53 protein-coding genes (1 of these 53 only partly in view) are annotated in these 55,477 nt (G+C 67.7%); 24 read left to right on the forward strand and 29 right to left on the reverse strand.

The genetic code is table 11. The features are described 5' to 3' along the window. Positions 1-36 precede the first annotated feature (36 nt). Complete coding sequence (locus tag ASE28_RS01055) at positions 37-978, reverse strand: LysR family transcriptional regulator (protein ID WP_057263910.1); 942 nt, start codon at positions 976-978, stop codon at positions 37-39. Positions 979-1,045: 67 nt separating this feature from the next. On the opposite strand from ASE28_RS01055, the gene ASE28_RS01060 reads away from it, so the two are divergent. Next, complete coding sequence (locus ASE28_RS01060; RefSeq protein ID WP_235516010.1) at positions 1,046-2,539, forward strand: MFS transporter; 1,494 nt, start codon at positions 1,046-1,048, stop codon at positions 2,537-2,539. Between the two features lie 7 nt (positions 2,540-2,546). Here ASE28_RS01060 and ASE28_RS01065 read toward each other — a convergent pair whose 3' ends face one another. The 9 genes from ASE28_RS01065 to ASE28_RS01100 all read right to left on the reverse strand — a co-directional run bounded on the left by ASE28_RS01065 (position 2,547) and on the right by ASE28_RS01100 (position 11,492). Then, positions 2,547-3,251: an SDR family oxidoreductase gene (locus ASE28_RS01065; protein ID WP_057263912.1), complete on the reverse strand. Its 705-nt coding sequence runs from the start codon at positions 3,249-3,251 to the stop codon at positions 2,547-2,549. 219 nt (positions 3,252-3,470) lie between these two features. Then, positions 3,471-3,782 (reverse strand): hypothetical protein, encoded by a 312-nt coding sequence (locus ASE28_RS31755; protein WP_157421794.1) that lies wholly within the window; start codon positions 3,780-3,782, stop codon positions 3,471-3,473. A gap of 67 nt (positions 3,783-3,849) precedes the next feature. After that, positions 3,850-5,412, reverse strand: coding sequence for a malonyl-CoA synthase (locus ASE28_RS01070; RefSeq protein WP_057263913.1), 1,563 nt, complete (start codon positions 5,410-5,412; stop codon positions 3,850-3,852). Positions 5,413-5,447: 35 nt separating this feature from the next. Then, the gene (locus ASE28_RS01075; protein ID WP_057263916.1) at positions 5,448-6,272 is read right to left on the reverse strand and encodes an enoyl-CoA hydratase/isomerase family protein; all 825 of its coding nucleotides are present in this window, start codon (positions 6,270-6,272) and stop codon (positions 5,448-5,450) included. A gap of 222 nt (positions 6,273-6,494) precedes the next feature. Further along, entirely contained in the window at positions 6,495-7,490 is a 996-nt protein-coding gene (locus tag ASE28_RS01080) for a tripartite tricarboxylate transporter substrate binding protein (RefSeq protein WP_057263917.1), read from the reverse strand. A 161-nt stretch (positions 7,491-7,651) separates the two neighbouring features. Then, on the reverse strand, positions 7,652-9,172 hold the full coding sequence (locus ASE28_RS01085; protein WP_057206414.1) for a malonyl-CoA decarboxylase: 1,521 nt from the start codon (positions 9,170-9,172) through the stop codon (positions 7,652-7,654). 2 nt (positions 9,173-9,174) lie between these two features. Next, positions 9,175-9,843 carry a GntR family transcriptional regulator gene (locus tag ASE28_RS01090; RefSeq protein ID WP_057263920.1) on the reverse strand — a complete coding sequence of 223 codons (669 nt, stop codon included), beginning with the start codon at positions 9,841-9,843 and terminating at the stop codon, positions 9,175-9,177. Between the two features lie 385 nt (positions 9,844-10,228). Beyond that, entirely contained in the window at positions 10,229-10,522 is a 294-nt protein-coding gene (locus tag ASE28_RS01095; RefSeq protein WP_057206515.1) for a cupin domain-containing protein, read from the reverse strand. Positions 10,523-10,598: 76 nt separating this feature from the next. Continuing rightward, a complete protein-coding gene (locus tag ASE28_RS01100) occupies positions 10,599-11,492 on the reverse strand; it encodes a helix-turn-helix transcriptional regulator (protein ID WP_057263922.1) in 894 nt (297 codons plus the stop codon). 100 nt (positions 11,493-11,592) lie between these two features. Here ASE28_RS01100 and ASE28_RS01105 point away from each other — a divergent pair, with 100 nt between their 5' ends. The 3 genes from ASE28_RS01105 (at position 11,593) to ASE28_RS01115 (ending at position 13,934) form a co-directional block, all read left to right on the forward strand. Then, positions 11,593-12,480, forward strand: a complete 888-nt coding sequence (locus tag ASE28_RS01105; RefSeq protein WP_057263923.1) for an SDR family oxidoreductase — start codon at positions 11,593-11,595, stop codon at positions 12,478-12,480. An 82-nt stretch (positions 12,481-12,562) separates the two neighbouring features. Beyond that, entirely contained in the window at positions 12,563-13,411 is an 849-nt protein-coding gene (locus ASE28_RS01110; RefSeq protein WP_057263925.1) for an alpha/beta hydrolase, read from the forward strand. Positions 13,412-13,418: 7 nt separating this feature from the next. Beyond that, on the forward strand, positions 13,419-13,934 hold the full coding sequence (locus ASE28_RS01115) for a GNAT family N-acetyltransferase (protein ID WP_057263927.1): 516 nt from the start codon (positions 13,419-13,421) through the stop codon (positions 13,932-13,934). A 10-nt stretch (positions 13,935-13,944) separates the two neighbouring features. On the opposite strand, the gene ASE28_RS01120 is transcribed toward ASE28_RS01115, so the two are convergent. After that, positions 13,945-15,435 carry a M20 family peptidase gene (locus ASE28_RS01120; RefSeq protein WP_057264342.1) on the reverse strand — a complete coding sequence of 497 codons (1,491 nt, stop codon included), beginning with the start codon at positions 15,433-15,435 and terminating at the stop codon, positions 13,945-13,947. 111 nt (positions 15,436-15,546) lie between these two features. Here ASE28_RS01120 and ASE28_RS01125 point away from each other — a divergent pair, with 111 nt between their 5' ends. Both ASE28_RS01125 and ASE28_RS01130 read left to right on the forward strand, forming a co-directional pair. Further along, on the forward strand, positions 15,547-16,488 hold the full coding sequence (locus ASE28_RS01125) for a LysR family transcriptional regulator (RefSeq protein WP_057263929.1): 942 nt from the start codon (positions 15,547-15,549) through the stop codon (positions 16,486-16,488). A gap of 32 nt (positions 16,489-16,520) precedes the next feature. Beyond that, positions 16,521-16,949: an N-acetyltransferase gene (locus tag ASE28_RS01130; protein ID WP_057263932.1), complete on the forward strand. Its 429-nt coding sequence runs from the start codon at positions 16,521-16,523 to the stop codon at positions 16,947-16,949. 9 nt (positions 16,950-16,958) lie between these two features. Here ASE28_RS01130 and ASE28_RS01135 read toward each other — a convergent pair whose 3' ends face one another. Beyond that, positions 16,959-18,011, reverse strand: a complete 1,053-nt coding sequence (locus ASE28_RS01135) for a serine hydrolase (protein ID WP_057263934.1) — start codon at positions 18,009-18,011, stop codon at positions 16,959-16,961. A 17-nt stretch (positions 18,012-18,028) separates the two neighbouring features. After that, entirely contained in the window at positions 18,029-18,868 is an 840-nt protein-coding gene (gene lgt / locus ASE28_RS01140) for a prolipoprotein diacylglyceryl transferase (RefSeq protein WP_057263936.1), read from the reverse strand. Between the two features lie 213 nt (positions 18,869-19,081). On the opposite strand from lgt, the gene bfr reads away from it, so the two are divergent. Next, a complete protein-coding gene (gene bfr / locus ASE28_RS01145) occupies positions 19,082-19,552 on the forward strand; it encodes a bacterioferritin (RefSeq protein ID WP_057206436.1) in 471 nt (156 codons plus the stop codon). Between the two features lie 92 nt (positions 19,553-19,644). Here the strand turns inward: bfr and ASE28_RS01150 are convergent, their stop codons facing one another. Further along, positions 19,645-20,922 (reverse strand): hypothetical protein, encoded by a 1,278-nt coding sequence (locus ASE28_RS01150; RefSeq protein ID WP_235516011.1) that lies wholly within the window; start codon positions 20,920-20,922, stop codon positions 19,645-19,647. A 288-nt stretch (positions 20,923-21,210) separates the two neighbouring features. Here ASE28_RS01150 and ASE28_RS01155 point away from each other — a divergent pair, with 288 nt between their 5' ends. Continuing rightward, complete coding sequence (locus tag ASE28_RS01155) at positions 21,211-22,224, forward strand: GlxA family transcriptional regulator (RefSeq protein WP_057263940.1); 1,014 nt, start codon at positions 21,211-21,213, stop codon at positions 22,222-22,224. A gap of 49 nt (positions 22,225-22,273) precedes the next feature. Continuing rightward, entirely contained in the window at positions 22,274-23,443 is a 1,170-nt protein-coding gene (locus ASE28_RS01160; RefSeq protein WP_057263942.1) for an MFS transporter, read from the forward strand. On the opposite strand, the gene ASE28_RS01165 is transcribed toward ASE28_RS01160, so the two are convergent. Then, a complete protein-coding gene (locus ASE28_RS01165) occupies positions 23,440-24,402 on the reverse strand; it encodes a LysR family transcriptional regulator (RefSeq protein WP_057263944.1) in 963 nt (320 codons plus the stop codon). The genes ASE28_RS01160 and ASE28_RS01165 overlap by 4 nt on opposite strands. A gap of 143 nt (positions 24,403-24,545) precedes the next feature. On the opposite strand from ASE28_RS01165, the gene ilvD reads away from it, so the two are divergent. After that, the gene (ilvD, locus tag ASE28_RS01170; protein ID WP_057263946.1) at positions 24,546-26,252 is read left to right on the forward strand and encodes a dihydroxy-acid dehydratase; all 1,707 of its coding nucleotides are present in this window, start codon (positions 24,546-24,548) and stop codon (positions 26,250-26,252) included. A gap of 146 nt (positions 26,253-26,398) precedes the next feature. Here ilvD and ASE28_RS01175 read toward each other — a convergent pair whose 3' ends face one another. Beyond that, on the reverse strand, positions 26,399-29,038 hold the full coding sequence (locus ASE28_RS01175; protein WP_057263948.1) for a diguanylate cyclase domain-containing protein: 2,640 nt from the start codon (positions 29,036-29,038) through the stop codon (positions 26,399-26,401). Positions 29,039-29,242: 204 nt separating this feature from the next. Between ASE28_RS01175 and azu the strand changes: the two genes are divergently transcribed. From azu to ASE28_RS01190, 3 genes are all read left to right on the forward strand, one after another. Beyond that, positions 29,243-29,701 carry an azurin gene (azu, locus tag ASE28_RS01180; RefSeq protein ID WP_057263950.1) on the forward strand — a complete coding sequence of 153 codons (459 nt, stop codon included), beginning with the start codon at positions 29,243-29,245 and terminating at the stop codon, positions 29,699-29,701. A gap of 104 nt (positions 29,702-29,805) precedes the next feature. Then, positions 29,806-30,084: a hypothetical protein gene (locus ASE28_RS01185; RefSeq protein WP_157421795.1), complete on the forward strand. Its 279-nt coding sequence runs from the start codon at positions 29,806-29,808 to the stop codon at positions 30,082-30,084. 3 nt (positions 30,085-30,087) lie between these two features. Next, positions 30,088-31,497: a hypothetical protein gene (locus tag ASE28_RS01190; protein WP_057263954.1), complete on the forward strand. Its 1,410-nt coding sequence runs from the start codon at positions 30,088-30,090 to the stop codon at positions 31,495-31,497. A gap of 117 nt (positions 31,498-31,614) precedes the next feature. Here ASE28_RS01190 and ASE28_RS01195 read toward each other — a convergent pair whose 3' ends face one another. Continuing rightward, positions 31,615-32,511 carry a LysR family transcriptional regulator gene (locus tag ASE28_RS01195; RefSeq protein ID WP_057206454.1) on the reverse strand — a complete coding sequence of 299 codons (897 nt, stop codon included), beginning with the start codon at positions 32,509-32,511 and terminating at the stop codon, positions 31,615-31,617. Positions 32,512-32,615: 104 nt separating this feature from the next. Here ASE28_RS01195 and ASE28_RS01200 point away from each other — a divergent pair, with 104 nt between their 5' ends. The 3 genes from ASE28_RS01200 to ASE28_RS01210 are packed head-to-tail and all read left to right on the forward strand — an operon-like array spanning position 32,616 to position 36,476. After that, positions 32,616-34,325 carry an acyl-CoA dehydrogenase family protein gene (locus tag ASE28_RS01200; RefSeq protein ID WP_057263956.1) on the forward strand — a complete coding sequence of 570 codons (1,710 nt, stop codon included), beginning with the start codon at positions 32,616-32,618 and terminating at the stop codon, positions 34,323-34,325. Between the two features lie 37 nt (positions 34,326-34,362). Further along, complete coding sequence (locus ASE28_RS01205; protein WP_057206458.1) at positions 34,363-35,337, forward strand: tripartite tricarboxylate transporter substrate binding protein; 975 nt, start codon at positions 34,363-34,365, stop codon at positions 35,335-35,337. A gap of 8 nt (positions 35,338-35,345) precedes the next feature. Beyond that, on the forward strand, positions 35,346-36,476 hold the full coding sequence (locus ASE28_RS01210; RefSeq protein ID WP_057263959.1) for a CaiB/BaiF CoA-transferase family protein: 1,131 nt from the start codon (positions 35,346-35,348) through the stop codon (positions 36,474-36,476). 15 nt (positions 36,477-36,491) lie between these two features. On the opposite strand, the gene ASE28_RS01215 is transcribed toward ASE28_RS01210, so the two are convergent. From ASE28_RS01215 to ASE28_RS01240, 6 genes are all read right to left on the reverse strand, one after another. Then, positions 36,492-37,529 (reverse strand): amino acid ABC transporter substrate-binding protein, encoded by a 1,038-nt coding sequence (locus ASE28_RS01215; RefSeq protein WP_057263961.1) that lies wholly within the window; start codon positions 37,527-37,529, stop codon positions 36,492-36,494. Positions 37,530-37,728: 199 nt separating this feature from the next. After that, positions 37,729-38,238 (reverse strand): GNAT family N-acetyltransferase, encoded by a 510-nt coding sequence (locus tag ASE28_RS01220; RefSeq protein WP_057264344.1) that lies wholly within the window; start codon positions 38,236-38,238, stop codon positions 37,729-37,731. Between the two features lie 4 nt (positions 38,239-38,242). Next, positions 38,243-39,577: a phosphoglucosamine mutase gene (glmM, locus tag ASE28_RS01225; RefSeq protein ID WP_057206464.1), complete on the reverse strand. Its 1,335-nt coding sequence runs from the start codon at positions 39,575-39,577 to the stop codon at positions 38,243-38,245. Positions 39,578-39,657: 80 nt separating this feature from the next. After that, the gene (gene folP, locus ASE28_RS01230; RefSeq protein WP_057263963.1) at positions 39,658-40,497 is read right to left on the reverse strand and encodes a dihydropteroate synthase; all 840 of its coding nucleotides are present in this window, start codon (positions 40,495-40,497) and stop codon (positions 39,658-39,660) included. Between the two features lie 192 nt (positions 40,498-40,689). Further along, positions 40,690-42,618, reverse strand: coding sequence for an ATP-dependent zinc metalloprotease FtsH (gene ftsH, locus ASE28_RS01235; protein WP_057206467.1), 1,929 nt, complete (start codon positions 42,616-42,618; stop codon positions 40,690-40,692). Between the two features lie 203 nt (positions 42,619-42,821). Next, the gene (locus ASE28_RS01240) at positions 42,822-43,484 is read right to left on the reverse strand and encodes an RlmE family RNA methyltransferase (protein WP_057206470.1); all 663 of its coding nucleotides are present in this window, start codon (positions 43,482-43,484) and stop codon (positions 42,822-42,824) included. A 33-nt stretch (positions 43,485-43,517) separates the two neighbouring features. Here ASE28_RS01240 and ASE28_RS01245 point away from each other — a divergent pair, with 33 nt between their 5' ends. Together ASE28_RS01245 and ASE28_RS01250 are read left to right on the forward strand one after the other, a co-directional pair. After that, positions 43,518-44,000 carry a YhbY family RNA-binding protein gene (locus ASE28_RS01245; RefSeq protein ID WP_057206472.1) on the forward strand — a complete coding sequence of 161 codons (483 nt, stop codon included), beginning with the start codon at positions 43,518-43,520 and terminating at the stop codon, positions 43,998-44,000. A gap of 5 nt (positions 44,001-44,005) precedes the next feature. Next, on the forward strand, positions 44,006-44,770 hold the full coding sequence (locus ASE28_RS01250) for a hypothetical protein (RefSeq protein WP_057206473.1): 765 nt from the start codon (positions 44,006-44,008) through the stop codon (positions 44,768-44,770). Between the two features lie 6 nt (positions 44,771-44,776). Here ASE28_RS01250 and ASE28_RS01255 read toward each other — a convergent pair whose 3' ends face one another. The 4 genes from ASE28_RS01255 to ASE28_RS01270 all read right to left on the reverse strand — a co-directional run bounded on the left by ASE28_RS01255 (position 44,777) and on the right by ASE28_RS01270 (position 47,116). Then, positions 44,777-45,235, reverse strand: coding sequence for a DUF4149 domain-containing protein (locus tag ASE28_RS01255; RefSeq protein ID WP_057206474.1), 459 nt, complete (start codon positions 45,233-45,235; stop codon positions 44,777-44,779). A gap of 24 nt (positions 45,236-45,259) precedes the next feature. Beyond that, the gene (gene greA, locus ASE28_RS01260; RefSeq protein ID WP_057206476.1) at positions 45,260-45,736 is read right to left on the reverse strand and encodes a transcription elongation factor GreA; all 477 of its coding nucleotides are present in this window, start codon (positions 45,734-45,736) and stop codon (positions 45,260-45,262) included. Positions 45,737-45,869: 133 nt separating this feature from the next. Continuing rightward, positions 45,870-46,598 carry an alpha/beta fold hydrolase gene (locus ASE28_RS01265; RefSeq protein ID WP_057263965.1) on the reverse strand — a complete coding sequence of 243 codons (729 nt, stop codon included), beginning with the start codon at positions 46,596-46,598 and terminating at the stop codon, positions 45,870-45,872. Positions 46,599-46,873: 275 nt separating this feature from the next. After that, a complete protein-coding gene (locus ASE28_RS01270; protein ID WP_057263967.1) occupies positions 46,874-47,116 on the reverse strand; it encodes a TIGR04438 family Trp-rich protein in 243 nt (80 codons plus the stop codon). 119 nt (positions 47,117-47,235) lie between these two features. Between ASE28_RS01270 and ASE28_RS01275 the strand changes: the two genes are divergently transcribed. Continuing rightward, complete coding sequence (locus ASE28_RS01275; protein ID WP_057206482.1) at positions 47,236-47,541, forward strand: c-type cytochrome; 306 nt, start codon at positions 47,236-47,238, stop codon at positions 47,539-47,541. Between the two features lie 114 nt (positions 47,542-47,655). On the opposite strand, the gene ASE28_RS01280 is transcribed toward ASE28_RS01275, so the two are convergent. Beyond that, complete coding sequence (locus ASE28_RS01280; RefSeq protein ID WP_057206484.1) at positions 47,656-48,126, reverse strand: signal transduction histidine kinase; 471 nt, start codon at positions 48,124-48,126, stop codon at positions 47,656-47,658. 377 nt (positions 48,127-48,503) lie between these two features. Beyond that, complete coding sequence (gene acs / locus ASE28_RS01285; protein WP_057263969.1) at positions 48,504-50,507, reverse strand: acetate--CoA ligase; 2,004 nt, start codon at positions 50,505-50,507, stop codon at positions 48,504-48,506. Between the two features lie 153 nt (positions 50,508-50,660). Here acs and ASE28_RS01290 point away from each other — a divergent pair, with 153 nt between their 5' ends. From ASE28_RS01290 to ASE28_RS01310, 5 genes are all read left to right on the forward strand, one after another. After that, a complete protein-coding gene (locus ASE28_RS01290; RefSeq protein WP_057206488.1) occupies positions 50,661-51,269 on the forward strand; it encodes a TIGR00645 family protein in 609 nt (202 codons plus the stop codon). 517 nt (positions 51,270-51,786) lie between these two features. Next, positions 51,787-53,049, forward strand: coding sequence for a glycine betaine/L-proline ABC transporter ATP-binding protein ProV (gene proV, locus ASE28_RS01295; protein WP_057263972.1), 1,263 nt, complete (start codon positions 51,787-51,789; stop codon positions 53,047-53,049). After that, positions 53,046-54,242 carry a glycine betaine/L-proline ABC transporter permease ProW gene (gene proW / locus ASE28_RS01300; protein WP_082607807.1) on the forward strand — a complete coding sequence of 399 codons (1,197 nt, stop codon included), beginning with the start codon at positions 53,046-53,048 and terminating at the stop codon, positions 54,240-54,242. The genes proV and proW overlap by 4 nt, the downstream gene beginning before the upstream one ends. Before the next feature lie 29 nt (positions 54,243-54,271). Then, positions 54,272-55,276 carry a glycine betaine/L-proline ABC transporter substrate-binding protein ProX gene (gene proX, locus ASE28_RS01305; protein ID WP_057263974.1) on the forward strand — a complete coding sequence of 335 codons (1,005 nt, stop codon included), beginning with the start codon at positions 54,272-54,274 and terminating at the stop codon, positions 55,274-55,276. A gap of 148 nt (positions 55,277-55,424) precedes the next feature. Beyond that, positions 55,425-55,477: the 5' portion of an RDD family protein gene (locus ASE28_RS01310; RefSeq protein WP_057264348.1), read on the forward strand. It continues 1,075 nt past the right edge of the window; only the first 53 of its 1,128 coding nucleotides appear in the window; the start codon lies at positions 55,425-55,427; its stop codon lies beyond the right edge, outside the window.

Consider the following 55,477-nt stretch of genomic DNA (forward strand, 5'->3'; position numbering starts at 1 on the left):
GGAAAAACAACAAGAGCAACCACAACCCGACCAAAGCTACCTCCGCTGACGCGCCGGCTTCACCGCCGGCCCCTTGATCAACGGATCATCCAACACCTTCAAAAGACACTCCCGCAACCAACGGTGCGCCGCATCCGCGCTGTACCGCGGATGCCACGCCATGCGCGTAGTGTCACTCTGCAACGGCAACGGCAACGCAAAGACTTCAAGCTTCAGTGAAGGAGACATGCCCCGCGCCACCCGCTCAGGCACACAGGCCACCAGCTCCGACCGCGAAGCCGCGATCAGCGCCGCAAAGGCACTGGGCACCTGCAGCGCCACCAGGCGCGCCAGGCCCAGAACAGCCAGCGCATCGTCCAGCGTACTGGGCTCGCCAGGCCGCAGTGTCACGCCCACATGGCGTACAGCGGCTAGGCGTGCGGGCGTGAGCGGCTTGGCCAGCAGCGGGTGGCCGGCGCGCGCAGCCCCCACCAGTGGCTGCTGCGACAGCTCCTGCCATTCCACCTCGGGGTCGCGGCTGCGGAACACCCCCACGTCCAGGTCCACCCGCCCCTCGCGCAGGGCAGCGGGATCGCTGTGGCTCTCGGCCAGAAACTGCAGGCTGGCCAACGGCATCTCCTGCGCGAGCGCCTGCGACAGCGCCGCGCCGTAGACCACCGCCATGCCCTCGGGCGCGCGCACCACAAAATGCCGTCGCACCTGCGCCAGGCCGCCCGGCCCCTCGCCCGGCGACTGCAATGCGCGTGCCTGGGCCAGCAGTTGGCGCACGGGCTCGGCCAGCGCCAGGGCGCGCGGCGTGGGCACCAACTGGCGGCCCGCGCGCACCAGGATGGCATCGCCGAACACCTCGCGGATGCGGGCCAGCGCATGGCTCATGGCCGGGGTGCTCAGGTGCACGCGCTCGGCCGCCGCCGTCACGCTGCCGGTGGCCAGCAGCGCGTCGAGCGCGACAAGCAGGTTGAGGTCATAAATTTTCATACCGTGCAACTGTATGTTCAGATCATTGCACTGTACAGAACCATGCAGCGCCGCGACACTGCCGGCCATGACGACACCCAACCCCATGCCTGCCACGCAGCCACCTGAACTGGCCCAGCCCCGCACCACGGCCTTGCCCCTGCTCGCGCTGATGCTCATGCTGGTGCTGGCCGCGCTGGACCAGACCATCCTCTCCACCGCCCTGCCCTCCATCGCCCGCGACATGCCCGGCAGCCTGCCGCCGGCCTGGACCTTCTCGGCCTACCTGTTGGCCGCGACGGTGGTGATTGCGCTGTATGGCCGCCTGGCCGACGTGCATGGCCGCAAGCCCATGCTGCTGCTGGCCATCGCCTTGTTCCTGCTGGGCTCGCTGGCCTGCGCGGCCAGCCAGAGCATGCTGCAGCTGGTGCTGGCGCGCGCGCTGCAGGGCGCGGGCGGCGGGGGGCTGATGACGTTGACCATGCTGACCGTGGCCGCCATGTTTCCGCTGGCAGAGCGCGGGCGCTACCAGTCCTTGCTGGGCGCGGTGTATGGCGTGGCCACCATGTTTGGCCCGCTCACGGGCGGCTGGCTCACCGAGCATCTGTCATGGCGTTGGGCCTTCGGGCTGAACGTGCCGCTGGCGCTGGTGGCGTTTGGTGTGCTGGCGGCCACGCTGCGCGGCCAAGCCAGGGGGCCGCGCACGCCGATCGACCACCTGGGCGCGGTGCTGCTCACCGCTGCACTGTGCAGCGCCCTGTTGATGACACAGCACGAGCGTCTGCAGTTGCCCGACTGGCTGTCGGCCGCCGTGCTGGGCACCGTGTGCGCGCTGTGCACTGTGGCCTTCCTGCTGCGCCAGCGCCGGGCCGCGCACCCGCTGGTGCCGCTGTCGCTGTTCAGCCGGCCGGTGTATGCGGCGGCGTCCGTGATAGGGATGGTCACCGGCGTGGCGCTGTATGCCGCCGTGGTCTTCATGCCCGCCTACCTGCAGACCGCCCTGCACCTGGCGCCCACCACGGCCGCCTGGCACCTGCTGCCGCTGATGGCAGGGGTGACGGCCGCCGCCATCGGCAGCGGCCGCCTGCTGCGCGCCCGCGTGCCGGCCCGCAACCTGGGCATGGGCGCCAGCGCGCTGGTGGTGCTGGGCTTCGTGCTGCTGGCCGCCGCCATGCAGTGGGCGCCCGCGCAGCCGCTGGTGCTGTCGGCCTGCCTGCTGCCGCTGGGCATGGGCATCGGCCTGCTGTTCCCCATCATCACCATGGTCTCGCAGCGCGCATCGCCCGTGCAGCTCATGGGCATTGCCACCGCCGTGCCGGTCATGCTGCGCAGCCTGGGTGGTGCCGTGGGCGTGGCGCTGCTGACCACGCTGTTCGCCCAGGTGCTGCACACGCTGGTGGCCGGGCACCCCGAGGCCATGGCCAGTGCCGGCCCGCATGCGCTGCAGGCCGTATGGGCCTGTGCCGCCGCAGTCGCCGTGCTGGGCGTGGTAGCCTGCCGCTGGTTGCCCGATGCGCCAATGGAACAGCAGGCGCAGCCAGTGGTGAACGCCGGCCCCGCCGGCATCCGCGCTACCGCCTGAGCCAGGATCAGAGCGAGCGCGTCAGCCCTCCATCCACGCGCAGGTTCTGGCCGGTGATGTAAGCCCCGCCCTCCGACGCGAGGAAGGCGATGGTGGCGGCAATCTCGGCGCTCTTGCCGTAGCGGCCCAGGGGCACGGTCTGGCGGCGCTCTTCCGTGGCCGGCAGGCTGTCGATCCAGCCGGGCAGCACATTGTTCATGCGGATGTTGTCCTTGGCGTAGCTGTCGGTGAACAGCTTGGTGAAGGCCGCCAGCCCGGCACGGAACACCGCCGAGGTCGGGAACATCGCGCTCGGCTCGAAGGCCCAGGCGGTGGAGATGTTGATGATGCTGCCCCCGCCCTGCTTTTGCATGTGGGGCACGACCAGGCGCGTCGGGCGGATCACGTTGAGCAGGTAGACGTCCATGCCCACGTGCCATTGCTCGTCCGTCAGCTCCAGCACCGGGGCGCGCGGGCCATGGCCGGCACTGTTGACCAGCACGTCGATGCGGCCCCAGCGGGCCACCGCCTGGTCCACCAGCCGGGTGAGGTCCTCCACGGACTGGTTGGAGCCGGTCACGCCCAGGCCGCCCAGTTCGGCGGCCAGTGCCTCGCCCTTGCCCGACGAGGACAGGATGCCTACCTTGTAGCCATCGGCCGCCAGCTTGCGCGCCGCCGCCGCGCCCATGCCGCTGCCGCCGGCGGTGATGAGGGCCACTTTTTCTACTGCCATGCGTGATTCTCCTGTGCGTTATTTGGCAGATCCCTCACCACGGTGTCGCAATGAGATTTCTTCCGCCAAAGAATAGCATTCAGAACACGCTGCCCGGTGTAGCGGCAGCAGCATCTACCTGTAGATAAAGTACACCGGAGACAGGTGGAAGGTGCCGGATCGGATCGCTGAAAAAGCGACGTGGCGCACTGCGTGCACCGTGCGATGCCTCGAGCCGCATCAGCGCGGGTCTTGCGCGCCCAGCAGTGCAACAACCAGCACCCGGCCGTACCTCTTGAGTGCAAGCACCGACAGCACCAACGTGAGTTCCGGCACGCCGATCCAGGGTGCGACCATGCCCAGCAGAGACACAGGCAGCTGAACGAACCCGATGACGGCATACAACCGACGGATAGCCGCTGAGGAAAAACGTTGGCAGCGCATGTGGAGCATTTCCTGAATCCAATGCACCAGCTGCGGCGTGACCCGCGCGCCGGCTTCTGGAGCTGCACGTGCGCAGGTTCTTCGACCTGCCGGCGAGAACCCGGGCATGAAAAAAGGGCCCGCAGGCCCCTTCTCGATCGCGCACGGCAGCGGCGGCTGCGCCGCCAACACCCCTTCAGGCGAACAAGCCCCTGTGCTGATCGCGCAGCAGGTTTTTCTGCACCTTGCCCATGGTGTTGCGCGGCAGTTCGTCGGCCACGAAGCAGCGCTTGGGGATCTTGAAGTTGGCCAACTGCGACTTGAGATGCGCCACGATGGCCTCGCCGTCGAGCTTGGCACCGGGCTTGGCGATGACCACAGCCACGCCCACCTCGCCGAAGTCCGGGTGGGGCACGCCCACCAGGGCGCTTTCGGCCACGCCGGGCATGTCGTTGATGTAGCCCTCGATCTCGGCCGGGTAGACGTTGTAGCCGCCGCTGATGATCAGGTCCTTGCTGCGGCCGACGATGCTCACGTAGCCGCGCTCATCGACCTTGCCCACGTCGCCGGTCTTGAACCAGCCGTCAGACGTGAACTCCTCGGCCGTCTTCTCGGGCATGCGCCAGTAGCCCTTGAAGACGTTGGGGCCCTTGACCTGGATGGCACCGATCTCGCCCACGGGCAGGCCCTTGTTCGCATCGTCCACTACGCGCAGGCCCACGCCGGGCAGCGGAAAGCCCACCGTGGCACCGCGCCGCTCGGTCTGGTCCTGGTGGCGCTTGTCAGCCGCATAGGGGTTGGAGGTGAGCATGATGGTCTCGCTCATGCCGTAGCGCTCCAGGATGGTGTGGCCGGTGCGCTGCTGCCATTCGTTGAAGGTTTCGATCAAGAGCGGCGCCGAGCCCGCGACGAACAGGCGCATGTTCTTCGCGGTCTCTTTGGTGAGCCCCGGCTCGGCCAGCAGGCGCACGTAGAGCGTGGGCACACCCATGAAGACGGTGGCGCGCGGCATGGCGGCGAGCACGGCCTTGGGGTCGAATTTGCTGAACCAGATCATCTTGCTGCCGTTGATCAGCGCACCGTGCATGGCCACGAACAGGCCGTGCACGTGAAAGATGGGCAGCGCGTGGATCAGCACGTCACCAGGCTTCCAGCCCCAGTAGTCCTTGAGCACTTCGGCGTTGGACTGCAGGTTGCCGTGCGTGAGCATGGCGCCCTTGCTGCGGCCCGTGGTGCCGCTGGTGTAGAGGATGGCGGCCAGGTCGTCGGCCGAGCGCGGCACGGGCGTGTGCTCGTCACCATGGTGCGCGGCGCGATCCAGCAGGCTGCCCGTGCGGTCGTCGCCCAGGGTGAAGACATGCTGCGTGCCCTGGGTGAAGGCGATCTTGCTCACCCAGCCGAAGTTGCCGGGCGTGCAGACCACCACGGAAGGCTCGGCGTTGCCGATGAAGTACTCGATCTCGGCGCTCTGGTAGGCGGTGTTGAGCGGCAGGAACACGTAGCCCGCGCGCAAGGTGGCAAGGTACAGCAGCAGCGCTTCGACCGATTTCTCGACCTGCACGGCCACGCGGCTGCCCTCGGGCAGCTTGAGCGACACCAGCAGGTTGGCGATGCGGGCGCTGGCGCGGTCCAGGTCGCTCCAGCTGTAGAGCAGCGGCCGGCCATCGGCGGTGGAGGTCTCCACCGCCGTGCTGGCCAGGTCGGCGGGGAAGGCGGCGCGCAGGGCGCTGAACAGGTTTTGCTGAGGGGTGGAACTCATGGTGCGGTCATCCGTATAGGCAACAAAGCGGCGGTTCAAAACACAGGGGGGCGTTTTTCGAGAAAGGCGGTGATGCCTTCGCGGTGCTCGGCGCTGTCCGCATAGGCATAGGGGTCTGTGGCATGGTGGTGGCTGGAAGAAGCAGGGTGGTGCTGCGACGGGTCGATGGACAGCGGCGCTTTCAGCGCACGCAGGGTCTGCTTGTTCAAGCGTGCGGCCCCTGGCGCCAGCGCCGCAATGCGGCAGGCGCTGGCCAGGGCCTCGGCGCGGGCCTCTTCGGCATCGGCCACCACGCGGCTCAGAAAGCCACGCGCGAACATCTCGTCAGCGCCAAAGGTCGCGGCTTCCAGCAACATCTGGCGCGCGGTGACCTCGCCCACGGCACCGGCCACCAACTGCGCCTCGCGCGGCGCCATGGGAAAGCCCAGGCGCGCGATGGGTGCGCCAAAGCGCGCCGCCGCATGGGCCACGCGCACATCGCAGCAGCTGGCGATCTCCACGCCCGCACCCATGCAGGCGCCGGCGATGTGGGCGACGATGGGCACGTCGCAGTCGAGCATGGCCGAGAGCCCGCCCCAGACGTCGCCCTCGTGGAATTCCCGCAGCGCCGCCGCGTCGAAGCGAAAGCCCGGGTACTCGGAGATATCGCCCCCCGCGCAGAAGGCTGCGCCCTCGCCTTCGATCAGCACGCAGCGCACATCGTGGCTGCGCTGGATGTCCTTGAACACAGCGCGCAGCTGCTGCCACATGGCGCGCGACATGGCGTTGAGCCGGCCGGTGTGGCACAGCGCGACTTGCACCACGCCAGCATCGCCGGCCGCGCCGGGTGCGCGCGCCGCGACTACCTGCGCCGCTGTCATCGCTGCTGATACAACTGCCTGCATATTGCCTTTCCCTGCTCGCCGCTAATTGGGGGGCGTTCAGAAGGTGTGAATGGACCCGGCGTGTCCGAGCAGGCCGCCACAACGCGTGCGATCTAGGCGCAAAGCACAGCCATAGCGCGGGCTATGGCGAGCATTTGCAACGACGAGCGCGCGTGTTTTGGAGGCATGAGCGGGCATGGCGGGTTCGTTCACACCTTCTTAGTCGAGCTTGGCGCCCGAGGCCTTGACCACCGTGGCCCAGCGCTTGACTTCGCTGCTGACCATGGCGCCGAACTGCTGCGGAGTCAGGGTGCCGTAGTCGGCACCGTTGCTGGCCCAGATGGTCTTGATCTCGTCGGCCGTGCCGACGCGCTTGACCTCTTCCACAATGCGCGCCTGGATGTCGGCCGGCGTGCCCTTGGGCGCCCACAGGCCATACCAGGTGGTCACGGTGTAATCGGGCAGGCCCACCTCGGCGGCGCAGGGCACGTCGGGGAAGGCCGGGTTGCGCTTGCTGCCCGAGACCATCAGCGCCTTGATGCGGCCGCTCTTGATGTGCGTGGCCGAGGAGCCCAGGCCGTCGAACATCATGTCCACATTGCCCGCGATCAGATCCTGCAGGGCCGGGCCCGCGCCGCGGTAGGGGATGTGGGTGATGAAGGTGCCCGTTTGCTGCTTGAACAGCTCGCCCGCCAGGTGGTGCGAGGTGCCGGCACCGGCCGAGCCGTAGTTGAGCTTGGCGGGGTTGCGCTTGACGTGGTCGATGAACTGCTGGAAGTTGGCCACCGGTACGGCCTTGGGGTTGACCACCACCACCTGGGGCACGTTGGCCAGCAGGGCCAGGGGGATGAAGTCCTTCTCGATGTCGTAGTCGAGCTTGGGGTACATCGACGGGGCGATGGCATGGTGCACGGCGCCCATGAACAGGGTGTAGCCATCGGGCGCGCCCTTGGCCGCGTAGCTGGCGCCCACGGTACCGCCGGCGCCGCCCCGGTTGTCGATGACCAGGGTCTTGCCCGTGGTCTTGGAGAACTGCGCCGCCAGCGGGCGCGCAAACGCATCGGTGCCGCCACCGGCCGGGAACGGCACCACCAGGTTCACCGGCTTGCTCGGCCATGCGGACGCCTGGGCCCAGCTGCTGCCACAGGCCAGTGCGGTGGCCGCAGCAGCGGCACCGCGCAGCACGTCGCGGCGCTGCAGGTCGTTGTCTTTCATCTTGTCTCCTGTCTTATAAAAATAGAAATAAAAGGTCCAACACAACAAAAGGCGCATGGTAGCGCCGCCTCACGACACGGGTGTCACCGATGCACACCACGGCCCCAGGGGTTACGGGTTACCCCTCTGGACGCGGCACGCAGGGGCGGTAACGCCGCGATTCAGCCTTTGCACAGGCTGTCGATATCTCCCGATGCGGGCACCTTGCCCTGTGCCAGCATGCTGCGGTGCTTGTCGATGCGCTTCAAGTCATACAGGTAGTTGACCATCAGCCCGTACGACTGCTTGAGCCCCTTGGTGGAGGGGTCGCCGCCCCAGTTCAGGCGCTCCACGCGCGCACCGTTGCCCAGGTGAAAGCGCGCCACCGGGTCCACGGGCTTGCCCTCGGCCAGCTCGCGCGCCAGGTAGTGGGCCGCGCATTCGAGCAGCATCTGCCGCACGGGCGAGCGGGCGTCCAGGTCCAGCGGCTTTTCGAGTGCGGTGAGCAGGTGCGCGGCCTGCGGCGGCTCGAAGCCCACGGCGCGGCCCAGCTCGGCGCGGCGCTTGTCGTCCAGCCGCTCCAGCATGGGCGCCGCATGTTTGGCCAGCCAGCCCCTGAAACCTGGGATGGGCGAGAGCGTGGCAAAGGTGCGCAGGCGCGGGAACTCTTCGGTCAGCGTCTCCACCACGTGCTTGATCAGCGAATCACCAAAACTCACGCCGCGCAGCCCCGTCTGGGTGTTGCTGATGGAGTAGAAGATGGCCGTCGTGGCCTTGGCCAGGTCGGCCGGTGCGGCGGCCTCGTCCAGCAGCGGGGTGATGCTGCTGGAGATGCGGTCCACCAGCGCCACCTCCACGAAAATCAACGGCTCGTTGGGCAGGCGCGGGTGGAAGAATCCGTAGCAGCGGCGGTCGCTGTCCAGGCGGTTCTTCACGTCGGCCCAGCTGCGGATGTCGTGCACCGCCTCGTACTTGATGAGCTTTTCGATCAGCGAGGCAGGCGAGTCCCACGACAGCCGGCGCAGCTCCAGAAAGGCCACGTCGAACCAGGTCGAGAACAGGTGCTCCAACTCCGCGTCGAGCGGCAGCAGGCGCTTGTCGGCCTTGAGCAAGGGCAGCAGCTCGGCGCGCATGTCCAGCAAAAAGCGCATGCCTTCGGGCACCACCGCAAAGCGCTGCAGCAGGCGGGTGCGCGGCGACACCAGGGCGCGGCGCAGGCTGATCTCGGCCTGGCCCTCCTCGGCCGTGCCCGCTGCGGCCTCGTAGCGCTGGCGGGCGGACTTGAAGCGCGTGGCATCGGGTGCGAACTGCTCGCACAGCAGCAGCCACATGTCGCGCCGCTCCTCGGGCGCAGCCTCGGCATACCACTGGGCCACGCCGTGGGCGCGGCGCCCGCCTTCGAGCTCGCTCACCTGCGGGGCCACCACCTCCTGCAGGTCCGCCAGCAGGCGGCGCAGGGCACGCGGCGACAAGGCCTCCTGCCCGCGACGCAGCGTTGCCGCCAGGCGTTCGTTGGTGGAGCGCGGAACAGCCACCTTGGCCACCACGTCGGTCACGTTGGCCTTGTCGGCGGCCGCTCGCGCAAGCTTGTCGCCCGGGGCCTTGTCACCGGCAGGCTTGTCGCCTGCGGCTTTGTCGCTGGCGGGTGCAGCGGAGCGCAGGCGCGAGACGCTGCGGGCAATCCATTCGGGGGCAGTGTTCATGTTCATGGTGTCAACCTCGATTGCTGGGTGCGGGCTACGTCGCGCAGGGCCTCGCGCTGGCGCAGCAGATGGGTGCGCATGGCCTCCTCGGCGGCATCGCAGTCCTGGGCCTTCAGGGCTGCAAACACCGCCAGGTGCTCTGCCAGGCTCTGCTGCAGGCGCCCGGGCGCGTGCAACTGCTGCAGCCGCGCCAGGCGCAGGATCTTGCGCAGATCGCCGATCACCTGGGCCAGCCAGCGGTTGTCCGCCAGCGTGATGAAGGCCTCGTGGATGGCGTGGTTGGCTGCGTAGTATTCGGGGATGCGCCCGGCTGCGGCATGCGCCTGCAGGCGTTGGTGCAGCACCTCCAGCGCAGCCACGTCGCCCGCACTGGCGCGGCGCGTGGCTTCGTGCGCGGCGCGGCCTTCGAGCAGCGCGATCACGGGGAATATCTCGTCCAGGTCCTTGGACGTGACCTCGGCCACGAAGCAGCCACGGCGCGGCTCATGGCGCAGCAGGCCCTCGGCCACCAGCACCTTGAGTGCCTCGCGCAGCGGCGTGCGCGAAATCTCCAGCCGCTCACACAGCGCCGCTTCGTCCAGAAAGCTGCCCGGCGCCAGCTTGCCGGCAAAGATCTCCTCGCGCAGACGCGAGGCGACTTCATCGTGCAGGGAATTGGATACCAGGCGCATGTGCGGGTGAACTCCGGGTGAATCAGCTGCCAGGCCCCACAAGGGCCCCGGCTTTTGCCGCCAACATGCCATCAAATGACGGCAAACGCAGGCTTTGCTCTCACATAGGTGTAATTTCTCATAATTATGGAAAATGACAAGGGGGGCAAGCGTGATTTTTGGTAAGCGAGGCCAAAAAACCAGTTGCTGCAGCAAGCGAGCAACACCCCAGGCTCTTTGATGGCGCTTCTGGGCGTCTCGCGCCTGCCTGCAACGACGGCGCCGCAAATCCACGCGCAGGACCAAACGCTGCTTCTACCTCTTCGCTGTAGCAAAGGCGCCGCCTCTCGCCATGCAGCATCGCAAGTGCGCCAAACTGCGGTGCTGCAGGCCCGGGGGCCTTCAATCAATCGGCAGAGATTCGCCGTGCCACCCAGTAAGTCGCACCCTGCGCCCCATACCGTTCCGCATGCGGCTCATTGCGGTACAGCGTAAACGTATCGCCGGGCACCAGGCGGCGCTCCTGGCCCTCGCAGGTGAGCCACATCTCGCCCTGCACGACGATGGCGCTCACGCCGAAGTCGTGGCGGTGCTCGGGCACCACCTGACCCGGCGCCCATTCACGCACCAGCGCTTCGTCGAACCCGCCGGCAAGCGACTGGGCCTGGAATTGCTCGAAGCTCAAAGGTACGGCGGACATGGCGGTCATCTGGCTTGTCTCCTGCAGGCATGCGGAACTGGCGGGTTTTTTTGCATCGGCGATGTGAGGGGCGTGTCTATGCGGGCGTGGTCTGGCGCTGGCGCCTGACAGCAGCGCTTGCCGCTGCCGCCGCCTTGCCCTCCTCGCCCGCAGCAATCAGCGCCTTCACACGCGCCAGGTCGCGCGGCGTGGCGGGGGTGTAGATCACCATGCCCAGGTCGGGCCGGCCATCGACGGCAAAGGCCGAATACTCCAGGTCGATGGGGCCGGCCACGGGGTGCACCACGTGCTTGGGGTGCTCGCCATAGCTGCTCTGCACACCGTTGTCGCGCCAGAGCGCGCGGAACTCGGGGTCGATTTCGCACAACTCCTCCACCATGGGCTGCACGCGGGCGGCGGCGCCAGCACGCGCCACGTCGGCGCGGAAGGCGCCGACGATGAAGCGCGAATCACGCTCCCAGTTGGGCATCTTGCGGCGCAGCGCCGCACTGCCGAAAACCACGCGCAGGATATTGCGCTGCCCCACGGGCAGCGCGCCATAGTCGGTCAGCACCAGGGTGGAGGCATGGTTCCAGGCGACCACGTCCCAGGTGGAGGTCTTCACATAGGCGGCGCTGGTTTCGAGCGAATCGAGCACGCGCTGCAGCCGGGGCGTCACGCCCTCGGGGTCCTGAAAGCGCACCTCGGGCGGGCGGCCCAGGGCGAGCAAAAAAACGTATTCGCGCTCGGCTTCGGTGAGCATCAGCGCGCGGGCGATGCGCGCCAGCACATCGGCCGAAGGCGCCCCGCCGCGCCCCTGCTCCAGCCACGTGTACCAGGTGGCGCTGACATGGGCGCGCTGGGCGACTTCTTCGCGGCGCAGGCCGGGCGTGCGCCGGCGCGCGAGCGAAAAACCGAGCGCCGCAGGGTCCAGCCGGGTGCGGCGGTCGCGCAGGTAGTTGCCCAGCGGGTTGTCGTTGGTGTCGGGCATGGATGCAGTCCTGTTACTTCTTATACCTGTATAAGATCACTACTTTACCCGGATAAGCCCCGTGGCGACACTGCCCTCCTTTCACAGGAAGGACATCACCATGCGAGTATTCGTGACCGGCGCGACCGGTTTTGTGGGAACGGCCGTCGTCAATGAGCTGATCGATGCGGGCCACAGCGTGCTGGGCCTGGCCCGCTCGGACGAAGGGGCCGAGCGCCTGGCCGCCGTGGGCGCCGAGGTGCACCGCGGCTCCATCGACGACCTGCCCAGCCTGCGCCGCGGCGTTGCCCACGCCGATGGCGTGGTCCACACGGCGTTCAACCACGATTTTTCAACCTATGCGGCCAACTGCGAGGCCGACCGGCGGGTCATCGCGGCGCTGGGCGCCGAGCTTGCGGGCACCGACCGGCCCCTGCTCGTGACCACCGGCATGACGCTGCTGGGCAACAGGGGCGGCGTGGGCACCGAAGAGGATGCGCCCGTGCCCAGCAGCGCCGGTGTGCCGCGCAGCGCCTCGGAAGAGGCTGCAATGGCCCTCGCGCAGCAGGGCGTGCATGCCTGCGTGGTGCGGCTGCCGCAGGTGCACGACCCGTTCAAGCAGGGCCTGATCACCTACCTGATCGCACTGGCCCGCGAGAAAGGGGTGTCGGCCTACCTGGGCGAAGGCTCCAACCGCTGGCCCGCCGTGCATGTGCTCGATGCCGCCTGCCTGTACCGACTGGTGCTGGAGCGAGGCACGCGCGGCACCCGCTACCACGCGGTCGGCGAAGAAGGTGTGGCGCTCAAGGCGGTTGCCGAATCCATCGGGCGCGGCCTGAACCTGCCCGTGGCCTCGGTGCCGGCCAGTGGTGCCGAACAGCACTTTGGCTGGCTGGCCCGCTTTGCCGGCATGGACAGCCCGGCCTCCAGCGCGCTCACGCAGCAGCGCCTGGGCTGGCGGCCGGTGGAGACCACGCTGATCGCGGACCTCAACCGGGCGCAGTTCTGAGCCGGCAGACGCATCCGTGCGGCGGTCACCAGCGCCTTCAGGCAAGCCTCCTACAATGGGCCGAACAGGAGGAGTCCAACGCATGCTGCCCAAGCCAACGCCCCGCCCCACCACCGTCTCCATGCCACGCCGCACGGCCTTGCTGGCGGCAGCCGCCGCCACGGCGCTGGCTGCCTGCGGCGGTGGCGGCTCGTCCAGCGACGAGCCGCCTGCCGAACCTGTGGGCCAGGTCATCAACTCGTCGCTCAGGTCCGAAGCGACGGGCGGCTCGTACGCCATCCGCGTCTACCTGCCCCCGGCCTATGCCACGGGCACGGCCACACTGCCCACCATCTATGTGACCGAAGGCGATGCCTTGTACGGCAGCAGCGGCCTGGCCCCCACGCGCTTCGACACGTTCAAGCAGGTGATGCAGCGCCGGGGCACGCAGGCCATCCTGGTCGGCATCGGTGGCACGGCCCAACGCGGCACGGACTTCCTGCTGCCCGGCGCTGCTGTCTACCTGAATTTCATCACCAAGGAGCTGGCGCCCAGCATCGAGCGCAAGTACCGTGCCGACCCCAAGCGCCGCGCGCTCTCGGGTCTGTCGCACGGCGGCTACTTCGTGGTGGCAGCTCTGGTGATCGAGGGAATGGCCGGCGCGCTGAGCTTCTCGCACTACCTGTCCACCGAATCCAGCGTGGGCGGCCACGGTGATGCGAGGGCCTTCCTCGCCTACGAAAAGCAACTCGACGGCAAGCCCCTGCCCGCCACGCTGTTCCTGACGGGCGCCATCAACGGCAATACGGTACTCATCGTGAACCCCCTGTATACGCAGATGGCCGCGCAGAGCAACCCCGGGCTGACGCTGCTCAGGGCGGAGTACAACGCCAGCCACGTCGGTGCCGACGTACCGGCCTTCGAGGATGCACTCCAGCGCTTTTTCCCATGACCGTCGCATGAGCCCTGGCCCGGCGCTGCACATCGCGCTGGCAGACAGTCCGCATGCCTCGCTGACCGACCTGCTCTGCGAGCTGAACGCCTACTACGCCGATGCCGGCGTGGCCACGGCCCCGCGCGAGGCCGTGCACACACACCTACGCGACCACCTTCTCGCGCCCGGCTCGACTGTGCGTCTGGTAGTGGCCAGCGATGCGGCGGGCAAGGCAATGGGTTTTGCCGCCATCGTATTCCTGCATTCCATCGTGGACCCGAGCCCCGGGCACCGGCTGCAGTGCATGGTCAAGGAGTTGTTCGTCAGCGCCAATGCACGGGGCAAGGGCATTGGCCGGCTGCTCATGGCCTGGGTGGCGCGGCATGCGGCCCAGAAAGGCTGCGGCCGCATGGACTGGAACGTGAAGGCCGGCAACCACGCGGGCATCGCCTTCTACGAAAGTCTGGGCGCGGTACTGGTGGCCGACCGGCTGAGCTACAGGCTCACGCGCGAGGCGATGGACCGGCTGGCCTGCCCCTGAAAAGGTCGACTCAGGGCTTGGCGCCCGCCTGGCTCACCTGGCCGATCAGCCGGTGATAAAAGCGGATCGCGTCCGCATAGTTGGCGATCTCCAGGCGCTCGTTGGTGCCATGAAAGCGCTTGAGGTCCTCCGAGTTGGCGCGCACGGGCGAGAACTTGAAGATGTGGTCGCTGACGGCGCCATAGTGTTGCGAGTCGGTGCCCGCCACCATCAGGCCCGGGGCCACCAGCACGTCGGGGAAGATCTCGCGGATGGTCTGGTTGAGCAGCCGGTACTGGGTGGAATCGGTGGGTGCGACCTTGGAGGCGTCCACCGCACCGGGCAAGGGGCTCAGCTCGTACTGCGCTGTGGGCGCGCTGATCTTGCTGCGCATGTGCTCCATCACCTGCTCCTGGGTATCGCCGGGCATGATGCGGAAGTTGACCGTGGCCTCGGCGCGGCCGGGCACCACGTTGTCGCGGTTGCCGGCGTTCACGATGGTCAGGGCCGTGGTGGTGCGCAGCATGGCGTTGGTGCTGGCGGCCCCTTCGAACTGCTTTTGCACCACGGGGCGGAACAGCCAGAGGTTGGACAGCACCACCCGGTTCACGCCACCCATCTCGGGCGCCAAGGTGTCGAACAGTTCGCCCGCCACGCCGCGGATGCCGCCGGGCATCTGCTCTTCGTCCAGGCGCTTGAGCGCGTCGCTCATCATGGCGATGGCGCTGCTGCCCTTGTGCGGCGGCATGGACGAATGGCCGGGCGTGCCCGACATCGTCATCACCACCGACATATAGCCCTTCTCGGCCACGCCGATGACGGCGGCCGGCTTGGCCAGGCCGGGCATCACGCCGTCCAGGATCAACAGGCCTTCATCGATCACGAAATCCAGGCGCACCTTGCGCTCCTGCAGCAATGCGGCGATCTTGGCGGCGCCGCGCAGGCCGCCCACTTCCTCGTCGGCACCGAAGGCCAGGTAGATGGTGCGCTGGGGCGCAAAGCCGCTGGCCAGCAGCATCTCCACGGCTTCGAGCTGGCTCATGAGGTTGCCCTTGTCGTCCCAGGAACCACGGCCCCAGACGAAGCCGCCCTCTATGGCACCCGAGTACGGGGGCTGCTCCCAGTCGCCCTCGGTGCCGGGCGCCACGGGCACCACGTCCTGGTGGGCCATCAGCATCACCGGGGCGGCATTGGCATCGCTGCCGGGCCAGGTGTAGAGCAGGCTCAGGTCGCCCACCACCTCGCGCTTGAGCTTGGCGTGCACCAGCGGAAAGCGCTGCTGCAGCAAGGCATGGAACTGCATGAACTGGCCGGCGCTGAAGTTGGCATCGTCGCGCGAGGACTCGGTGCGCAGGCGCACCGCCTCGGCCAGGCGGCCGGCCACGGCGGCATCGTCCACCGGCAGTTTGGCAATCGGCGCAACCTCCAGCTGGCGCGAGCCCTTGCGCGCTGTGTTGACGCCCAGGGCCACAGCCAGCAGCACCACCAGGGCCAGCAGCCCCAGCAGGAGTTTCTTGATCATGTACGTCAGCGCTTTCTTGGATTCGGTGGGCGGGCGAGAGGGTTGCATGCTAAGCCGGTAACGAAATGTTCGTCCAATGCATAATTCAAGTCGTTTAGTTCGATTTTCCGCATGAGCACCACCATCGCCCAGTTGCGCCATTTCATTGCCCTGGCCGACAGCGGCAGCTTCACCCGTGCGGCGGACAGCACGCGGCGCTCGCAGGATGCCTTCAGCCGCAGCATCGCCATGCTGGAAGCGCACCTGGGCGCTGCATTGGTCGAGCGCAGCGGCCACCGCAACGCCCTCACCCCCATCGGCCGCACCGTGCTGGAGCATGCGCGCCAGGTGGTGGCCCAGGCCGACGAGCTGCACCAGGTGGTGCGCCACCATGTCAGCGGCGAAGCGGGCTCCGTGCGCCTGGGGATGACCGCCACGCCCCATGCCCTGCTGGGCCGCCGCCTGCTGCACATGGCGGCCGGGCATGCAGGCCATATGCGCCTGCAACTGAGCGGCGGGCCCCAGGCGCAGCAGATACAGGCCCTGCGCGACCGCGCACTGGATGCGCTGGTGATGGACCTGCGCTCCCTCCCCGGTGCCCACGCCGACCTGGAAGTGCACACACTGGCCGAGTTGCCCACCGGTGTGCTGGTGCGGCCCGGCCACCCCTTGGCGCAACGGCACCCCGTGCGATTTGCCGACCTCACGGAATTTGCCGTGGCCTGCACCGGCATGAGCGCGGCCACGGGACGGCTGCTGGTGCAGCGCCTGGGCCTGCAGGCCCACCCCGACACATTGATCACCCTGGGCAGCGAATCGGTGGCCGACCTGCTGGACGTGGTCAGCCACACGGATGCCGTCTACCTGGGCATCGTGGCTCCGGCTGCCCCTTTGCTGGCACAGGGCCGATTGGTTGCGCTGGACATACCGACGCAAGGGCTGCAATCGCACATCGCCTGGGTGCAGCGCGTGGCGCGCGCGCCCAACCCGGTGCTGGACGGCATACGCGGGCAGGTGCAGGCCTGGCTGGGGGAGGCAGGTTCCATAGAGCAAGCGGCCGAACTGCCGGCATAATCGCCGCCCCATTCAGCCCGCCCCCTGCATCCATGGCCTATTCCTACACCTTCGCCCCACCCTCCCCCGAAGACCTGCAGGCGGGAACCCTTGGAAAGCACATGCGCGAATTCAACTACCGCACCGTGGGCGAATACCCGCAGGTGCAGCCGGTGCGGCTGGACGTGCGCGATCTCCACGGCCGGCTGGTGGCAGGCATCCGCTCCTATGTGTTCGTCTACTGGCTGCAGACCGATGTGCTGTGGGTGGCCGAGGACCAGCGCGGCCAGGGCCTGGGCGCACGCCTGCTGGGCATGGCCGAAGCCCAGGGCAAGGCACTGGGTGCAAAAAACGCCAAGCTCGAAACCTTCGAGTGGCAGGCACGGGCTTTTTACCTCAAGCAGGGCTACGCCGAGTACGCGCGCATCGACGACTATATCCAGGGCCAGTACCTGGCGCTGATGCGCAAGCCGCTGGCCTGAGCCAAAGCGCTATCCCAACAGGGAAGACCTGAACACCGGGTGCTCCACCGGCAGCACCTGCTGCGCCAGGGGCACCGCCAGGGCCATGCCCCGGTCGCTGTTGGTCAGCAGCACGAAGCCATCGCCCGAGCCGGGAGAGACCATGGCGAAGTTGCGAAAGCCCGGGTTGTTGCCCCACTGCCAGAGCATGGGGCCGGCCGGGGTGCGCTCGATGCCCCAGCCATAGCCCCATTCCAGCCCCAGCGCCTTGTCGGCCACCACGGGGGCGGACATGGCCAGCGCCAGCAACCGCTCATCGGCCACGACGGCGGCCAACAGGCGCGCATAGTCGCGCGCCGTGGTGTACAGCGAGGCGGCAGCCACGGGCACGCCCCAGCGCATGCCGCTGGCGGCGCCGCCATGGGCTTGCACGGCCCGGCCTTCGTAGGCGCTTTGCCAGACCAGGCTGGAGTCACGCATGCCCAGGGGTGCAAACACCTCAGCGTCCATCCACTGCGCGATGGGCCTGCCGGTGGCGGCCTCCATCACGGTCTGCAGCAGCACATAGCCTTCGCCCGAATAGCGCCAGCGCTGGCCGGGGTCGAAGGCAGGGGTCAGCGTGCCGCCGGTCCAGTTGGGCAGGCCCGAACTGTGGTTGAGCAAGGTGGCCACGGGGATGCGGGCCAGCGTGCTGGCGGGCACGGTGTCGCTGGCATCGCCGGGTTTGCGCCGCAGCACATGCTGGTAGTGCACATAGCCTTGCGGCAGATAGTGCGAGACGGGCGCCTGGAGGTCCAGTTGGCCCGCGAGGGCCAGGCGCAGAGCGCCATAGGCGACGACGGGCTTGGTCAGCGAGGCCGCCTGGAACACCGCGTCGGGTGCCGCACCACAGGTTCCTGCCAACACGGTCTCCTGCACGCGGCCCGCCTGCAGCGTGGCGTACGCCGCTGCGCACACGCCCAGGCTGGCAGCCACCCCGGCCACCGGCTGGTGTCGGTAGCGCGTGAGGTCCGTGGCGCACGATGCCAGCAGCGGCGACCCGGCGGCGCTGGCCAGAAGGAGCTGGCGGCGGGTGACGGTCATCGGCACCGCGCGGCAGGTCAGGGCTTGGGCGTGGTGAGCGCAGGCGTGCCGCCCTCGCGCTTGGCGGCCCACAGCCACATCAGGATGCCGGCCACGATCATGGGCACGCACAGCCACTGGCCCATGCTCATGCCCAGCGAGAGGATGCCCAGGTGCGCATCGGGCTCGCGGAAGTATTCGGCGATGAAGCGGAAAGCCCCGTAGCCGATCAGGAAGACGGCGGCCACCTGGCCCTCACGGCGCTGGCGCCGGGCGTACAGCCACAGCAGCACGAACAGCAGCAGCCCTTCCAGCAGAAACTGGTAGACCTGCGAAGGGTGGCGCGGCAGCATGGAGCCGCTTTGCGGGAACACCATGCCCCAGGGCAGGTCGGGGCTGGCAAAGCGGCCCCAGAGTTCGCCATTGATGAAGTTGCCCACCCGCCCGGCCGCCAGGCCCGTGGGCACGCAGGGCGCCACGAAGTCGGCCACCTGCAGCCAGGGGCGCTTGCGCGAATGCGCAAACCACAGCATGGAGACGATCACGCCCAGCAGCCCGCCATGGAAGGCCATGCCGCCCTGCCACACGTAGAAGATCTCCAGCGGGTGGCTCAGGTAATAGCCGGGCTTGTAGAACAGGCAGTAGCCCACCCGCCCACCGATCACCACGCCCGCCACGCCGAGGAAGAGGATGTCCTCCACGTCCTTGCGCGTCCACGCGCCCGGGCCGGCAATGGAGGCGAACGGCTGGTGCCGCAGCCGGGCGATGCCCAGCAGCATGAACAGCCCGAAGGCCGCCAGGTAGGTCAGGCCATACCAGTGGATGGCCAACGGGCCCACTTGCAGGGCGATGGGGTCGATTTGGGGGTAGGTCAGCATTTGGGCGGTATTGTGCCCGCGCGCTGTGGCAGTTGGCAGCCGGCAGCCCCGCGAGGTGTGGGGGCAGCGCCCAGGAGGCTGTGAGCGCACCGGGCGCACCCCCGATGAGAACGCTTCTGATCCCTGTACGCATGCAGAGCGCACAGAGGGGGACATTCCCCCCAAACGCCTTCGTCCGCGCGATACTCCTAGCCAGAATTCAAGGATAAAAACATGCAGGGAAACCCACAGGTCGTCGACTACTTCAAGGATCTGCTGCGCGGCGAACTGGCCGCGCGCGACCAGTATTTCGCGCATTCGCGGATCTATGAAGACCAGGGCTTCATCAAGCTCTACACCCGCCTCGACCACGAGATGCAGGAAGAAACCCAGCACGCCGACGCGCTGCTGCGCCGCATCCTCTTCCTGGGCGGCCGTCCCGACATGCGGCCCAAGGAATTCACCCCCGGCGAAACCGTGCCCGAAATGCTGCGCAAGGACCTGGCCACCGAATACGAAGTGCGCGCCGCCCTGCAAAACGGCATGGCGCTGTGCGAGAGCGTGGGCGACTACGTGAGCCGCGACCTGCTGCTGACCCAGCTGCGCGACACCGAGGAAGACCACGCCTACTGGCTCGAAAAGCAGATCGGCCTGATCGACAAGATCGGCCTGCAGAACTACCTGCAGTCACAAACCTCCGCCTGAGCGAGCCCCCCAAGGTACTCGCGCGCCTGTCGCCGGGCTCAGGCAGGGGGAACGCCCGTACATCCGGCCCCACCGGCCAGTCTGCTGTCCACTCAATGCAGGCGTGGGCCTTCTTCGTCGTAGTAGTGTCGCGCCTCGTCCCACTCAGGCGCGGGTGGTGCAAAAAGCAGATCCCGGTCACCGGCATCGTGCAGCCCAGGGGCGTCTGCCGGCTCCAGCATTCCCGCCATTTCCTGGGCAAAACTGCGCAGCGCAATGAACTCGCAGGAGATGCGTTGAAAGATGACCTCACTGACCCGGTAGGACCCCGGCCCAGAGTCCTCGGGGTCGTTGGAAATCTGCAGCGCCGTCACCCCGTCCATCAAGGCAATGGCATGCACCCCCAGCGATGCGAAGTGGGACACCAGTACCTTCAAGTCGATGCAGACAAAGAGCTGGAATGCCCCCTGCATGAACAGCACGGCATTTTCAGCGGTCATTGACAGGGTGAACGGCTGCATTGGCACCCAGGCCATTTCGGGCGCCACCTGTATCGACATCAGCGACTTCGATGCCATGCCCTTGAGCGCATGCAGGCAACCCGGGTTGCCCTGGTAGTGGTCTGCGCGGATCGCCACGTAGCGCAGGCCCTCTTCCGGGAAGACCTGCGCAATGCCCGATTCCATGGCCTGCTGCACACAGGTGTTCAGGCGCTCTGCATGGGCTGTCGCGTGGTGGATTTCCGGGGGCGGCGCATTGCGTGCGCCGTGAAAATCCGCCGGACCAGCGCCTGCCAGAAGCTGCATGGTGCGCCGCAGCTCTTCGTCCAGGAGCTTTCCTGGGCGACCGCGTTGCGCCAGCGATTTCAGCTCCACGGGCTGCGGTTCACTGCCCGCCAGAACACAGATATCGCCTTGCCCCACCATGTTCGTCATATCGGCCAGGACAACGGGGATGCCCATGCCCGTGCCCAGCCTCAAGGCCCGGTACCGCCTGCGAAACGTTTCCTGCCGGGAAATGAGACCTGCGCGCTCCTTGGCCTGGGTTCTCTGCGCAAAATAGAAGTACCTGTGGCGCTGGGGTGGATGGTAGGTCGCCGCAATGCCATCGCCAAAGCAGCGGTACAGAAAGCGCAGATGTTCCAGCGCGTCACAGCGGTCCTGGATTTTCAGGACCAGCTCTTTCGTCTCGCGCGCCTTCTCTCCGATCAGCCGCTCTCTCACAAGGCGCTGCTTGAGGCGAAGCCTGGCGTCCTGAAGGCGGTCATGGCTCAGCTTCGACCGGGCGATGCGCCGGATGAGCAGTTGCTGAAGTTCCAGGACGAGATTCACCCGCCCTGGGTCGCCCTGGATGGTGCCGAGCAGCCGCGCGGCCTTCAGGAGCCACTGCATCTCTCGGGGAAACCTCAAGGGGAAAGGCATTCGCAGTCTCCTCAAAGCGTGCGATGGACAAGTTCAAATCTGTTGAGGACCCTTGGCTTGGCGGCCCTTCCTGTCTGCAGGATAGCGCCCATGCGGCAGCGAACGCCAGCAAATTATCGCTTGTTGACAATGTGGCCTGGACAGCAGTGGCTGGCGCCTCCTGACTGCGCTTTGTCCCGCCGGCGCACCTTGCCATTTGGCCAGATATGTGGGCTAATTGTCATTGCGGCCAACCGGACGAACGCCGACACTGGGGGCATGCCCCACCCCACCCGCACCGTTGCCTGCCTGGTCTACCCTGGTGTGATGAGCCTGGACGTGGTCGGCCCGATGCAGGTGTTCGGCTCGGCCAATGGCGAGCGCACCGGCCATGGCCTGCCGCCGGCCTATGCGCTGCACCTGCTGGCCGAGGCGCCGGGGCCCGTCACCACCTCGGCCGGCTTTGCGCTGGTAGCCGATGGCAGTTGGGCCGATACCGACCCCGCCGGCGTGGACACCGTGCTGGTAGCGGGTGGCGATGGCGTGGCCGACCAGTTGGGCCACACCGGCATGCTGCAGTGGCTGCGCCATGCCGAGCCCCAGGTGCGCCGCCTGGGCTCGGTCTGCTCGGGCGCCCTGCTGCTGGCCGAGGCCGGCCTGCTCGACGGTCTGCGCGCCACCACGCACTGGTGCCGCATGGACAGCATGCGCCAAAACTACCCCGCCGTGCAGGTGGACGAGGACTGCCTGCACACCTACGACGCGGCCCACCCCGTGTACGGCCACCTGTTCACCTCGGCCGGCGTCACGGCCGGCATCGACCTGGCCCTGGCGCTGGTGGAGGCAGACCTGGGCCGCCCCATGGCCCTGGCCGTGGCGCGCCGGTTGGTGATGTTCATGCGCCGCCCAGGCGGGCAGGCGCAGTTCAGCGCATTGCTGGCGCCCGAGACGCGGCATGCACCCCGGCTGGCGGCCCTGCTCGAATGGATTCCCTCGCAACTGGGCGGCGACCTGTCGCTCGATGCCCTGGCCGGGCGCGCCTGCATGCCGCCGCGCACGCTTACGCGCGTGTTCCAGCGCGAACTGGGTACCACGCCAGGCCGCTATGTGGAGCGCGTGCGCGTGGAGGCCGCCTCTACCCTGCTCGCGCAGGCCCAGGCATCGGTCTCCACCGTGGCCCGGCTGTGCGGCTTCGAGCACCCCGAGAACCTGCGCCGCAGTTTTCACAAGCACCGCGCCGTGAGCCCGCAGGCCTACGCTCAGCGCTTTGGCGCCGGTGCCTTGCTGGACTGACCACTTTTCCTCCGCGCCAGACACGGCGCACCACCGAAAGCCTCCACCCATGCTGCTTCTGCGCAATGCCTCCGTTCGCCTGCTGTTCGCTGGCCAGGCCCTGTACTGGGGCTGCTCCATCATCGGCATCACGCTGACCTCCATCGTCGGTGCGCGGCTGGCGCCCTGGCCGGCGCTGGCCACCTTGCCGCTGGCACTGCTGGTGCTGGGCAACCTGCTGTCGGTGCAACCGCTGTCGCTGTTCATGCAGCGCCACGGCCGGCGTGCGGGGCTGCAGGCCGGCGCGCTGTGCGGTGTGGCGGGCGGCCTCATCAGCATGGCGGGGGTGCAGTGGGGCAGCTTTGCCGTCTTCTGCGCGGGCACGCTGGCCATCGGTGCCTACCAGGCCTCGTCGGGCTACTACACCTATGCCGCGCTGGAGGCGGTGGATGCGCAGCAAAAAGGCCGGGCCGCCGCCTGTGTGGTGGCGGGCGGCCTGTGCGCGGCCGTTTTCGCCCCACCGCTGGCGCTGTGGTCGCGCAACCTGCTGGCCACGCCGCTGGCCGGCGCCTACCTGGCGATTGCCGTGCTGGCCGCGCTGGGCTGGGCGGTGATGGCGCTGCTGCGCGAGGGCGTGGCGCCCAAGCCGGCCGCGGGCGGCATGGCCGCCATGCGCGCCCTGCTCGCCCGCCCTGGCCTGCGCGCCGCAGTGGTGATGACGGCCATCGGCCACGGCCTGATGATCCTGGTGATGAACGCCACGCCGCTGGCGATGGAGGTCTGCGGCTTCTCGGCTGCATCCGCCGCGCAAGTCATCCAGTGGCATGTGATTGGCATGTTCGCACCCGCGCTGTTTTCGGGTGCGCTGGTGGACCGCTTCGGCAGCCGCCGCGTGGCCACCGTAGGCGCCCTGTGCCTGGCGGCCAGCGCGGTGGTGGCGCTGTCGGGCCTGTCGTTCACCGAGTTTTTGGCCAGCTCCTGCCTGCTGGGCACGGGCTGGAACCTGATGGTGATCTCGGGCACCACGCTGCTGGCCGAAAGCCATGCGCCCGAGGAGCGCGGCCAGGCCCAGGCACTGATGCAACTGGCCAACGGCATCGTGGCGGCGATGATGTCCTTTGCCTCGGGCGCGCTGTTGACTGGCGTGGGCTGGACGGCCATCAACGCCGTGGCGCTGCCGCTGCTGGCCGTTGCGGCGGGGCTGCTGTTCGTGCGCGGGCGCGCTGCGGCAGTTGCTTAACCGGCAGCCGAGCGCTCGCGCACGAAGTCGACGAAACGCGCCAGCGCCGGGTTGTTTAGCCCGACCGGCCAGACCAGGCTGGTCTCGCATACCGGAAGGGGACTGGGCACCGCTTTCACGGCCTTGGTCCACGCCTTGCCCGGAGCAGGTCCGAACGCATCGGCCGCGCGGTAAACCACCCCCTCGCGGCGGAACTGGGTCACGCTCTCGGGCACCCAGGCCACGCCCAGGCCGCCCCACACCAGGTTGACGATGGTCTGCATCTGGATCGCCTCCTGCGCCACCACGGGTACGCGGCCGGCCGCGTGGTACAGCGCAAAGATCGCGTCGTGCAGCGAGGGCACGATGCGGCGCGGAAAGATCACCAGCGGCTCGGCAAGCACCTGCGCCAGGTCCAGGCGCGGCACACCGGCCAGCGGGTGGCTTGCGGGCAACGCCAGCACCAGGGGTTCTTCGGCCACCGCCAGGCGCGCCAGCTCGGGCGGGGCCGCGCCGGGCGAATGCAGCACCAGCCCGCCATCGAGCTCGCCGCGCGCAAACAGCGCGCGCTGCACGTCGCCCGTGGCCTCCACAAGCTCCAGCGCCACCTGCGGGCACAGCACGCGAAAATCGCGCACCCATTCGGGCAGCCGCTCGAAGCCGATGGTGGAGACAAACGCCAGCCGCACTCGCCCCACCTCGCCCGCCGCCGCCGCGCGGGCCCGCACCGGCAGCGCCTGCGCGCGCTCCAGAAAGTCGCGCACGTCGGGCAGCAGGGCCTCGCCCGCCGGCGTCAGCGCCACGCGCCGGCGCGTGCGGTCGAACAGCATCACGCCCAGCGAGCGCTCCATCTGCGCAATGGCCTGGGTCAGCGGCGGCTGCGTCATGTGCAGGCGGATCGCGGCCCGGCCAAAGTGCAGTTCTTCGGCCACGGCGACGAACTGGCGCCAGGCGCGCACGTCGATGAATGTCTCTTTCATATGTTTTATATATTAATGGAGCAGATGAAAGGGATTGGAAACGCAGCGCCAAACCTCGCATACTTGCAACCCGAAAGCATGGGACACGTGGAACGCTGCGCTGTCCTCCCCACAACAACGACTCCCCCACCAGGAAACACGCCATGGCAGACAGCAAGACCATCCCGATCCAGCCCATCAACCACCGCAGCGCCAACATCACGCAAGGCAAGTCGCGTGCGCCCAACCGATCCATGTACTACGCCATGGGCTACGAGGAAGGCGACTTCGTCAAGCCCATGGTCGGCGTGGCCAACGGCCACAGCACCATCACCCCCTGCAACAGCGGCCTGCAAAAGCTGGCCGACGCGGCCATCGCCGGCATCGAGGAAGCCGGCGGCAACGCCCAGGTGTTCGGCACGCCCACCATCTCGGACGGCATGGCCATGGGCACCGAAGGCATGAAGTACAGCCTGGTGAGCCGCGAGGTGATCAGCGACTGCATCGAGACCTGCGTGGGCGGCCAGTGGATGGACGGCGTGCTGGTGGTCGGCGGCTGCGACAAGAACATGCCCGGCGGCCTGATGGGCATGCTGCGCGCCAACGTGCCCGCCATCTACGTGTACGGCGGCACCATCCTGCCCGGCCGCTACCAGGACAAGGACCTGAACATCGTGAGCGTGTTCGAGGCTGTGGGCGAAAACGCCGCCGGCAAGCTCAGCGACTTCGATCTGAAGGAAATCGAAAAGCGCGCCATCCCCGGCACCGGCTCGTGCGGCGGCATGTACACCGCCAACACCATGTCCAGCGCCTTCGAGGCCCTGGGCATCAGCCTGCCCTACTCGTCCACCATGGCCAACCCGCACGACGAGAAGATGAACTCGGCCAAGGAATCGGCCAAGGTGCTGATCGAGGCCATCAAGATGGACCTGAAGCCCCGCGACATCGTGACCAAGAAGGCCATCGAGAACGCCGTGGCCGTGATCATGGCCACCGGCGGCTCCACCAACGCCGTGCTGCACTTCCTGGCCATCGCCCACACGGCGGGCGTGGAATGGAGCATCGACGACTTCGAGCGCATCCGCAAGCAGACCCCCGTGCTGTGCGACCTGAAACCCAGCGGCAAGTACCTGGCCGTGGACCTGCACCGCGCAGGCGGCATTCCGCAAGTGATGAAGGTGCTGCTCAACGCCGGCCTGTTGCACGGCGACTGCATCACCATCAGCGGCAAGACCATTGCCGAAGTGCTCAAGGACGTGCCCGATGTGCCCCGCGCCGACCAGGACGTGATCCGCGGCATCGACAAGCCCATGTACGCCCAGGGCCACCTGGCCATCCTGAAGGGCAACCTCAGCCCCGAAGGCGCCGTGGCCAAGATCACCGGCCTGAAGAACCCCGTCATCACCGGCCCGGCCCGCGTGTTCGACGACGAGCAATCGGCCCTGGAAGCCATCCTGGCCGGCAAGATCGTTGCCGGCGACGTGATGGTGCTGCGCTACCTGGGCCCCAAGGGCGGCCCCGGCATGCCCGAAATGCTGGCCCCCACCGGCGCGCTGATCGGCGCCGGCCTGGGCGAAAGCGTGGGCCTCATCACCGACGGCCGCTTCTCCGGCGGCACCTGGGGCATGGTGGTCGGCCACGTGGCGCCCGAAGCGGCTGCCGGCGGCACGATTGCCTTCGTCAACGAAGGCGACAGCATCACCATCGACGCGCGCCAGCTGCTGCTGGAGCTGAACGTGAGCGAAGAAGAAATCGCCAAGCGCCGCGCCGCCTGGACAGCGCCCGCCCCGCGCTACACCCGCGGCGTGCAGGCCAAGTTCGCCTTCAACGCATCGAGCGCGAGCAAGGGCGCGGTGCTGGACGCGTATTGAGCAATGGCAACGGGATGGTGCAGGGCTTGAGGGGCAGATAGCCCCCCAGCCTCGCCCATCCGCACAATATGAACGCCTGCAGCTTCGCTGTGGGCGTTTTGCTTTTTACCGGCCCCTGATTCGGGCCGATTGAATGCAGCCCCGTATCAGATGGTGCTCTTGACCGCCTGCGGTCCCTGCGCCAGCTGCACGCGGTGCTTGCCTGAACGCTTGGCCTGCAGCATGGCGGCGTCGGCCTCTGCCAGCAGCTCCTGTGCGTCCAGCCGGCCCCGTGACAGCGCGACACCGATGCTCATGCCCACCTGCACGGGTGCCTGTGAGCCCGGCAGTTGCACGGGCTGGCATGCGGCCTGCATCAGGCGATCGAGCACGGCGCGCCATTCGTCCCCGGCCACGGGCGTGAGCACCAGCACGAACTCATCGCCGCCGATGCGCGCCGCCGTGTCCGATGCACGGATGCTGCCCCGCACGCGCCCGGCCAGCTCGACCAGGAGCTGGTCGCCTGCCTCGTGCCCCAATTGGTCGTTCACGGCCTTGAAGCCGTCCAGGTCGGCAAAGCAGACCGCGACCCCATGGCCGGCCCGCTGTGCCGCAGCCAGGGCCTGGCGCAAGCGGTCCAGCAGCAGCAGGCGGTTGGGCAACTGCGTGAGCGCGTCGTGGAAGGCCACGTGGGTGATCTGCTCATGCGCCCGCTTGGCCGCAGAGATGTCCACCGCCATCCAGAAGGTCTCGCGGTCCGACAGGCGCACGCCACTCAGGTCCACCCAGATGGCGTCGCCGCTCTTGTGCTGCAGGCGCACATCGGTGCGAAAGTTCTGGCCCCGGTCCAGCCGCAGCGCCGCGGCATTCTCCACGTTGCGGTGGTCCTGGCCATGGGCATACAGGTCCTGCACCTGGGCACCGTCGAGCTCGCCGGGCGCATGGCCCAGCATGCGTTCCATCGCGGCGTTCTTCCAGGTGATGGTGCGGTCGCGCAGCTTGACCATGCCCACGAGGTCGCTGTTGAGCATGGCAGACTGGTCGTGCAGCAGGGTCTGCACCTGCTGCAGCGCCTGGTGCTGCGCCGTCACGTCGATGGCCACGGTGCGGCTCATCAGGAAGTTGCCCTGGGCATCGCGCACGGCCGTGGCGTTGATGCGCACGAAGCGGCGTTCAGCGCCCGGTGGTGCCAGCTCGACCTCGATCTCCGGGGCCTGCTCCTGCAGGGTCAGCACGATGAAGTGGTCATGGAATCGCAGGCGGCTCGCCCCCTGCAGCAGATCGCTGAAGCGGGTGTGGGACTCCACGGGCGTGCCGCCCAGCCACTGCTGCAGGGTGGCGTTGATGTGCACGACACAGCCCTCGGCATCGAGCGAGAAATACCCGCAGGGTGCGTGGTCGTACAGGTCGCGGATGCGCGCGCCGGATTCTTCCAGGCTTTGCAGCAGGCGCTGCCTGTCGGTGATGTCGCGGGCGGAGCCGAAGATCAGCAACTGCCCGTCGATGTCCACCGCATGCCAGTGCAGGTCGACGTCGATGACCTGGCCGTCCGCCCGCCGGTGCTGCACCTCCACGCGCTGGCGGTCACCGTCACGCACCTTGGACAGCCAGGCGCGGATGGCCGCCTCGTTCTGGTTGGCGTCCCAGCTGGAAACATGCCTGCCCTGCAGCCCCTCCCGGGAGGATCGGTGCATCTGCGCGAACGAATCGCTCATCTCGACCAGGTGCCCCTGGCGGTCGAGGATGTGGATGCCGTCACCGGCCACGCGCAGCAGGATCTGCGTGCGCCGGCTCTGCGCCTCCAGGGCGCGCAGGGTGCCCAGCTCGCGCAGCCCCAGGCGGTAGACCACGAAGGCGGCGGCGCAGCTCAGCAGCCACATGAGGCCGGCCAGCAGACAGAGCATGCGCGCCTCCTGGGCCAGGGGCTGGAAGAAATGCTGGTTGTTGAGCCCCGCAAAGACGATGAATGGCCAGCCCTGCACCTCCCGGTAGGCAACCGTCCGCTCGACCCCATCGGCCGCAGAGGTCGCCGTGTAGACACCCGAGGCCGGGTTGGTCGCCAGGGTCGCCCGCAGCTCATCGGAGACCTGGGTCGACCCAACCTCGACACGCACCTCGTTCCCAGGCGACATCCAGGCCACGAAACGCAGATCCCGTGTCCTGAGCGTGATGGCGTCGCGCTCACCCAGCTCGTAGCGGTGGAACAGCTGCGCAAAGTGGTCCACCCGGATGGTTGCGTACAGGACCCCTGCGAACTGGCCGTTCGCGGCCAGGGGGCGCGCGATGACGATCACCCAGTTGCCCGAGATCTGCGAAACCACGGGCCTGGAGACAATGGGATCACCCGAAGTGGCCTGCCGGGCCTGCTGGAAAAAGGCGCGGTGCGAGATGTCGGCCACCGGCGCCCCGGCCTCCAGGTTGCCCCACCGCACCGACCCCTTCTCATCCGCCAGGCGAAAGCCCTCGGCGCCCTCGAGCAGGCTGCGCCGCTCATCGAGCAGCCGCTGAATGCCTTCGTCCGCCGCACCGGAACCAAACCCGCTGCGCAAAAGGTCGTCCAGCGTCATCCTCAGCACCGCATCGATGAGCCCCAGTTCGGACCCCACGTTGGCCCCGGTGACGGCCACCAGGCTTTCCGCCGTGGTGCGGGCCCGTTCTTCGTGGTTCTGCCGCGACGAAGACAGCACCCACATGACCAGGCCGCACAGCAGTGCCGCGAACAAGGCATTGGACCCCATCAGCAACGTGCCCAGCCTGCGGCCAGGGCGCTCGGCGCGCAAGGACAGCGGTGCGGATTTCTCGGCCATGGGCAATGCTAGCCGAAGCCTTGGCGCAGGGCCACCGGGCCCGCCCCTGGCCCGGGTGGATGCGTGGTGCCGTTGCACCAGTGTCCTCTGATGCAGGTCAACAGCGCTGTCGGCCATCGGTGGTCCACTCACAGGCAGCCTGCCCCCCTGCCCTCCAGAGGCTCCCGGGAACGCAGTTTCTTTTTACCGACGGAGAAATGACAAATGACGATCAAGATGAAAAATGCCACAGCCATGCTGCTGACCACCCTGCTCGCCGGCCCCGCGCTGGCGGCGACCTGCGACGTGGAGATCGAAGCCAACGACGTCATGCAGTTCAACAAGTCCAGCATCGCCGTTCCCGCCAGCTGCAAGCAGTTCACCGTGAAGCTCAAGCACGTGGGCAAGCTGCCCAAGACGGCCATGGGCCACAACTGGGTGCTGACCAAGGCCGCCGATGCCCAGGGCGTGGCTGCCGATGGCATGGCTGCCGGCGTGGACAAGGCCTATGTCAAGGCGGGGGATGCCCGCGTGATCGCGCACACCAAGGTCATTGGCGGCGGCGAAGCCGATGCGGTGGCCTTTGACGTGGCCAAACTCAAGGCGGGAGAGGCCTATGCCTGGTTCTGCTCCTTCCCCGGGCATTCGAGCCTGATGAAGGGCACGCTGGCGCTGGCCAAGTGACGGTGGCACATTAGGGCGGATGCCGCAGGCCGGGCATCCGGTGCGGCTTTCTGGCACGATCAGCGGGATACCCCGCACGCAACCCAGAGAAGGCCCGGATCCGCATGAGCATCGTCGTTTATTGGCAAGAAGCACCCGGAGTGGCCGCCATGCAGGCGTTTGGCGCCCACGAGCTGGCGCCCGCCCTGCAGTTCTGCGAGGCCCGGCGCAAGGCTGGCAAACGCCATGTGAGCCTCTCGACGGAGCTGGCCGAGAGCGTGGGCCGGCCTGGCGTGAACACGGTAGAGGCCCGGCTGCTGCCCGACGGCACGCCTTACGACTGGACCAAGACCCACCGGGGTGCCGGCCCGGACACGCCGGTGGGCGGAAACGGCGGCGTCTGATTCGTGCCCCTGCTGCCCCACCCTTCCTTGCTCGAACAGGTGTTGCGCACGGTCATGCGCCGCTACCGCCTGCCCGCAGCGCCGGCAGCCTGCGCGCAACGGCTGGAGACCAGCCCCGCCACCGCGCTGGCCATGGCCATCGACCAGGCGCGCAGCGCTGCGCAGCATGCGCAGGCGCCTGATGCTGCCACCCAGCACCTGTTCACCGGCTCGCTGGCGCGCCTGATCGGGGATGCCATGCGCGCGGACAGCGGCGATGCCGCCTACCAGGCCATGGTGCTTGCGCACCACGCGCCCCCGGTGCGTGAGGCCATGGCACTGCAAGCCCATGCCGAGAAGGACGAGCGCGAGCTGCGCAGCATCGTCAACGCAGTCGCGCATCCCGCCAAATTCCCGCAGTGCACCGCGGGCCCCCAACGCGAGGCGCTGGCGCAGCTGCATGCAGACCACGCCGCAGCGCAGTGGGATGCGCTTGCAGCCACCGCCCAGCGCTTGCTCGCCATGCCGCAGCTGGCTGGCGAGGCGCGATTGCAGCGCGACTTGGCACGGCTGCTGAGCGGTGCAGCGCTCGCCCGCATGCAGCACGCCACGCTGCTCGCCGCCAACCCGCTGGTGCAGCAATACCACGCCCTGCGCGACCAGCATGGCCCCCGCTCGGGCAGCCCTGCCGCCGTCGCGAAAGGCCAGGCCGCGCAGCAGCGCGGCGCAGCGGTGGAGGCGTTGGCCGCGCAGGCGCTCGAAACGCTGGCGCAGCGGCTCAATGCAGCCGAAGGTGCGGCAGGGGGTGCGGCCGAGGGAACGGCAGGCGCATGGCGCGTGGTGACGTCGATGCGGGTGCCGTCCACGCTACCGGGCAGCGCAGAGCGCGCCAAGAGCGAATGGGATGCCGTGCTGCTGCGGCAGGCGGCGGCGCCCGCCGGTGCGCCAGAGCCCGCCTGGGATGTGTGCCTGCTGGTCGAAGCCAAGGCCTCCATCGACGCGGCCACCACGGATTTTCCGCGCCTGCTGCGCGGCCTGGGCCTGCTCGCCCAGGCGGACCCGGAGGCTGTATACACCTTCAGCACACACCAGGGCCCGGTGCTGCTGCGCGGCGCTGCGCTGGGTGCCCTGGGCACGGGCGACGCCGAGCTGCTCGGCACCGTGCTCTACTGCTGTGATGCACTGGCCGAGGGCGCGCCGCACCTGCTGAGCGCCGCCAGCCGCATGCAACTGCTGTCTGCACCCGAGAGCCTGGCCTTTGCCGGTGCATGCGCACAGGGCCGGCTGGCGGATGCGCGGGATCTCGAACCGGTCTGGCAGCGGCTGCTGGAGTCCCCCCAGTGGGAGTCCGTGCTCCACCAGTACCCGGCGATGCGCCGTGTGCGGGAGTTGGTGGTGCATGTGGCGGACCTGTCCGCCGCCGTCGACCCCTGATACGGATTTGCCTTCAACCGTCTAACGTCGTTGGTTCGCCTTGCCGTGCTATAGCACTGTCTGCGGCTTCCCGCCTAGCTATACGATTGAATGCAAATCCGTAGGACGCAAACTGCATCAGGGCGCCTGGCGCGTGCCCACGAAGCGCTCCAGCTCATCGAGCAATTGCACCACCAGCACGTTGCGCGTTGCCGCATGCCAGACCCCGTAGGCTTCGGACTGCTTGCCCGAGTCTTCGAGCGGGCGGAACACGGCGCCCGGCAACGCGCAATGCCGCATGGCATCGGGCACCAGCGCCACCCCCATGCCTTGCGAGACCAGCGAGACCACGGCCAGCCAGTGCCGTACCTCCAGTCGCACTTCGGGGTAGAAGCCTGCATCGGCGCAGATCGACAGGATGCGCGCGTGGTAGTCGGGTGAGGCATTGCGGGAGAACAGCACGAAGGACTGGCCCTGCAGGCTGGCCACCGCCAGCCGGCGCTTTCTGGCCAGGGGATGGCCCGCAGGCAGGCATGCCACGAAGGGCTCGGACACCAGCAACCGGCAGTCGAGTTCGGCGGGCACGCGGTGCGTGTGGGCAAAGCCGATGTCCAGGCGGTCATGCAGCAACTCGGCCATCTGCTCGGCCGAATTGAGCTCGGTCAGCGTGACCCGCACGGCAGGGTGGGCCGCCTGGAAGCGCACCAGCGCCTGCGGCAGGCCACGGTAGAGCATGGAGCCGACAAAGCCGATGCGCAGCCGGCCGGCAGACCCCTGTGCCACCTGGCGCGCCTCGGTGGCAGCCTCCTGGGCCGCCTGCAAAAGGCTCAGCGCCGAGGCCTGCAGCGCCTGGCCCGCCGACGTGAGGCGCACCGCCTTGCTGCTGCGCTCGAACAGCTGCGCGCCCACCGACTCCTCCAGCTGGCGTATGGCCACGCTCAGCGGCGGCTGGGAGATGGCAAGGCGCCGGGCGGCCCGGCCGAAGTGCAGTTCCTCGGCCAGGACAACGAAGTACCGCAGGTGGCGCAGTTCCATGGCGAACCCTTCAACGATATTCAAATCGGAATGAACAAGACCTAATCAATATTAGACAAGAATTATTCACCGGCCAAGAATCGCGGCAAAGGAGACAACACGCCATGCCCACCGACTCTTCGCCATCCGACGAGGCCTGCAGCCATCCCGTGCCCGACCGCCATGGCGCCAGCCTCTACGACAGCGACACCGAGCTGCACCGGCTGCTCTCGCTCTACCTGCCGGCCGACCTGCTGGCGCACATGCGCCCGCACTTCGAACGGCTGGGGGCCCTGGCGGGCGGCGTGCTGGACGAGCTGGCCGGCACCGCCGACAGGAACCCACCCACCCTCTCGCTGCGCACCCGCACGGGCATCGACGCGCAGAGGGTGCACAAGCACCCGGCCTATGTGCAGATGGAGCGGCTGGCGTTCAGCGAGTTCGGCCTGGCCGCAATGTCGCACCGCCAGGAAACGCTGGGCTGGAAGGGCAGCATGCCGCCCCTGGTCAAGTACGTGATGACCTACCTCTTCGTGCAGGCCGAGTTCGGCCTGTGCTGCCCGGTGTCGATGACCGATTCGCTGGCGCGCACCCTGAAGAAGTTCGGCAGCCTCGAACTGGTGGCGCGCTTCATGCCGCGCCTGCAGAACCTGGACTTCGACAGCGTGGCCCAGGGTGCCATGTTCATGACCGAGCAGGCGGCTGGTTCGGACATCGCAGCCACGCAGACGCGCGCCTGGCTCGGCGACCAGGGCCAATGGCGCCTCACCGGCGACAAGTGGTTCTGCTCCAACCCCGATGCCGACTTTGCGATGGTGCTGGCGCGCTGCGATGGCGGCACCCCGGGGTTGAAGGGCGTCTCGCTGTTCCTGCTGCCCCGGCTGCTCGATGGCGGGGCGCCCAACCACTACCGCATCCTGCGGCTCAAGGACAAGCTGGGCACGCGATCCATGGCCAGCGGCGAGATCCGGCTCGAAGGGGCCGTGGCCTACCTGGTGGGCGAGCAGGGCCGGGGCTTCGTGCAGATGGCCGACATGGTGAACAACTCGCGCCTGTCCAACGGCGTGCGCGCAGCGGGGCTGATGCGCCGCGCCGTGGCAGAGGCCGAGCACATCGCCCGCGAACGCCGGGCCTTTGGCAAGCGCCTGCAGGACATGCCCCTGATGCAGCGCCAGTTGCAAAAGCTGGTGCTGCCCGCCGAACAGGCCCGCAGCATGGTGTTCCAGACCGCCCAGGCGCTGGCCCGCTCCGACGCGGGCGAGGCGGCGGCCTACCCGCTGCTGCGCATCCTGACGCCGCTCATCAAGTTCCGCGCCTGCCGCGACGCACGCAAGGTGACCGGCGACGCCATGGAAGTGCGCGGCGGCTGCGGCTACATCGAGGAGTGGAGCGACCCCCGCCTGGTGCGTGACGCGCACCTGGGCTCGATATGGGAGGGCACCAGCAACATCGTGGCCCTGGACGTGGTCCGCGCGGTGAATCGCGAAGGCTCGCTGCCCGTGCTGCAGGCCCATTGCGAGGCGCTGCTGGACGACACGGCCATCGCGCCGGGCTTTGCCGCCGCACTGCGCAGTGCGCTCGCGCGCGCCGCATCGCTGGCCATGCTGGCCGCTGCAGAGGGCGGCGACCCGCTCGCTCGCCAGGCCGCATCGGCGCTCTACCACGTCACCAGCGCCATCGCGATGGCCTGGGAGGGCGCGCGCGGCGGCTCCGCGCAGCGCATCGAGTGGGCGCAGCTGGTGCTGCTGCACCGCGTGCTGCCGCGCGACCCACTGGCCCCGGCACGCATACCGCTGGAATGGACCGGCGGTGCCACGAACGCCGTGCCGGCCTGAGCCCTTCCCCCTCACACAACAACCCGGAGACAAACCGATGCGACTTCTCACCACCCTCGTGCTCGCCACTGCGGCCGCACTGCCGCTGATGCCACATGCGCATGCAGACACCTTTCCAGACCGCCCCGTCACGCTGGTGATCCCCTTCCCGCCCGGTGGCCCCACCGATGCCATGGCGCGCACGCTGGCGGCCGAGATGAAGGACCGGTTGGGCCAGCCCATGGTGGTGGAAAACCGTGCCGGAGCCGGTGGCAACATCGGTGCCGAGTACGTGGCGCGCTCGGCGCCCGATGGCCAGACCCTGCTGTTTGGCACCTCGGGCCCGCTGGCCATCAACGCCAGCCTGTACCGCAAGATCGGCTACGACCCGGTAAAGAGTTTCGCGCCGGTGATCCAGGTCGGCCATCTGCCGAACATCCTGGTGGTGAACCCCTCGGTGCCAGCCAAGACCGTGAAGGAGCTGATCACCTACGCCAAGGCCTCGCCCGGCAAGCTGAGCTATGCCTCCTCGGGCAACGGGGCCTCGTCGCACCTGGCGGGGGTGCTGTTCAACGCCTCGGCCGGCGTGGACCTGCAGCACATCCCCTACAAGGGCACGGGGCCGGCCTTGACCGACCTGCTCGGCGGGCAGGTGACCATGAGCTTCACCGATGTGCTGACCGCACTGCCCTACGTCAAGAGCGGCAAGCTGCGCGCCCTGGGCGTCACCACGGCAGAACGTTCGCAGGCATTGCCCGAGGTGCCCACCGTCGCCGAGCAAGGGGTGCCGGGCTATGACGTGAGCGTGTTCTTCGGCATCGTGGCGCCGGCGGGTACGCCGCCCGAGCGCATCGCCAAGCTCAACAAGGCTTTCGTCGACGTGCTGAACACCGCCAAGGTCAAGCAGCTGCTGGCCTCCCAGGGGCTGGAGCCCGCCCCCTCGCCCAAGCCCGAGCAACTGGGCAAGTTCATCGAAGCGCAGGTGGGCAAGTGGGCCGGCGTGGTCAAGCAGTCCGGCGCGCAACTCGACTGAGGCCCGCCATGAACACCTCCGATTCACGCCCCCAGGGCGCGCTGGCCGGCATCCGCGTGCTGGACATCTCGCGCATCCTCGGCGGACCCTATTGCGGCCAGATCCTGGGCGACCATGGCGCCGACGTGCTCAAGGTGGAACCCCCACAGGGCGACGACACCCGCACCTGGGGCCCGCCCTTCAAGGACGGAGTGGCCTCGTACTACCACGGGCTCAATCGCAACAAGCGCAGCATGCACCTGGACCTGGGCAGCACGCAGGGCCGCGAGGCTCTGCTGGCGCTGGTGGCCGAGGCCGATGTGTTGATCGAGAACTTCAAAGCCGGCACGATGGAGCGCTGGGGCATGGGCTACGAGGAGCTGTCACGGCGCTTCCCGCGCCTGGTGTGGTGCCGCGTCACGGGTTTCGGGTCCGATGGCCCGCTCGGGGCCCTGCCCGGCTACGACGCTGCGGTGCAGGCCATGGCAGGCATCATGAGCATCAATGGCGAGGCCGAAGGAGGCCCGCTGCGCGTGGGCCTGCCCGTGGTGGACATGGTGACCGGCCTGAACGCCGTGATCGGTGTGCTGCTGGCCCTGCAGGAGCGCCAGCGCAGCGGCCGCGGGCAGTTCGTCGAGGCGGCGCTGTACGACAGCGGCCTCTCGCTGCTGCACCCGCACGCGGCCAACTGGTTTCTGGACGGCAATTCGCCACGGCGCACGGGCAACGCGCACCCGAACATCTACCCCTACGACACGCTGGCCACCGGCACGCAGCCGCTGTTCATCGCCGTGGGCAACGACCGCCAGTTCGCCAGCCTGTGCCGCTGCATTGGCGTGCCGCAGCTGGCGAGCGACGCCCGCTATGCCAGGGCCGGCGACCGCTCGGTGAACCGCGTGGCCCTGAAGGCCGCGTTGGAGGAGGCGATGCAGGATTTCGACGGTGCCGCCCTGGTGGACACCCTGATGGCCGCCGGCGTGCCCGCCGCGCCGGTGCTGTCCGTCGATGCCGCGCTGTCGCATCCGCACACGGCGCACCGGGAGATGGTAGTGGATCTGCCTGGCGGCTACCGCGGCATCGGTGCGCCGGTGAAGCTCAGCCGCACACCGGCCACCTACCGCCATGCCCCGCTGACGCCAGGCACGGGCTTCGGGGGCTGATCGCCATCGGGATCCTCAGCGGATAGGGAAGGCGTACATCAGCCCGTTCTTGTTCCACTGGTTGTTCAGGCCGCGCTGCAGGCCCAGGGCCGACTTGGGGCCTACGTTGCGCTCGAAGATCTCACCGTAGTTGCCCGTGGTCTTGACGGCGCGGGCCAGCCAGTCGCGGTCCAGCCCCAGCAGCTTGCCAGTGTCTTCGGTGGTGCCCAGTAGGCGCTGCACCACGGGGTCGGTGCTGCCGGTCTTGAGCCGGTCGACCGAGGACTGGGTCACGCCATATTCCTCGGCCTCGATCAGGCCGTAGACCACCCACTTGACGATGGCAAACCACTCATCGTCGCCACGGCGCACCATGGGGCCCAGGGGCTCCTTGGAAATCAGCTCGGGCAGCACCACGTGCTCCGACGGGTCCTTGGCCTCCTTGTTGCGCACCGATGCGAGGCCGGAGGCGTCGGTGGTGTAGCCCACGCAGCGGCCCGCGAAGTAGGCGGCGGTGGCGGCCTCGACCTTTTCGAACACGGCAGGCTTGATGGCCAGGTTGTTGGCCTTCGAGTAATCGACGAGGTTCTTCTCGGTGGTGGTGCCCGATTGCACGCACACCGTCTGGCCCTTGAGCTGCTTCAAGCCCTTGATGCCGCTTTTCTTGAGCACCATCACGCCCTGGCCGTCGTAGTAGGTGACGGCCGTCTGGTGCAGGCCCATGGACGCATCGCGCGTCAATGAAAAAGTGGTGTTGCGCGAGAGCACGTCGATCTCGCCCGACTGCAGCGCCGTGAAGCGCTGCTGGGTGCTGAGCGGCACGAACTTGACCTTCTCGCCATCGCCCAGCACCGCCGCCGCCACTGCGCGGCAGATGTCCACATCGAGGCCCGACCACTTGCCCCCCGCATCGGCTACCGAAAAGCCGGCCAGCGCCGTGTTGACGCCGCAGACCACCAGGCCCCGGGCCTTGATGCCGTCCAGCGTCTTGCCGGCATGCGCGGACAAGGGTGCGGCACATGTGGCAACGAGGAACAGGCTGGTGACTGCGGTGCGCAGGGGGGAATGGGTCATGAAAGGCTTGCTCCTTGAAAATACGGCCGTGATGCACCCTGCGCACTGCCCGCCGTCACCTTGTGGGTGCGAGATTCTGGACGATACGTGCCGTGCAACCGCATCGGGGTTTACGAGGATGGAGGCGACAGGCTACACGGATTGCACCACAGCATCTACAAGCAAACAGCTGCTTACAAAAGCCGGGGCCGCAGCCATATCAGAGCAGCTTCTTCTGCAGAAACTGCGCCTGCCCCATCGCCGGGTCCAGCGCATACGGCGCGAAGCCCTCGCGCAGGTACAGCGCCATGGCGCTGGTGTTGCCCGAGAGCACTTCGAGCGTGAGCTTGCAGGCACCGCGCTCGCGCGCGATGGACTCCACCAGCGCCAGCATGCGCTGCGCGATGCGCTGGCCGCGCCAGCCCGGTGCCACCACCACGTCGTGCACGTTGACCAGGGGCTGGCAGGCAAAGGTGGAAAAGCCCTCGAAGCAGTTGACCAGACCCACGGGCACGGGCGGCGCGTCCTCTTGCTGTGCCCAGGCCAGCACGCTGAAGGCCTGTGGGCGCTGCCGCAGTGCGGCGGGCAGGCCGTGCAGCACATGCGCGGCCAGCGGCTGGCCACCACCGGCTGCGTCGCGGGCGTAGCCGTCGAGCAACTGCACCAGCGCCTGGGCATCGCCGGGATCGGCGTAGTCCACGCGGCGAACTTCAATCTGTGCGGGAGTCATGGTCTCAACCTGCACGGGCTGCATCGGCCAGGCGCTGGGCGCAGTGGCTCGCCTGCTGGGCCTCGCGCGCCTCGACCATCACGCGCAGCAGGGGCTCGGTGCCGCTGGCGCGTATCAGCACGCGGCCCGTGGTGCCCAGCTCCTGCTTCACGGCCTCGGTCTCTCGGGCCAGCAGCTGGTTCGACTTCCAGTCCTGACCGGGAGCCAGGCGCACGTTGAGCAGCACCTGGGGGTACAGGGTCACGTCGCTGAGCAGCTCGGGCAGCTTCCTGCCGCTGCGCACGCAGGCCTGCAGCACCTGCAGGGCGCTGACCAGGCCATCGCCCGTGGTGTGGCGGTCCAGCGCCAGCAGGTGGCCTGAGCCCTCGCCGCCCAGCGTCCAGCCGTGGCGCGCCAGCTCTTCGAGCACGTAGCGGTCGCCCACCTTGGCGCGCACGAATTGCACGCCGCGCTGCTGCAGCGCCACCTCCACGGCCATGTTGGTCATGAGGGTGCCGACCACGCCGGGCACCTCTTCGCCGCGGCCCAGGCGGTCGGCGGCCATGAGGTAGAGCAGCTCGTCGCCGTTGTACAGGCGGCCCGTGGCATCCACCATCTGCAGGCGGTCGGCATCGCCGTCGAGCGCGATGCCGTAGTCGGCGCGGTTGGCGCGCACCGAGCGCACCAGCGCCTCGGGGTGCGTGGCCCCCACCTCGTGGTTGATGTTCAGGCCGTCGGGCGCGCAGCCGATGGACAGCACCTCGGCGCCCAACTCGTGGAACACCTTGGGCGCCACCTGGTAGGCCGCGCCATGGGCGCCATCCACCACGATCTTCAGGCCCTTCAGGGTCAGGTCCTGCGGGAAGGTGCTCTTGCAGAACTCGATGTAGCGGCCCGCCGCGTCGTCAAGACGGCGCGCCTTGCCCAGGCTGGCCGAGTCGGCCCACACAGGGGCTTCAGACAGGGCCGCTTCCACCGCCAGCTCCCAGGCGTCGGGCAGTTTGGTGCCCTGGGCGCTGAAGAACTTGATGCCGTTGTCGGGAAACGCGTTGTGGCTGGCGCTGATCACCACGCCCAGGCTGGCGCGCTGCGCGCGTGTGAGGTAGGCCACGCCCGGCGTGGGCAGCGGGCCGAGCAGCACCACGTCCACCCCGGCCGAGTTGAAGCCCGACTCCAGCGCGCTTTCGAGCATGTAGCCCGAAATGCGCGTGTCCTTGCCGATGAGCACGGTGGGGCGTTCTTCGGTGCGGCGCAGCACGCGCCCCACGGCATGGGCCAGGCGCAGCACGAAGTCGGGGGTGATGGGGGCCTGGCCCACGGTACCGCGGATGCCGTCGGTGCCGAAATACTGGCGTGTCATGTGTGAAATCTCCTCGGGTTCTGTCGCTTTTTGGTTTTGCTTCGCACTTGCTCGTACCGGCCTCGTACCTGCCACAGCCCTCACGGCTGTCGCTGCTGCTCCATGGCCTGCCACACGGCCAGGGCGGTCACCGTCTCGGCCACGTCGTGCACGCGCACGATGCGCGCACCGTTCACCACCGCCAGCAGCGCCGCCGCCACACTGGGCAGCATGCGTTCGCCAGCCACGGCCAGCCCGGTCACCGCCCCCAGGGACGACTTGCGCGACCAGCCGGCCAACACTGCGTAGCCTGTGGCCGCCAGCTCCTGCTGGCGCGCCAGCAGCGCAAAGTTCTGCTCCACCGTCTTGCCAAAGCCAATGCCGGGATCGAGTGCGATGCGCCCAGGGGCCACGCCCAGGGCCTGCAGACCGTCGGCAGCCTGCGCCAGGAACGACAGCACCTGGGCCACCACGTCGCCCGCCATGGGCGCCACCTGCATGGTCTGCGGATCGCGGTGCATGTGCATCAGGCAAACCCCGCACAGCGGGTGGCTGGCCACCACGGCCGCCGCGCCAGGTTGGCGCAGCGCCCACACATCGTTGACGATGTCGGCCCCCAGGTCGAGCACGGCCTGCATCACCTCGGGCTTGTAGGTGTCGACAGACACCGGCACGCCCAGCGACACTGCGCCCTGCACCACCGGCACCACGCGGGCCAGCTCTTCGGCCAGCGGCACGGCGGGGCTGCCGGGGCGCGTGGATTCACCGCCGATGTCGAGGATGCGCGCACCATCGCGCACCAGTTGCTCGCAATGGCGCAGCGCAGCGGCCGTGCTGGCGTGCTGCCCGCCGTCCGAGAACGAATCGGGCGTGACATTGACGATGCCCATGACCTGCGGCCGGGCGAGATCAATGGCGAAGCGGGAGGTCTGCCAGAGCATGGAATGGGAGGTGGTCCACCGGGGACTGAACGGCGCCGCCAGGGACGCACAGGCAGGAGGCCGGAAGGGAAGTGGATGCGGGAGAGAGACGAAAAAAGGGGTGCTGCCGGGCCCGGCCACGAAAAACGGGGCACTGGGCCCCGTTGCTGCGGTCGAACCGCTGGTTCGCCTGTCGTGCCTGGACGCTCTCTATCAGGCGGCCGATGGAGCTGCTGGCGCAGCCTCGGTGGCTACGGCAGGCGTGCCGCCACCAGGCGTGTCACCACCCGACGAAGGCGTGCGGGGCGTCCAGTCCTTGGGAGGGCGTGGAGGCTTGCCGGCCATGATGTCGTCGAGCTGTTCCGTGTCGATGGTTTCCCATTCGAGCAGGGCTTTGGCCATGGCGTGCATCTTGTCGCTGTTCTCTTCGATCAGGCGGCGGGCCAGGTCGTACTGCTCGTCGATGATGCGGCGCACCTCGCCATCGACCTTTTCCATGGTCTGCTCGCTCATGTTGGTGGTCTTGGTGACCGAGCGGCCCAGGAACACTTCGCCTTCATTCTCGGCATAGACCATCGGGCCCAAGGCTGCGGTCATGCCATAGCGGGTCACCATGTCACGCGCGATGTGCGTGGCACGCTCGAAGTCGTTGCTGGCGCCGGTGGTCATCTGGTTCATGAACACTTCTTCGGCAATGCGGCCACCGAACAGCATGCTGATCTGGTTGAGCATGTATTCACGGTCGTAGCTGTAGCGGTCCTGCGCGGGCAGGCTCATCGTCACGCCCAGGGCACGGCCACGGGGGATGATGGTGACCTTGTGCACCGGGTCGCACTTGGGCAGCAGCTTGCCGATCAGGGCGTGGCCGGACTCGTGGTAGGCCGTGTTGCGGCGCTCTTCCTCGGGCATGACCATGCTCTTGCGCTCGGGGCCCATGAGGATCTTGTCCTTGGCCTTCTCGAAGTCCTGCATCTCCACGGTGCGGGCGTTGCGGCGCGCAGCCATCAGGGCGGCTTCATTGCACAGGTTGGCCAGGTCGGCACCGCTCATGCCGGGGGTGCCACGGGCGATGATGTTCGGGGCCACGTCCTGGCCGATCGGGATCTTGCGCATGTGCACGTTCAGGATCTGTTCGCGGCCGCGGATGTCGGGCAGCGTCACGTACACCTGGCGGTCGAACCGGCCGGGGCGCAGCAGGGCGGCGTCCAGGATGTCGGGGCGGTTGGTGGCAGCCACCACGATCACGCCCAGATTGGTTTCGAAGCCGTCCATCTCGACCAGCATCTGGTTCAGGGTCTGTTCGCGCTCGTCGTTGCCACCACCGAGGCCGGCACCGCGCTGGCGGCCCACGGCGTCGATTTCATCGATGAAGATGATGCAGGGGGCGTTCTTCTTGGCGTTGTCGAACATGTCGCGCACACGGGCCGCACCCACGCCGACGAACATTTCCACGAAGTCGGAGCCCGAGATGCTGAAGAACGGCACCTTGGCTTCGCCCGCGATGGACTTGGCCAGCAGGGTCTTGCCGGTGCCGGGCGGGCCGACCAGCAGCAGGCCACGCGGAATGCGCCCGCCGAGCTTCTGGAACTTCTGCGGGTCTTTCAGGAAGTCCACGACTTCCTTGACTTCTTCCTTGGCCTCGTCACAACCGGCCACGTCCGCGAAAGTGACCTGGTTGTTGTTTTCGTCGAGCATGCGCGCTTTGCTCTTGCCGAAGCTGAAGGCACCGCCCTTGCCGCCGCCCTGCATCTGGCGCATGAAGTAAACCCATACGCCGATGAGCAGCAGCATGGGGCCCCAACTGACCAGCAAGGTCATGAGCAGGGAGCCTTCTTCACGGGGCTTGACGTCGAACTTGACGTTGTGGCTGATCAGGTCGCCCACCAGGCCGCGGTCCAGCACCGATGCGTTCGTGCGGATCTTGCGGTCGTCGTTGGTCGTGGCAACGATCTCGCCGCCGCTCAACCCCTCGGGGATGGTGGCGCTCTTGATACGGTTGTTACGAACTTCTTCGAGGAATTCGGAGTACCCGATATGTCCTGCGCTGGCGCCGCCACGGGTGTCAAACTGCTTGAACACCGTGAACAGCACCATGGCAATGACCAGCCATACGGCAATTTTTGAAAACCACTGATTGTTCAAGCGGGGCTCCAGTTGCAAGGGAGAAAGGGCGACGGTCACAAAGCCGTCACGGCCTATATGTGGCCCATTTTAGGTCTTTCAAGCGCAGACACCATGGCTATTCCCCCTAGCGGCCATGGGCACCGCTCGGGATTTGGGGGGTTTGTCACATATCGGCGGGGGTTTTGCCTCTCAGGCAGCTCCCTTTGGGAGATTTCGGCGCATCACGCCGATTTCTTGAGCCCCATGCCGACCAGGAAGGTTTCTGACGATTTATCGCGCGATGCCTTGGGCTTTACGGGTTTGACCACCTTGAAGGTCTGCTTGAACAGCGTGACCAGGTCGCTGTAGCCGCTGCCGTGAAACAGCTTGACCACCAGCGCCCCATCGGGCTTGAGGTGGGTGGTGGCGAATTCCACCGCCAGCTCGACCAGATGGGAAATGCGGGCGGCATCGGCCGATTCAATCCCCGAGAGGTTGGGCGCCATGTCCGAGACCACCACGTCCACCACCCGGCCGTCCAGTGCCGCCTCCAGTTGCGCCAGCACCGCCTCTTCGCGAAAATCCCCGTTCAGGAAAGTCACGCCCTCGACAGGCTCCATGGGCAGGATGTCCAGGGCGATGATGGTGCCGTTGAGTTGCCCCGTGGCCGCGCCGCCCGGCGACAGGCGCCGGCGCACGTACTGGCTCCAGGCACCGGGCGTGGAGCCCAGGTCCACCACCGTATTGCCGGGTTTGATGAGGTGCAGCTGCTCATCGATCTCCTTGAGCTTGTAGGCTGCACGGGCCCGAAAACCCTCTTTCTGGGCCAACTTGACGTAGGTGTCGTTGACGTGGTCATTGAGCCACGCCTTGTTGACCTTCTTGCTTTGGGTTTTAACTTTCATTGTGTTTTTCTTTCAGCCTCGATAATACGGCCCATGCCCCAAATTCAATTGACTCCCGCTGAGCGCCGGGAATACCGCGCCGATGCCCATCACCTCAACCCCGTGGTGCTCGTGGGCGGCGATGGCCTCACCCCCGCCGTGCAAAAGGAAATCGACGCCGCCCTGAACGCCCACGGGCTGATCAAGGTGCGCGTTTTCAACGACGACCGCGCCGCCCGCGAGCTGATGTACCAGCAGCTCACGGCCGACCTGAGCGCCGCGCCCATCCAGCACATCGGCAAGCTCCTCGTGCTGTGGCGCCCCCAGCCCGCCAAGGACAAGGAACGCACCATCGACGAAGACCGCATGCCCGGCCCGCGTGACGTGAAGGTGCTCAAGTACAGCAAGCGCGCCGGCCAGCGCCCCGAGGTCAAGCAGCTGCGCGTGCTGGGCAACCAGCGCCTGACGCCCGGCGGCCAGATCAAGCGGGCCAAGAAGCCCAAGCTCAAGTCCGTCAAGAAACGCCAGGCTGACTGATCCGCATGCAGGCCACGCCCGCTGGCGGCGCTGCGCCCCCCGGGGGCCAGCGCCACGTCATCTGCATGAAATGGGGCACGAAATACGGCCCCGAATACGTCAATCGCCTCTATGCCATGGTGCGCAGGCACCTGGCTGGCGATTTCAACTTCGTCTGCCTCACCGACAGCAATGCCGGTATCCGCAGCGAAGTGCAGTGCCTGCCCATCCCGCCGCTGGACCTGCCTGCCGGCATTCCCGAGCGCGGCTGGACCAAGCTCGTCACCTTCAGCGCCGACCTGCACGGCCTCAAGGGCACCGCGCTGTTCCTCGACGTGGATGTGGTCGTCACCGGCCCGCTCGATGATTTCTTCACCCAGCCGGGCGAATTCCTCATCATCCACGATTACAAGCGTCCCTGGCGCGTCACGGGCAATTCGTCGGTGTACCGCTTCGAGCTGGGCGCCCACCCGGACGTGCTCGACTATTTTCGCGGCCATTTCGCGCAGATCCGCGAGCAGTTCCGCAACGAGCAGGCCTACCTGTCGGACTTTCTGCACCGCCAGGGCAAGCTCGCCTACTGGCCTGCGGCCTGGTGCCCGAGCTTCAAATACCACGGCATCCCCGCCTGGCCCAGCAACTACTGGAAGGCGCCTTTCGTGCCGCAGGATGCGCGCATCGTGATCTTTCACGGCGAGTGCAACCCGCCCGATGCGCTGGCTGGCCGGCGCAACCGGCGTTTTCGCTACATCCGCCCCGCCACCTGGGTGGCCGAGCACTGGCACGAATAAGCGGTTTCAAAGACCGGGCTGCGCCGGCCCGGCCCCGTCTTCGGCGGGAGCGACCGCAACCTGCACGGTACGCCACAGCACCACCAGCGCGCACACCCACTGCAGCACGTACATGCCGGTGCCCACGGAATGCCACAGGCGCAGGTCCTGCCGCGCGACGATGCGCGGCGACACGCCAAACTGCACCAGCAGGGCGAGCAGCAGGCCACCGAGCACGAAGCCCAGGACGGCCTTGGCCCAGGGCTCCTGGAACTCCTCGTGCCGGCGCCGGGAGATGAGCAGCAGCAGCATGCAGCAAGCCACCGTGACCCAGGTCTGCGCCGCGAACAGCTTCGCCGCCATCTGCCCTGCCATCGCGGCCGAGGGCAGGTGGGCGAACAGCAGGGGCACCACCAGGAAACCCACGGTGGTCAGGCTGCCCCACCACAGGGCAGCGGCCAGTGCAGGAAGGCGCGCAGCGATCATGAAGCCAAAGAGGGCCTGCTGGCCTCAGACGTAGCTGACGGCCACCACCTCGTAGCGGCGAACACCGCCCGGTGCCTGCACTTCGGCGGTGTCGCCCTCTTCCTTGCCGATCAGCGCGCGCGCGATGGGGCTGGAGACGTTGATCAGGCCCTGCTTGAGGTCGGCCTCGTCCTCGCCCACGATCTGGTAGGTCACCGTGTCGCCGGACTCTTCGTCTTCAAGCTCCACCGTGGCGCCGAACACCACCTTGCCACCCGCATCCACGGCGGTCGGGTCGATGATCTGCGCAGCGGACAGCTTGCCCTCCACCTCCTGGATGCGGCCTTCGATGAAGCCCTGGCGGTCCTTGGCGGCTTCGTATTCGGCGTTTTCGCTCAGGTCACCCTGCGCGCGGGCGTCGGAAATGGCCGTGATCACCCAGGGGCGGTCCACGGTCTTCAGGCGGTGCAACTCTTCGCGCAGCTTCTCCGCGCCGCGCTTGGTGATGGGAATGGTGGTCATGTCCGTCGTCGTTCGGTTTGTCAAAAAAACGACACCGCCGGGCGCAGGCCGGGCGGTGTCATGGACATGATTATGCCGCGTGTTGGGCGTGGGTCCAAGCACCCGCCAACACCCGCAGGAAGAGGCCCGATTTTCAGTCCCGCCCGGCACTCTCGATGCTGGCGGCTGCCAGCGCCGGGTCGGAAAAGCAGATCTCGTGGCTGCCCTGGCACTCCACCAGGCGGAACAGGCCCAGCCGCTCCGACAGGCGTGGGTGCCAGGGCAGGCTGTGGGGCAAGGCCGCGTCCTGCTGGGCGTTCAGGTAGCTCTTGCCGATCTCCAGCGCCGCCAGCGGCACGGGCAGGCGCGCCGGTTCGGTGAAGGTGCGGTAGGGGTGAGGGTTGAGCAGCGCATAGCTGCTGCGCGCCAAGGCCTCGTCGGCGTCGTTGATGAAAGCCTCGCGCCAGATCGGGTACGGCAGCATCACCGCATTGCCGTTGGCCGCCGCCACCTGGTCGAACAGTGCGCGGTAGTGGGGCGGCACCAGGTCGTTGAGGCACTCGCCGTCCAGCGGCACAAAGGCGTTCCAGTACACCAGCCGACGGATGCGCCCGGGCAGCCTCGCCGCCATGTGGCTGATGACCATGCCGCCATAGCTGTGGCCCACCAGGCGCACGTCCGTGAGGTCCTGCCCTTCGATGAAGGCCGCGAGCGAGTCCACCGCATCGGCCAGGCCCGTGGCGGCCCGGTCGCAGCCCGGCCGGTTGCCGGCCAGGGTGGGGCAATGCACCGTGTGGCCGCGTGCGCGCAGGTGGTCGGCCGTGGCCTCCATCTCGGCGCCGGTGTGCCAGGCGCCATGGACCAGGACATAGAGTTCCGCCATCGTTGTCTCCTTCGGGGTAGTTGTGCCAGGCGGGGCGACATGCCCTGCCCTGGTGATACCTTACGAAGAAGACCGGGGCCTGGCTGGCCTGGTTGCGCCAGGGCGCTGTGCCGAAAGTGCCAGGCGCCCTTGCGGATGGGAATCCGGGCGGACAAGGCATGAAAAAAGCCCATACCACTGCGGTACGGGCTCTTTTCATGGGGCGAAGGATGATCGCTCAGGCGGCCAGCGTGCCGCCTCTGCCACGGGCATCGCCTGCGCCGGGCCAGGCGCACTCAGCGCGGCTTGCGCGGCGCGATGCCCATGGCTTCCTTGTTCTTGTTGATGCGGTCCTGCTTGCGCGCCGCCATCTTTTCCATGGCCTTGCGCTTGGTGTAGCCCGTTTTATCGGCCCACGCCCACCAGACGATGGTCAGGCCATAGACGCCCAGGATCCACATCCAATCCATATTGGCCACGGGTCCGATTTCAAAGTATTTGAGTGCCGTCAGGATAACGGCAATGATGAGCAGGTACATGGCAATCTCCAATCAATACGGGTGCGCAGGGGATTGGCGGCCGACGGGCCCCAGGTCAACCCAAGTCACTACAATTCCGTTAAAAGAACTGTAACCCAACCCACAGGAAAATCCCCACCATGAAGCGCACTCTGATCACATTGGCCCTCACGCTGTCGGTGGCAGGCCCCGCCATGGCCGATCTGGCGCTGGCCACGGCCAAGAGCTGCATGGCCTGCCATGCCATGGACAAGAAGGTGGTGGGCCCCTCCTACAAGGAAGTGGCGGCCAAGTACGCGGGCCAGAAGGACGCCGTGGACAAGCTGGCCGCCAAGATCATGAAGGGCGGCGGAGGCGTGTGGGGCCCCGTGCCCATGCCCGCCAATGCGCAGGTCAACGAAGCCGACGCGAAGAAGCTGGCCGCCTGGGTGCTGACGGTAAAGTAAGCCGCCGGGCGCCAGGGCACCGCGCCCTCCCCTGCCAACAAACGACAACAGCCGCGCCACTGTGCCAGTGGGGCGGCTGTTGTGCTTTGGGGCCAGGATGCTGGCCAGACCGTGTTACACGAGGTTCATGTCGGCCCCGCGCACGCGCATTTGCTGCTCCAGTTGCCCTACATAGGCGGCGGTGGTGTTGTCGGATTCCTGGGCCCGGGCGGCCAGGCGGGTTTCGAGGTGGTCCAGCCGGGCCAGCAGGGCGGTGTGCGTTTGCTGCTGCTGGGTTTCCAGAAAGGCGCGCAGCTCGGTGAAGCGCGAGGCCTCGGCCTTGTCGGCCAGCTCGCGCTGGGCCTGCAGTTCCTTGGTGTGGCGGCGCGTCTCCAGCAGCACCGAGCCCTGAAGCGAGAGCACATAGGCCACGCCGACGATGGCCAGCAAGGCCGTGAGGCCCAGCATGAGCAGGCCCAGCGGCGCCTCCAGTGTGGTCACGCCCAGGGACACGGGCACGGGTGCAGACAGCGCTGCCCAGTTGAGGGCCGCCAGCACGGCAATGGCCAGCATGGTCAGCAGCAGCACGATGGATCGTAATTGCATGGGGAAAGCTCCGTTCGTTCGTTGCACGCACCGCTCACCGGCCCTCATGGCCAGCGGCGTGTTGAACGGGTTGTAACCCATGCGGGGCTGCAAACACAGACCTTGCAGCGGTTTGCCGAAGCTGTCCTACAGGGGCGGCTGCCTGGCCTCTGCGCGGCGGCCGGTGGCCGGGATAAAAAAGTTGCGAAGCGTCCCGAAACGAAAAAGAGAGGGAGGGAGGAAAAGCGCTCCAGAAGGGGCAGTCGGGACCCCGAGGGGACCGAAAGGCTTCGCAACGTTAAAAAGGTGCTTCGATCAGGCGCCGTGAATGATCGACGAGGACTCTGTGGCCACGTCACATCGCTGCGCAATGGCCCCGTTGCACGGCGCCATCTGGATCAATTGGTCTGCGACAACTGATCCAGGATTGCCGGATTCTCCAGCGTGGAAGTATCTTGGGTGATGGCTTCCCCCTTGGCGATGCTGCGCAGCAGCCGGCGCATGATCTTGCCGCTGCGCGTCTTGGGCAGGTTATCGCCGAAGCGGATGTCCTTGGGCTTGGCGATGGGGCCGATTTCTTTGGCGACCCAGGCGCGCAGCTCGTTGGCGATCTGCTTGGCCTCTTCGCCGGTGGGGCGCGAGCGCTTGAGCACGACGAAGGCGCAGATGGCCTCGCCGGTCACGTCGTCGGGGCGGCCCACCACGGCGGCTTCGGCCACAAGATCGGTCTTGGAGACCAGGGCCGATTCGATCTCCATCGTGCCCATGCGGTGGCCCGAGACGTTGAGCACGTCGTCGATGCGGCCGGTGATGCGGAAGTACGCCCGGTCGCTGCTGCGCACGGCACCGTCGCCGGCCAGGTAGTAGCCCTTGAGCTCTTCGGGGAAGTAGGCCTTCTTGAAGCGCTCGGGATCGTTCCAGATGGTGCGGATCATGCTGGGCCAGGGGCGCTTGATGACCAGGATGCCGCCCGTGCCGTTGGCGATGTCGTTGCCCACTTCATCGACGATGGCGGCAGTGATGCCGGGCAGCGGCAGCGTGCAGCTGCCGGGCACCAGCGGCGTGGCGCCGGGCAGCGGGGTGATGACGTGCCCACCGGTCTCGGTCTGCCAGAAGGTGTCCACGATGGGGCAGCGCTCGCCGCCCACGTTCTTGTGGTACCACATCCAGGCTTCGGGGTTGATGGGCTCGCCCACGCTGCCCAGAATGCGCAGGCTCGACAGGTCCGAGCGCGCAGGGTGCACGGCGGCATCGCCCTCGGCGGCCTTGATGAGCGAGCGGATCGCGGTGGGGGCCGTGTAGAAGATCGTGCACTTGTGCTTCTCGATCATCTGCCAGAAGCGGCCGGCATTGGGGAAGGTGGGGATGCCTTCGAAGATGATCTGCGTGGCGCCTGCGGCCAGCGGGCCGTAGGCCACGTAGGTGTGGCCGGTGATCCAGCCGATGTCGGCCGTGCACCAGAAGATGTCGTCAGGCCGCAGGTCGAAGGTCCAGTCCATCGTGAGCTTGGCCCACAGCAGGTAGCCGCCGGTGGAGTGCTGCACGCCCTTGGGCTTGCCGGTGGAGCCGCTGGTGTACAGGATGAACAGCGGGTGCTCTGCGCCCACGGCCACGGGCGGGCAGTCGGTGCTCTGGCCTTCGAGGGCTTCGGTGAAGGTCTTGTCGCGCCCGGCCACCATGTTGCATGCGGTGGGCGTGCGCTGGTAGACGAAGACGTTGCGGATGGTGTCGCAGCCGCCGGCGGCCAGGGCCTCGTCGATGATGGCCTTGAGCGGCAGCTCCTTGCCGCCGCGCATCTGGTAGTTGGCGGTGATCACGGCCACGGCACCGGCGTCGATGATGCGCTCCTGCACCGCCTTGGCGCTGAAGCCGCCGAACACCACGCTGTGCGTGGCGCCGATGCGCGCGCAGGCCTGCATGGCGATCACGCCCTCCACCGTCATGGGCATGTAGATCAGCACGCGGTCGCCCTTGCTGACGCCATGGGCCTTGAGCGCATTGGCGAACTGGCCCACGCGGGCCAGCAATTCCTTGTAGGTCACGCGGGTCACGGTGCCATCGTCGGCCTCGAAGATGATCGCGTCCTTGTTCTCGGTGGGCGTGCCGATGTGGCGATCCAGGCAGTTGGCGCTGGCGTTGAGCTCGCCGTCATCGAACCATTTGAAGAAGGGGGCGTTGGATTCGTCCAGCGTGCGGGTGAAGGGCTTGGTCCACTGCACGTTCTCGCGCGCCAGGCGCGCCCAGAAGCCTTCGAAGTCCTTGTCGGCCTCGGCGCACAGCGCGTCGTAGCCGGCCATGCCGGACACGCGGGCGGCCTTCACGGTGGCATCTGATGGGGGGAACACGCGGTTTTCAACCAGCACGGACTCGATTGCCGATGTAGAGGTGGATGCTGCACTCATCTTGTTGTCTCCTGGGTCTGATGGAATTGGTTTGGCCGGTACTGTCCTGCGCGGCACTTACAAGCCACTGACTGGCACGAAGCTTACAGGTCCTGTCACAGGCCACTGCGGGAGACCCCCTAAAATCGCGCGTCTCCCCAACACCCCCACTTTATGTCCGCCCCCAAGCCGCCCCTGACTACCGCCCCCATGCGCCCCCTGCCCTCGCTGATCTTTGCCAGCCGCTGGCTGCAGCTGCCCCTGTACCTGGGCCTGATCCTGGCGCAGGCGGTGTATGTGTTCCATTTCTGGGTGGAGCTGGTGCACCTGATCGAGGCCGCCTTCGGCAACACGGCGGCACTCAAATCGCTGGTGTCCAGCATCGGCTACAAGAGCGATGTGGACGTGACGGCGCTCAACGAGACCATCATCATGCTGGTGGTGCTGGCGCTGATTGACGTGGTGATGATCTCCAACCTGCTGATCATGGTGATCGTGGGCGGGTACGAGACCTTCGTCTCGCGCCTGCACCTCGAAGACCACCCCGACCAGCCCGAATGGCTCAGCCACGTGAACGCCTCGGTGCTCAAGGTCAAGCTGGCCACCGCCATCATCGGCATCAGCTCCATCCACCTGCTCAAGACCTTCATCAACGCCGCCAACTACGACATCAAGGTGCTGATGTGGCAGACCATCATCCACGTGGTGTTCCTGCTGAGCGCGCTGGCCATTGCGGCGACGGACCGCCTGATGGCGCACAGCGCACCACCTGCCAAGCACTGACCATTCCTTCCCCAAAGCCCCGCCTGGGCCTGCCAGCCAGGTCCGGCGGGGCTTTTTCATGGGCCGCGCGCGCACAGCGCCCGCGTATACCACCGTCGGAAAAACCCGCAGTTCCGACATAAATGCACTGAATACTTATAATTCACCGGTGTTTTACAACCTGCAACGCAGGTAATCGTCCTTTTCACAGGGCGAATCCCCCAGTCGGGGCGGCTGAAACCTGTTGACGGACAGCCCCCGACGCCAAGGCCGGATCTCCGGCCCTGATGCATCGTTCAGCGTTCGGCCCCCTGCGGTGCCGCGCCGACTCTGAGGCCCTTGCGCACCACCTCGCGTGCCATTCGGGCCGATCCGGGCACCTGCCGTGCCCACCCCTTGCCTTTGTGCCCTGCGCCTGCGCGCCGGGTTGGCTGCCGCATCAGGGTTCCGCTTTTCCGGCCCTCCATCGAGCCTGGGCCACCTGTAGGTGGCCGGGCGTGTTGATCCACCCGCCATCCACCGAGGAAGGACCCACCCCATGGCCAAACAAATCACCATCGAGCATGTGTTCAAGGTTTTCGGCGACACGCCGCAAACCGCGCTGGACCTCGCACGCCAGGGCCTGGACAAGAAGGACATCCTGGCGCAGACCGGCAATTCCATCGCCGTCTTCGACGCCAGCTTCACCATTGCGGCCGGCGAGATCTTCGTCGTCATGGGCCTGTCGGGCTCGGGCAAATCGACGCTGGTGCGCATGCTCAACCGCCTGATCGAACCCACGGCCGGCCGCATCCTGGTGGAGGGCGAGGACATCAACGCCCTGGGCGAGCGCCAGCTGCGCGCCCTGCGCCGCAAGGACATCAGCATGGTCTTCCAGTCCTTCGCCCTGATGCCGCACCTGACGGTGCTGGACAACGCCGCCTTCGGGCTCGAACTGGCCGGGGTGGGCCGTGCGGAGCGCCAGCAGCAGGCCGCCCTGGCGCTGGAGCAGGTGGGCCTGGCCGGCTGGGGCGCCAGCTACCCCGACGAGCTCTCGGGCGGCATGCAGCAGCGCGTGGGCCTGGCGCGGGCGCTGGCCAGCGACCCGTCCATCCTGCTGATGGACGAGGCCTTCTCTGCCCTGGACCCGATCATCCGCTCGGAGATGCAGGGCGAGCTGCTGCGCCTGCAGCAGGTGCGCCGGCGCACCATCGTCTTCATCTCGCACGACCTGGACGAGGCCATGCGCATCGGTGACCGCATCGCCATCATGAAAGACGGCGAAGTCGTGCAGGTGGGCACGCCCGACGAGATCCTGCGCAACCCGGCCAACGGCTATGTGCGCAGCTTCGTGCGCGGGGTGGACGCGGCCGCCGTGTTCAAGGCCGGCGACATTGCCCGCAAGCGCCTCACGGTGGTGCACGAGCACAGCGACCGGGGTGCCCGTGCGGCGCTGCAGCTGATCGAGGGGCATGACGACGACTTCGCCTACGTGCTCAGCCCCACCCGGCGCTACCTGGGCACCGTGTCGGCCGACTCCTTGCGCGCGGCCCTGCAAGGCCACACCGGGCCGCTCGGGCTACAGCATGCCTACATCGGTGGGGTGGAGCCCATCGCCGCCCAGGCGCCGGTGGCCGACCTGTTCGGCCAGGTGGCCCAGGCCCCCTGCGCGCTGCCCGTGGTGGACGCGGACGGGCGCTTTCGCGGCGCCATCAGCAAGACCACGCTGCTGCGCTTTCTGGACCGGGACACACCTCCCATTGCACCCACGCCAGCCACCCCATCCACCCCATCCACCGACACTGCAGGGAGCCGCGCATGAACCAGACGACCACGAACACGCACCAGGCACAGGCACAGGAAGGCCCCTGGACGAGCGATGCGGCCAACGCACCCGCCCTGGCGGGCGCGAACACGCCCCCGGCGCCCTTCGTCGATCCCTGGGAAGCGTCGATGCAGGCCGGCAACAGCGGCGCACCGGCCGCCGATTGGCTCAACCCGCCCACGCCGGTTGCAGACCTGGCAGGCGGGGTCGACCCCACCGCGGCCAGCAGCCTGAGCCCCGGCGATTGGTTCGCCGGCTCTCTTCCTGTGGAGGCCTGGATCAACCAGGGCCTTGGCTGGGCGGTAGAGCACTTTCGCCCCTTCTTTCAGAGCGTGCGCGCGCCCATCGACGGCACGCTCAGCGGGGTGGAAGGCCTGCTCACCAGCCTGCCCGCCCCGGCCATGGTCGTTCTGGCGGGTCTGCTGGCCTGGCAGTTCGCGGGCCGCGCCCTGGCCATCGGCACCGTGGTGTCGCTGGCGCTGGTGGCGCTGCTGGGCATCTGGCCCGAGGCCATGGTCACCTTGTCGCTGGTGCTCACCTCGCTGGCTTTCTGCGTGCTGATCGGCCTGCCCCTGGGCATCGTGCTGGCCAGCAGCAACCGCGCGCAGCGCCTCATGCGCCCGCTGCTTGATGCCATGCAGACCACGCCGGCCTTCGTCTACCTGGTGCCGGTGGTGATGCTGTTCGGCATCGGCAACGTGCCGGGCGTGGTGGTCACCATCGTCTTCGCGCTGCCGCCGCTGGTGCGCCTGACCAACCTGGGCCTGCGCCAGGTGCGGCCCGACCTGATCGAGGCCTCGCGTGCCTATGGCGCATCGCCGCTGCAGATGCTGGTCAAGGTGCAGCTGCCGCTGGCCATGCCCTCCATCCTGGCCGGCATCAACCAGGCGCTGATGCTCTCGCTGTCGATGGTGGTCATCGCCTCGATGATCGCCGTGGGCGGCCTGGGGCAGATGGTTCTGCGCGGCATTGGCCGGCTGGACATGGGCCTGGCCACCGTGGGCGGCCTGGGCATCGTGCTGCTGGCCATCACGCTCGACCGCATCACCCAGTCCCTGGGCCGGCCGCGCCGCGGCGTGCGCCACTGGTGGCACACCGGCCCTGCGGGCCTGGTGCTGCGCACCACATCGCGCCTGGTGCAGCCACGCCGGGCCCCGCAAGGCTCGGGCGCCCTGCCCGCCCTGCGCTGATCCCCCACCCGACACGAGGAAACGAACCCATGGCATCCCTGAACCACCGCATCGCCACCGTGCTTGCCGCCTTCGCCCTGTCGGGTGGCGCGCATGCGCAGACCGATCTGCCCGGCAAGGGCATCACCGTGCAGCCGCTGCAAAGCTCCATTGCCGAAGAATCCTTCCAGACCCTGCTGGTGGGCCGCGCACTCGCAAAACTGGGCTACACCGTGCAGCCCACCAAGGAGGTCGAGTACCCCACCGCCCACGTGGCCATCGCCCAGGGCGACGCCACCTACATGGCCAACCACTGGGACCCGCTGCACGCAACCTTCTACAAAAACGCGGGTGGCGACGCCAAACTCTCGCGCACCGGCAGCTATTCGCAGAACGCCGTGCAGGGCTACCTGATCGACCGCAAGACGGCCGAGCAGTACGGCATCACCCACATCGACCAGCTCAAGGATCCCAATCTCGCCAAGCTCTTCGACACCAATGGCGACGGCAAGGCCGACCTCACCGGCTGCACGCCCGGCTGGGGCTGCGAGGGCGTGATCGAGCACCAGCTCAAGGCCTACGGCCTCACCGGCACGGTGACCCATGTGCAGGGCAGCTACTCGGCGCTGATCGCCGACACCATTGCCCGCTTCAGGCAGGGCCAGCCCATCCTGTACTACACCTGGACCCCCTACTGGGTCAGCGGCGTGCTGCGCCCCGGCCAGGAAGTGGTGTGGCTGCAGGTGCCGCATTCGGCACTGCCGGGTGGGCAGGCCGGGGTGGACACCAAGCTGCCCAACGGCAGAAACTACGGCTTCATCCCCAACCACCAGCGCATCGTGGCCAACCGGCAGTTCACCGACCAGAACCCGGCGGCAGCCAAGCTGTTCGAGGTGATGCAACTGCCCGTGGGCGACATCAACGCCCAGAACCTGGCCATGCGCGACGGGCAGAACCGGCAAGAGGACCTGGCCCGCCATGCGGACGGCTGGATCCGCGCGCACCAGGCCACCTTCGACGACTGGATCGCCCAGGCGCTGGCGGCATCCCGATAAATCGGCCGGAATGTCTCACTCTTTCGGGTGAGTGTGTGTGGTGCAGGCCACAAGCGGCTGCAGAGGGCTGCAGGCAGCGGGGCGCGCGCCGCATAATCCGGCCGCCTCCACCTTCGCCGGCCATCGACTTGTGGCCTGCCGCACCACCATGCAATGCCCGCGCTGCAACTGGCAGAACCACGCCTCCTACACCCAATGCTT

This window comes from Acidovorax sp. Root219, assembly GCF_001428665.1.
Taxonomy (GTDB): Bacteria; Pseudomonadota; Gammaproteobacteria; order Burkholderiales; family Burkholderiaceae_C; genus Acidovorax.

Coding starts and splice junctions, on each gene's coding strand:
- ASE28_RS01055 (WP_057263910.1), bottom strand. CDS start 978: ATGAAAATTTATGACCTCAACCTGCTTGTCGCGCTCGACGCGCTGCTG.
- ASE28_RS01060 (WP_235516010.1), top strand. CDS start 1,046: ATGACGACACCCAACCCCATGCCTGCCACGCAGCCACCTGAACTGGCC.
- ASE28_RS01065 (WP_057263912.1), bottom strand. CDS start 3,251: ATGGCAGTAGAAAAAGTGGCCCTCATCACCGCCGGCGGCAGCGGCATG.
- ASE28_RS31755 (WP_157421794.1), bottom strand. CDS start 3,782: ATGCCCGGGTTCTCGCCGGCAGGTCGAAGAACCTGCGCACGTGCAGCT.
- ASE28_RS01070 (WP_057263913.1), bottom strand. CDS start 5,412: ATGAGTTCCACCCCTCAGCAAAACCTGTTCAGCGCCCTGCGCGCCGCC.
- ASE28_RS01075 (WP_057263916.1), bottom strand. CDS start 6,272: ATGACAGCGGCGCAGGTAGTCGCGGCGCGCGCACCCGGCGCGGCCGGC.
- ASE28_RS01080 (WP_057263917.1), bottom strand. CDS start 7,490: ATGAAAGACAACGACCTGCAGCGCCGCGACGTGCTGCGCGGTGCCGCT.
- ASE28_RS01085 (WP_057206414.1), bottom strand. CDS start 9,172: ATGAACACTGCCCCCGAATGGATTGCCCGCAGCGTCTCGCGCCTGCGC.
- ASE28_RS01090 (WP_057263920.1), bottom strand. CDS start 9,843: ATGCGCCTGGTATCCAATTCCCTGCACGATGAAGTCGCCTCGCGTCTG.
- ASE28_RS01095 (WP_057206515.1), bottom strand. CDS start 10,522: ATGTCCGCCGTACCTTTGAGCTTCGAGCAATTCCAGGCCCAGTCGCTT.
- ASE28_RS01100 (WP_057263922.1), bottom strand. CDS start 11,492: ATGCCCGACACCAACGACAACCCGCTGGGCAACTACCTGCGCGACCGC.
- ASE28_RS01105 (WP_057263923.1), top strand. CDS start 11,593: ATGCGAGTATTCGTGACCGGCGCGACCGGTTTTGTGGGAACGGCCGTC.
- ASE28_RS01110 (WP_057263925.1), top strand. CDS start 12,563: ATGCTGCCCAAGCCAACGCCCCGCCCCACCACCGTCTCCATGCCACGC.
- ASE28_RS01115 (WP_057263927.1), top strand. CDS start 13,419: ATGAGCCCTGGCCCGGCGCTGCACATCGCGCTGGCAGACAGTCCGCAT.
- ASE28_RS01120 (WP_057264342.1), bottom strand. CDS start 15,435: ATGATCAAGAAACTCCTGCTGGGGCTGCTGGCCCTGGTGGTGCTGCTG.
- ASE28_RS01125 (WP_057263929.1), top strand. CDS start 15,547: ATGAGCACCACCATCGCCCAGTTGCGCCATTTCATTGCCCTGGCCGAC.
- ASE28_RS01130 (WP_057263932.1), top strand. CDS start 16,521: ATGGCCTATTCCTACACCTTCGCCCCACCCTCCCCCGAAGACCTGCAG.
- ASE28_RS01135 (WP_057263934.1), bottom strand. CDS start 18,011: ATGACCGTCACCCGCCGCCAGCTCCTTCTGGCCAGCGCCGCCGGGTCG.
- lgt (WP_057263936.1), bottom strand. CDS start 18,868: ATGCTGACCTACCCCCAAATCGACCCCATCGCCCTGCAAGTGGGCCCG.
- bfr (WP_057206436.1), top strand. CDS start 19,082: ATGCAGGGAAACCCACAGGTCGTCGACTACTTCAAGGATCTGCTGCGC.
- ASE28_RS01150 (WP_235516011.1), bottom strand. CDS start 20,922: ATGCAGTGGCTCCTGAAGGCCGCGCGGCTGCTCGGCACCATCCAGGGC.
- ASE28_RS01155 (WP_057263940.1), top strand. CDS start 21,211: ATGCCCCACCCCACCCGCACCGTTGCCTGCCTGGTCTACCCTGGTGTG.
- ASE28_RS01160 (WP_057263942.1), top strand. CDS start 22,274: ATGCTGCTTCTGCGCAATGCCTCCGTTCGCCTGCTGTTCGCTGGCCAG.
- ASE28_RS01165 (WP_057263944.1), bottom strand. CDS start 24,402: ATGAAAGAGACATTCATCGACGTGCGCGCCTGGCGCCAGTTCGTCGCC.
- ilvD (WP_057263946.1), top strand. CDS start 24,546: ATGGCAGACAGCAAGACCATCCCGATCCAGCCCATCAACCACCGCAGC.
- ASE28_RS01175 (WP_057263948.1), bottom strand. CDS start 29,038: ATGGCCGAGAAATCCGCACCGCTGTCCTTGCGCGCCGAGCGCCCTGGC.
- azu (WP_057263950.1), top strand. CDS start 29,243: ATGACGATCAAGATGAAAAATGCCACAGCCATGCTGCTGACCACCCTG.
- ASE28_RS01185 (WP_157421795.1), top strand. CDS start 29,806: ATGAGCATCGTCGTTTATTGGCAAGAAGCACCCGGAGTGGCCGCCATG.
- ASE28_RS01195 (WP_057206454.1), bottom strand. CDS start 32,511: ATGGAACTGCGCCACCTGCGGTACTTCGTTGTCCTGGCCGAGGAACTG.
- ASE28_RS01200 (WP_057263956.1), top strand. CDS start 32,616: ATGCCCACCGACTCTTCGCCATCCGACGAGGCCTGCAGCCATCCCGTG.
- ASE28_RS01205 (WP_057206458.1), top strand. CDS start 34,363: ATGCGACTTCTCACCACCCTCGTGCTCGCCACTGCGGCCGCACTGCCG.
- ASE28_RS01210 (WP_057263959.1), top strand. CDS start 35,346: ATGAACACCTCCGATTCACGCCCCCAGGGCGCGCTGGCCGGCATCCGC.
- ASE28_RS01215 (WP_057263961.1), bottom strand. CDS start 37,529: ATGACCCATTCCCCCCTGCGCACCGCAGTCACCAGCCTGTTCCTCGTT.
- ASE28_RS01220 (WP_057264344.1), bottom strand. CDS start 38,238: ATGACTCCCGCACAGATTGAAGTTCGCCGCGTGGACTACGCCGATCCC.
- glmM (WP_057206464.1), bottom strand. CDS start 39,577: ATGACACGCCAGTATTTCGGCACCGACGGCATCCGCGGTACCGTGGGC.
- folP (WP_057263963.1), bottom strand. CDS start 40,497: ATGCTCTGGCAGACCTCCCGCTTCGCCATTGATCTCGCCCGGCCGCAG.
- ASE28_RS01240 (WP_057206470.1), bottom strand. CDS start 43,484: ATGAAAGTTAAAACCCAAAGCAAGAAGGTCAACAAGGCGTGGCTCAAT.
- ASE28_RS01245 (WP_057206472.1), top strand. CDS start 43,518: ATGCCCCAAATTCAATTGACTCCCGCTGAGCGCCGGGAATACCGCGCC.
- ASE28_RS01250 (WP_057206473.1), top strand. CDS start 44,006: ATGCAGGCCACGCCCGCTGGCGGCGCTGCGCCCCCCGGGGGCCAGCGC.
- ASE28_RS01255 (WP_057206474.1), bottom strand. CDS start 45,235: ATGATCGCTGCGCGCCTTCCTGCACTGGCCGCTGCCCTGTGGTGGGGC.
- greA (WP_057206476.1), bottom strand. CDS start 45,736: ATGACCACCATTCCCATCACCAAGCGCGGCGCGGAGAAGCTGCGCGAA.
- ASE28_RS01265 (WP_057263965.1), bottom strand. CDS start 46,598: ATGGCGGAACTCTATGTCCTGGTCCATGGCGCCTGGCACACCGGCGCC.
- ASE28_RS01270 (WP_057263967.1), bottom strand. CDS start 47,116: ATGTACCTGCTCATCATTGCCGTTATCCTGACGGCACTCAAATACTTT.
- ASE28_RS01275 (WP_057206482.1), top strand. CDS start 47,236: ATGAAGCGCACTCTGATCACATTGGCCCTCACGCTGTCGGTGGCAGGC.
- ASE28_RS01280 (WP_057206484.1), bottom strand. CDS start 48,126: ATGCAATTACGATCCATCGTGCTGCTGCTGACCATGCTGGCCATTGCC.
- acs (WP_057263969.1), bottom strand. CDS start 50,507: ATGAGTGCAGCATCCACCTCTACATCGGCAATCGAGTCCGTGCTGGTT.
- ASE28_RS01290 (WP_057206488.1), top strand. CDS start 50,661: ATGTCCGCCCCCAAGCCGCCCCTGACTACCGCCCCCATGCGCCCCCTG.
- proV (WP_057263972.1), top strand. CDS start 51,787: ATGGCCAAACAAATCACCATCGAGCATGTGTTCAAGGTTTTCGGCGAC.
- proW (WP_082607807.1), top strand. CDS start 53,046: ATGAACCAGACGACCACGAACACGCACCAGGCACAGGCACAGGAAGGC.
- proX (WP_057263974.1), top strand. CDS start 54,272: ATGGCATCCCTGAACCACCGCATCGCCACCGTGCTTGCCGCCTTCGCC.